The organism is Micromonospora parastrephiae (genome assembly GCF_016802865.1).
GTDB lineage: Bacteria > Actinomycetota > Actinomycetes > Mycobacteriales > Micromonosporaceae > Micromonospora > Micromonospora parastrephiae.
Window position 1 is genome coordinate 1 of sequence record NZ_JAEVHM010000027.1, and the last position, 46354, is coordinate 46354.

A 46354-nucleotide genomic window follows, 5' to 3' on the forward strand; every position below is an offset into this window, starting at 1 on the left:
TACCATTGGCCCGGGCGTGACTCACCAGACGATCACCACCGGTGTAGCTGAACCGCCCCTGCTGCGGCTCGGTGGCATCCCACTTCATCTCGTTCTCGGGGACGACGCTGTTGAACTCGCTGTTGAGGATGCCGACGTACTGGCTGTCGGAGAGTTTGCCGGTCGCAACGGCGGCGCCGAAGTAGCGGCCCTTCTCGGCCGCGGCTGCCTTCAGGGTCGTTCCGGCACTGGCCATGGGGGCCAACGCCACCGTCATACCCGCGGTCAGTGCGACGGCGAGGGTCGCCGTCGCTAGCAGAGCTTTCTTGGGTTTCATGTCGTTCCTTCTCAGTGGTTGCATCGGTGGTGGTGATGATGTGCCACTTCACTCAGGACACGTTGTTCGCAACGGCCGGCGCTCGGTCGGTCGAGGAATCCGGGACGGTCATCCTGGCCACCTCGCACCCGCGCCGGCAGCCCGGCAGGCTGTCGCCGGCAACTGCTGAGCCCTGAGGCGGCGTCCGCATGCCCAGAGGGACGCCGTGATCCGAGGTGCCACCAGCGGGCTCGCCCGGTGAGCCACAGGTGTCGTCCTCTATATCGAGAGTGAGCGATAACATGCTGTTCGTCAAGACGTAACGAACCGGCCACACCGATCCCCGGGTGCACATCGTTCGCCTCGGGGCGAGCCGAGCCCACCAGCCGTCGACATCAGGGCTGACCGGCCCACGAGCCGCACCGCCTCGACGCGGTCGCCGTACGGGCACTGGCCTTGTTATCGCTCACACGGACAGGCGGGGGCGATCGTCGATTCGTGCAGCTCACGAACGCCCCGCGGTCAGACCACGGCTCTCGAAACCTCAGGCGAACCTAAGCTGTCCTGCGCAGGTAGGTCTCGGCCAACTGGCGAAGGCGTGTCCGGTCGAAGCTGTGCCCGTGGCCGGGATGGACGACGGACACGTCGAGGTCGGCGAGGAACTCCATGCTTCGCCGGTAGGCAGCCACGTCGGAGTTCGGCAGGTTGTCGATCAAGGCACCGTCGTAGATGATGTCGCCGGAATACAGCGTCCCGGTGCGCTCCTCCAGCAGGGCGATGCTTCCCGGTGTGTGGCCGGGAAGGTGCAGCACAGTCAGTACCCGCCCGCCCAGGTCGATTCGGTCGCCGTCGTCGAGCAGGCGGTTCAGGGTCATGGGTTCGACGCGGTAGGTAGCCGGGTCGTAGTCGGGACCGGGGAGAACGTCGATCATCAGTTGCGGGACACGCTCTCCCGCTGCGTCGATCCCAAGTTTGTCGTAGAGCTCCGCGCCGTACAGGCTCGCCGGTACACCCGCCGCCAAGAGCTCCGCCTCGGCGGGGTGGGCGGCCCGGTCAGCGAACTCAGGCGCCCCACCGACATGGTCCAGGTGCGCGTGGGTGAGCAGGACCATCGGATCGCGCTCGAACAAGGCCGGAATCGCCTCCCGCAGGGCGACGACACCGAGCCCGGCGTCGACCACGAGGTCACGATCGTTGCCGCGCAACCACCAGAAGTTCGCCGACACCAGTTCGTTGACGTGCGGTTCCGCGATCCGGATGACGTCATTACCCGCTTCGACCTGCGTGTACCAGTCGACCATGTCCGCAAGTGTGCCAGCGCGGCAACGCCGTTTCGATCCCCTCGGACCCCGGCCCCCACCGCGGCGAGGCAGACGGAGCACCGGCGGAACTCGCCGGTCATGACGTCGCTTGAGATCCGCCCGTGTTGGCGCGGCGGGTCGTGCTGAATCGGCGTTGGTAGGCGGCGGGGCTGGTCGACAGCTTCCTGGCGAAGACCCGTCGCATGCTTTCGTAGCTGGGGAACCCGGCGAGGGTCGCCGCCTGCGTTGCGGTGTGCCCCTGGTCGAGCAGCGCCCGGGCCATGTCGAACCGAATGTTCTCCACATAGCGGGCCGGCGTCGTGGACAGTTCGTCGTGGAAGAGCCGGGTGAGGTGCCGGTTGCTCACGTTGAGATGTTTCGCGAGTTCACCGACCGAGTGGTCCGCCCGGGGGTTCGCCGTCACCAGGTCGGTGAATTTGCGGAGAGCCGGCGAGCGGGGTGGCGGTCCTTGCAGCGGCGCCGAGAACTGGGACTGTCCGCCTGCCCGCTGCATGTACACCACCAGGGCGCGGGCGACGTCGCGTGCCAGGTCGGGCCCGTGGTCCTCTTCGACGAGAGCGAGCGCCAGGTCGATACCGGCCGTCACCCCCGCCGAGGTGTACGTGGTGCCGTCGCGAACATAGATCGCGTCCGGCTCGACGCGGGACGTCGGATACTGGGCGGCAAGCTCGTGCGCGACCTGCCAGTGCGTGGTCGCGCGCTTGCCGTCGAGGACGCCAGCCGCGGCGAGGACGAACGCCCCGGTGCAGATCGACGCGACCCGGCCGGCCACAGCCGCCGGTACCCGTGCGGCGTCCGCCAGGTCGGCGGGGACGCGGGCGCGCGGATAGAGACCCGACCCGGCCACCAGGAACGTGTCGACAGCCGGCCCCGACGAAGCCGCGCCGTCGATCGACAGGCGAACCCCGAGGTTCGACGTGACGTCCGCCCCGTTCGGGGAGAGCAGCATGATCCGGTAGTCGGCGCCGAACCGGTTCGCCTCCTTGAACACCTCTGCGGGACCGGCAACGTCCAGCAAGGTCACTCCGTCGTAAACCAGGATCGCGACGCTGTGCGGGCCAGCGTTCACAGGGGGCGTGGACACCGTTTATTGGTAGCACGCCATACCGGAGGTGAAGGGGATCGGGGGTCGGGGCGTTACTCACATGACGACTGTTGCAGGTAAACGAACTTCCCGTGATCATCGGCTGATGCCGACGCCTGAGGGATGGTGACACGCGGCACCCTGTCCGGATCTGAGGGAAACGTGGCCTGACCAAGGCGGCACCGTACGAGGATCAGTAGGCAGCATGGGCGTGGAACACCGATCCGCACACCTTTCCGGAAGGCCATAGATCATGTCAGAGCTCATCGCGGGGTTGGAGATTCCTGAGACAGCGGCGGTCGCCGAAGCGACCAGACACATCCAGGAGACGGTTAACTCCCCCATTTACCACCACTCCCGGCGGGTCTTCCTCTTCGGCCTGATCCACGCCCGCAAGCTTGACGTGCGACCGGACCCGGAGCTGCTCTACCTGGCGGCCATGTTCCACGACAGCGGCCTCCTGACTCCCTTTTCCGACGTCGAGCAGCGCTTCGAAGTCGATGGCGCCGACCATGCGCGCAAGTTCCTCCTGGACCGGGATTTCTCCACGGCCGCCGCCGAGACTGTCTGGACGGCGATCGCGCTGCACACCACGCCGGGCATCCCCAACCGGATGGGCCCGGAAATCGCGACCGCGCACCTCGGCGTCCTGACCGACGTGATCGGCCTCGGCCTGGACGAACTCGACAGCGATCAGCTGGGCGAGATCCTGGCTGCCCATCCACGAGGGGATTTCAAGAACGATTTTCTGCGAGCCAGTGTCGAGGGGTTGAAGAACCGCCCGGAGACCACGAACGGCACCGTGAACTCCGACATCCTCGAACATTTCATCCCCGGCTTCCAGCGCGTGACGACGGTCGAGCGCGTCGTCGGTTCGCCCTGGCCGAGCTGATGCGAGCGATCGTCGTGCGAGACCGCGACGCGGGTGTCAGCGGGCTCACCTTGACCGACATGCCCTACCCGCACGCTGCGGAGAACGACGTCATCGTGCGGGTGCACGCCGCGGGCTTCACTCCCGGAGAGCTCGACTGGCCCGCTACGTGGTCCGACCGCGCCGGTCGAGACCGGACACCCAGCATTCCCGGCCACGAGGTGTCCGGGGTGGTGGCCGAGCTCGGCTACGGGACCACCGGCCTCAGCGTGGGCCAGCGGGTGTTCGGGCTGACCGACTGGGCTCGCAACGGATCGCTGGCCGAGTACACCGCGGTGGAGGCCCGCAACCTCGCCCCCCTCGCGGCCGACATCGACCACACCGTGGCCGCCGCGCTGCCCATTTCCGGACTCACCGCCTGGCAGGGGCTCTTCGACCACGCCCATCTCAGGACCGGCCAGACCGTCCTCATTCACGGCGCGGCGGGCGGCGTCGGCTCGATCGCCGTTCAACTCGCAGGCGAGGTGGGCGCCCGGGTGATCGGTACCGGTCGAGCCGACGACCGTGCTGTCGCGCTCGACCTCGGCGCGCAGACCTTCCTCGATTTGGACGCCGACGATCTGCGGGACGTCGGCGAGGTGGACGTGGTGTTCGACGTCATCGGCGGCGACATCCTGGAGCGGTCGACGGAACTGGTACGCCCGGGCGGTACCCTCGTCACCATCGCCACTCCACCTACCGTGCAGCCCAAGGACGGGCGAGCCATCTTCTTCGTCGTCGAGCCTGACAGCGCCCGGCTGGCCGACCTCGCCCAGCGCGTCCGGAGCGGACGGCTCAACCCCATCGTCGGCGCCGAGCGACCGCTGTCCGAAACGGCGTCCGCGTTCGCCCGCCGCCGCCGCACACCCGGCAAGACGATCATCCGGGTCGTGGACGAATGAGGGACGCCCGCGCGGGCGGGGCTCGCACACGCCCACGTGGCCCGGGAAGTGCCCGTGCGCCGGGCTGTGGTCGTCACACCAGATTTTTCGAAATGAGGACAGTCGAGTGGCCAAGGTAATTGTGGGAGCGACCCCCTTTCAGGGACATGTGAGCCCGGTCCTCACGGTCGCGGCGGACCTGGTCCGGCGTGGGCACGAGGTGGTCGTGTACACCGGGTCGCGGTTCGAGGAACGCGCCTTGGCGATCGGCGCGCGCTTCCGGGCACTGCCGCCGGAAGCAGACCTCGACGACCGGAGGTTGGACGCTCTCTTTCCGGTGCGGGCCACGCTGCCACCAGGACCGGCCCAGTTGTCGTTCGATTTCGAGAACTTCTTCCTCGGCCAGCTGCCCGCGCAGGTGCGGGGCTTACGGGCGCTGCTGGCGACGTTCCCCGCTGACGTGGTGATCGGCGAGCTGGGGTTCTGGTCGATACCGGTGCTCGGCCTCTCCGCGGCGCCGGAGGATCGTCCGACGCTCGTGACGCTGGGTTCTGTCCCTCTGCTGATCCAGAGTGAGGACACTCCCGCGTTCGGCCCCGGCATGTTGCCCGCGCCGGGCGAGGAGGCACGCGCCCGCAACCGAGCGATGAATGCCGGGGTACGCCAGGCCTTTGCCGAGCTGCAGAAATTCGGCGAGGCGACGCTCGAGTCCTTGGGCGTGACGATGTCCGGTTACCTCTTCGACGCGCCTTTCCGCCGTACGGACCACTACCTGCAGCTGACCGTGCCCAGCTTCGAGTACCCCCGCAGCGACCTCCCGGAGCACCTTCAGTTCATCGGTGCGCTGCCTCCAGCAACCAGTAGCGACTTCGTAGAGCCGGCATGGTGGCCCGAGCTGTCGTCCGGTCGGCCGGTGGTGGTCGTCACCCAGGGGACCGTCGCCAACACCGATCTGAACGAACTGGTCATCCCCACGGTGCGCGCCCTCGCCGATCTCGATGTCCTGGTGGTGGCCGCCACCGTACGCGAGGACGGGCCGGACCTGGTACGACAGGCCCTGCCCGACGTGCCGCACAACGTACGGCTGGCCGGCTTCGTGCCGTTCGACCGGCTGCTGCCGCACGCCAGCGCACTGGTCACCAACGGCGGCTACGGAGGGGTGCAGACCGCCCTGTACTACGGGGTGCCGCTCGTGGTCGCCGGTGCCAGCGAGGACAAGCCGGAGGTGGCCGCCCGCGTCGAGTGGAGCGGCACCGGCGTCAACCTGCGCACCAGCAACCCGGAGGTGACCGACTTGCGCGCCGCGGTGCAGACGGTGCTGCACGATCCGAGCTACCGCGCACAGGCCGGGATCATGGCGAAGGAGATCGGCCAGCACGACCCGTTCGAAGCGATCGCGAAGATTGTCGATAGGTCCACCCGCCGCTGATACGGTGACGGCTTCGTCGGCCTGCGTCCTCGGCGACAGGCCGACGAGATCACCACCAGCACGCGGGACCAGAGGAGTCCGTCGTGACGCGCTCGACGACGTTCCTGCTGGACCGCCTGCTCGAAGCCGGGATGCGCGAGGTCGTCACGGTGGAGCCGGCGACGGGCGGTGTCGCGGCGCTCGCCGGCATAGCCACCCGCCGGGACGCGCCGTCGGTGTTCGTCAAGGCCTTCGCCGACGCGCCGGGCGACGACGTCTTCCTCGCGGAGGCCGAAGGGCTGGCCGCTCTGCGCGAGCTCGGCGGCGTGGCGACACCCGAGGTGATCCTGGCGGACCGCGAACTGCTCGTGTTGTCCGTGCTGCGGCCCCGGCCACACAGCGAGGTCTTCTGGGAGCAGTTCGCGCACGCGCTCGCCCGCATGCACACGAGCACGACCCATCCTCGCTTTGGATGGCACCACGACAACTGGTTGGGCCGCCGCCGGCAGATCAACACCTGGGCGGACGACGGGTTCGCATTCTTCGCACAGCACCGGCTGCTTCGGTGGCTGGGGCAGCCCCGCGTCGAGGCGGCACTTGACGCCGCAGACCGGGCCGCGTTGGAGCGGCTGTGTCACCGGCTACCCGACCTGCTGCCGCAGCGGCCGGCATGCCTGACACACGGCGACCTGTGGGCACAGAACATCCTGGCCACCCCGGACGGACAGCCCGCGCTGATCGACCCGGCCGTGTCCTACATGTGGGCCGAGGTCGACCTCGCCCATGTGTGGTCCACCTCGCCCCCGCCCGAGGCGCGACGGTTCTTCGAGGTCTACGCGGAGCTGACCTCGCTTGATGACGGCTGGCGGGCTCGCATGCCGATTGTTCAGCTGCGGCAACACCTCGCCGTGCTGGCCCAGTTCGACGACGACTGGGGTGCGGGCGACCAGATTCGTGCCACCCTTGCCCCGTTCCGGACGCGGATCTGACCACAGGGTCATTCCGGCGTCCCGGTCCGTGCTGCTGCCAGGAGGATGCCGTTGAGGCCCTCCTCGAACAGCAGGTCGTCGTTCCATCGGGTGTCATCGAGATGGCCAGAGGCGTTGAGGGTCGGATAGGCGTTGGCGCTCGCGGCGATATGGTCGCGGGCTGCGGCCCTGGCGTGAGGATCGGCGCTCCGGTGCCACGTGGCTTCGGTGAGCGAGGCGCCGATGACGTAATTGGCCAGCATCCGCGTGGCGACCGCGAGCTGACGTCCATGACATCCACCTCGCACCAGCGCCGATTGCAGGAACTCGGTACGGGCGAGAACGTTGGGCCCGAGCATCGGGCGTCCGACCAGACTCGGTGCCCAGGGATGGCGCAACATGGCGCCGCGCCAGGCTCGGGCAAGAACGCGGGTGTCCTCCAACCAGCTGTCGCTCACGTTCGGGATCGGCACGTCACCGAAGATTCGGTCAACGGCCAGGTCCAGCACGTCATCCTTCGTCTTCACGTGCCAGTACAGAGCGGTCGCTGTCACGTCGAGCTGCTGGGCGAGGCAGCGCATCGTCAGGCCCTCGACGCCGAGCTCGTCCAGCAGAGCCACCGCCGCGTCCACAATGCGCTCAAGGGTCAACGGTGGCTTCCGCCGTGTCCGCGACGGTTCCGCACGTAGCCATACCGGCGGCGGGGTGCGGCTGTCCCGTCTCCCGGCCGACGTTGGCACACCAGGCTCTGCGGTGGTCATGGAGCCACTCTAGTCCACTGGACAGGCGACTTAACGTGGGTAAGCTGATTGAACACCTAGAGTCGTACTTGACGGTCGGCAAGGAGATCCCCCATGCCTCTGCTGCGAGTTCACCTCGACAGCGACCGGATCACCGCTCGTCGCGTTCTGCAACTGCATCAGGAGGGCAGAGCCCATCACGAATCGCGGGAAGCGGCCCGGGAGCAGGTGTGGCGCCAGGGTCACACCCCGGCCGGCGACCCGATCTTCGTCGGCATCACGAACGGCCGTCGGAACGTACAGCTGCTCTACGACGTCGAGGTCTACTCCGACACGATCCGTTGAGCACCCGTCGACCCCGACGACAACGCGGTCGAGGCCTACTCGGCTGCGGGCGCCAGGCCCGAAAACAAGAAAGGCAAGGAGGAGAACTCCTTGCCACTATTAACATTTACCGCACCCCCGGGCTTGCGGCAAGACCCCGGCCGTGGCGCACAATCGTCGGCCGAGCCCAAGAATGGGCAGGCCAATGGGGGATGCATGTTCGATGTGATCATCGTCGGCGGCGGGCCGACCGGCATGATGCTGGCAAGCGAATTGCGTCTGCGGCGCGTCAACGTGCTCGTGCTGGAAAAGGAGGCCGAGCTGCCGCCGTTCGTGCGGTCGCTCGGGCTGCACGTGCGCAGTATCGAGGTGATGGACCAGCGAGGGCTGTTGGAGCGGTTTCTGGAAAACGGCAAGCAGTACCCGATCCGTCCCGGTGACGTCCGAGGATTCTTCGCGGGCATCGAAAAGCCCGCTCCCACCGGGCTCGACACCGCCCACGGATACGTGCTCGGCATTCCGCAGACGCTCACCGACCGGCTGCTTGCCGAGCACGCGGCCGAAGTCGGAGCGGAAATCCGGCGCGGCCGGGCGGTGGTCGGGCTGGAGCAGGATGGCGACGGCGTGACGGTCCACCTCGGAGATGGAGCTGCGACGCCGTTGCGGGCACGGTTCGTCGTCGGTTGCGACGGTGGGCGGAGCACGGTTCGGAAACTGCTCGGGGTCGGATTCCCCGGCGAGCCGTCGAGAATCGACACCCTGCTGGGCGAAATGGAGGTGACGGCCTCCCCGGACGACATCACCGAAGTGATGACCGAGGTGCGCAAGACCGAGAAGCGATTCGGGATCGGGCCGTCGGGCACGCCGGGGGTGTTCCGGGCGGTCGTGCCAGCGGATGGCGTGGTCGAAGACCGTTCGGCGCCGCCGACGCTCGAGGAGTTCAAGAAGCAGCTGCGCGCGTACGCCGGCACCGACTTCGGCGTGCACTCCCCCCGCTGGCTGTCGCGCTTCGGCGACGCGACCCGCCAGGCCGAGCGCTACCGGGTGGGACGGGTGTTTCTGGCCGGAGACGCCGCACACGTCCACCCGCCGATGGGTGGACAGGGGCTCAACCTCGGGATCCAGGACTCGTTCAACCTGGGTTGGAAGCTGGCGGCGGCCATCAACGGCTGGGCGCCGGACGACCTGCTGGACAGCTACGAGTCCGAGCGGCATCCGGTGGCCGCCGACGTGCTGAACAACACCCGTGCGCAGATGCAGCTGACGACCAACGAGCCCGGACCGCAGGCGGTTCGGCGGCTGTTGGCGCAGCTGATGGACATCGACGACGTCAACCGGTTCCTGATCGAGAAAATCACCGCGATCAGCATCCGGTACGACCTCGGGGAGGGCCATGACCTGCTCGGGCGGCGGCTGCGCGACGTCCAGCTGAAGCACGGGCGCCTGTACGAGCTGATGCGGACCGGCAGCGGGCTGCTGCTCGATCAGACGGGGCGGCTCTCGGTGGACGGCTGGGCCGATCGGGTCGACCACGTCGTCGACGCAAGCGAGGAACTGGACGTGCCGGCGGTGCTGCTTCGGCCGGACGGGCACGTCGCGTGGGTCGGCGAGGATCAGCAGACGCTCACCATCGCGTTGACGAGGTGGTTCGGCGCCGAAGGCGCTCCCGCGCCGGTGTGAGGGAACGCTTCTGTCATCCGCGCTCGTCCGGTGGCTGCTCCTTCGTCAGGTGGAGCAGCCACCCCTCGCCGGTGCGGATGAGCGCGTATCGCCGGCGGCGGGTGCGGCCGTGCAACGTGAACAGCATCCGGCGGTCGGTGCGGTCATGCTCCTCCCACGTGCCGATGTCGACGATCGACTTGTCGGCGTCTTCGTAGGTGAGGTGATCGAGGTGGTGGTCGGGCACCGCGATCGCGAGCCGGTTGTCGCCGGGGCTGTCCGGCAGGCCGCGAGGGACCGCCCAGGAGCGCAGCACACCGCCCTCCTCGAGCCGCAGGTCATAGTGCGGTCGTGGTTTGCGGTGGTGGTGCAGGACGAAGGCGGGCGCCACTCTTACCATTGTCGGTGCCCGCCGGCCCTTCCGCCCGTCAACGCGGAGGCCGGCCGCCTTGCTGCTCGACCCGTTCGACGGCGGGTGACCGGCATCAGTCAGGTGACGGCACCTCTCGTGGGGTCGGCGTTCGGAAGGGTCAGGGTGAGCCCCGGCGACTGTCTCGCGCCCGCGGAGATATCGATGGAAGGTGTAGCCCGAGGTCCCCGGGGGCAAGAATCCGCGCATGGGTGGGACGGCATGGTGCGATGAGCAGGTGCTCGGCCAGCGGCGCCAACGTGGTGAATCGGCACGCCTGACGACACGACCGCCAGCTTCCGTCTGATGCGGCTGGACACCTGCCTGCCGGCGGTGGCGCTCGGGGCGGCTGCGTTCGGCGCAGCCCTGGGCGCTGAACCCGCCAGCGCCGACCCGCCGCCGCCAACCAGTCTCCAGCCGGTGCGAGCTGCCACTTCCCCGAAGGTCATCGAGACACTGTTGCCCGACGTGATCGGGACGCCGCAGACGGTCCCCCGGCCTCTGCCCTCGACTGTTCCTCTGCCCTCGACTGTTCCTCTGCCATCGGCCACCGCTCTGCCGCGGCCGTCGGTCAAGCCTCCCGTCGCCGTACCGACTCGGCCGCCCCATGGACGCCGGTCGACCTCAGCACCCGCCACACCCGTCCCGTCCGCCCCGGCTTCCGCGACCGCACGCCGTACCCCGATGCCGTCGCCTCCGTCACCGGCGGACTCCATGACAGCGGCGGTGTCCCACGCCGTCCCGCGCGGCGCTGCCGACGGTCAAGCGTTGGCTCGAACGCGGGCGGCGCGGACCACTGTCACCACGCCCACGCCCACGCCCCACGCCCACGCCCAGCCCTCCCGCCCGTCCCCGCGCCGGGGCTACCGGCGCTCGTGCGGGCACTGACGTCCGCACCTGCGGGCGCCGGCACCAGCGGTGTCGATGCGGCGACGTCAACAATCGAAGGACCACCGCCGATCTCGCCGCTGTGGCGAGGGCGTGCTGTCGCCGCCACCGACATGCGCGCTGCCAGCCGGCCCGTGGAGCGGGGCCCTCCGCCGCCACGGCAACTCCTGATCACCCATCGCGTCCACGACGTTGATCAGGAGAGGTCATGGAGATAGCCGTCATCTGGATTCCCGCCGACATCGAGCCGTCGGAGCCCGCCGTCGCGGCGTGTCTCACGCACCTTCGCCGACACGCCTACCGATTGAACGGGATCATCCGGGCACCGTGGGAGACAGTCGAGCAGACGATGATCGACGGGGAGGTGGACGTTGTCGTGATCGCCGACCTCGCCCATCTTCCGCCGGATCGGTCGCCCCGTATCGAGGTGGCTGCTCCCCCGGAGCCGGCGGCCGACGAGAGCCGAGCGGTTTCCGGTGCGCAGTCGACTGACACGAGATGCGCCCCGTCCTTGCCGGACGGGGCGCGTCGTCGACCTGCACACGCCGACATCAGCCCGGCGTCGGAACTGACCCTGTCGCCGTCACCTTGACATCCATCGATGTTAGCGCCAACACTGAGACCGTTACCAGGGTGCAACGCCATCGTCATATCTCGGTCGCTCGCGCTCCTTGCCCGGCGAGAAGCCGCCGTTCGGCATCAAGCGGATCGGCTACGACGCCGCCGGCTGGCTTCACCTGTGCTGATCAACGGTCGCCCACGAACCTCCCGGAGGACAGATGCCGCTGCCACTCCACCCAGCCGATCCGGCTACCCACCGAGCCGTCAACCCGGTGCGTGCCCCCCGACGCCTACGATCGGTTCTGGCCGCGGTGTTGGCGGTGCTCGCCGTGTCGGCCGGCCTGCCACTGGCCGGGCCGGCGCACGCCGCGCCGGCGGTCACCTACACCAACCCGCTGGTGAACCAGCGGGCCGACCCGCACATCGTCAGGCACACCGACGGCTACTACTACATGACCGCGACGGTGCCGCAGTACGACCGGATCGTACTGCGACGTGCGACCACCCTGCAGGGGCTGGCGACGGCGACGGAAACGACGGTCTGGTACCGGCACACCAGTGGAGAGATGGGCGCCCACATCTGGGCACCGGAGATCCATTTCATCAACAACCGGTGGTACATCTACTTCGCCGCCGGCCGGACCGATGACGTGTGGCGAATCCGGATGTACGTGCTGGAGAACGCCAGCGCGAACCCGCTGACCGGGTCGTGGACCGAACGCGGCCGGATCACGACACCCTGGGACACCTTCAGCCTGGACGCCTCGACCTTCGTCGCCAACGGTGTGCGCTACCTGACCTGGGCACAGCAGGAGCCGGGGATCTCCAACAACTCCAACGTCTACCTCGCCCGGATGGGCGCCAACCCCTGGCAGATCACCGGAACGGTGACCCGGCTCGTCGTGCCGACGTACGACTGGGAGACCCGTGGCTACCGGGTTGCCGAGGGACCGGCGGTGATCCAACGCAACGGCCGCATCTTCCTGACCTACTCGGCCAGCGCCACGGACGCCAACTACTGCCTCGGGATGCTGAGCGCGTCCGCCACCGCGAACCTGCTCGACGCCGCCTCCTGGAGCAAGAGCCCCAACCCGGTGTTCGCGAGCAACGCGGCAACCGGCCAGTACGGCCCCGGCCACAACTCGTTCACCGTCTCAGAGGACGGACAGAGCGACATCCTCGTCTATCACGACCGGAACTACCGCGACATCAGCGGGGATCCACTCAATGATCCAAACCGGCGGACCAGGCTCCAGAAGCTGTACTGGAACGCCGACGGCACCCCGAACTTCGGCATCCCGGTGCCCGACGGGGCCACACCGGTTCGGCTGCGTTCTCATGATCAGGCCAGCAGCTACATCCGGCACTACGACTACCGGGCCCGCATCGAGCCGAACGTGACCAACCTGGCCGACTCGCAGTTCCGCGTCGTCAGCGGCCTCGCCAGCGGCGGAACGGTGTCGCTGGAGTCGACCAACTTCCCGGGCTACTACCTGCGTCACCGTGGCTTTGCCCTGTACGTCGAGAAGAACGACGGCTCGTCCCTCTTCGGCGGCGACGCGAGCTTCCAACGCCGATCCGGCCTGGCGGCCAGCGCCGGGCTCTCCCTGGAGGCACAGAACTTCCCGGGCCGATACGTGCGCCACCGCGACGGGCTGCTCTACGTGGAAGCGGTGAGTTCGAGCGCCGAGCGTGACTCCGCCACCTTCCACCTGGAATAGCCCCCACAGCTCAGGTGACCGCCGTTTCCGACACCGATACGGGTCGCCGGAACCACATCCCCCGATCCAGCCAGGAGGACCGATGCCGCACACCACCACGAGAAGGCCGTCCAGCGGCGAGCCGATCCACCGAGCTGGGCGCGTCGGCCTGGTGCTGGCCATGATCACTGCGTTGCTCGGCGCGGCCGGCGTCACCCTGGTCGGCACACCGTCGGCGATGGCGGCGAGCATCGACACCGGCGCCTACTACGTCCTGGTCAACCGACACAGCGGCAAGGTCCTCGACGTTCGGGACACCTCGACGGCCGACGGCGCGGTGATCCAGCAGTGGTCCCGCAACGACGGTGAGTGGCAACAGTTCCAGTTCGTCTCCTCCGGTGGCGGTTACTACCGCCTCAAGGCTCGGCACAGCGGCAAGGTCGTCGACCTCTGGGAGTGGAACGCCGCCGACGGCGCCGAGTACCGCCAGTGGTCCGATCTCAACGCCACCAACCAGCAGTTCCAGGTTCTCGACTCGGACGGTGGCCACGTCCGCCTGATCAACCGCCACTCCGCCAAGGCACTCGAGGTCTGGGAGCGGTCCACGGCCGACGGCGGCCGGATCAGTCAGTACGCCGACCTCAACGGGGCGAACCAACAGTGGCAGCTGGTCGCGGTAGGTGGTGGCAGCACGCCACCGGCCACCGGCTGTGGCAGCGGGTCGAGCAACGCCGAGGCCGTACTGAGCGGGAGCACCTGGACGGCCCGCAATGGCTCGTCGACGGTCTACTCGGGTTCGGACATGCTGTCGGCGATGCAGGCGGCGGTCAACTCGCTGTCCGCGGGTCGTACGTCGAAGCAGCGCGTGGTGGTGCGTGGCTCCGGGTCGATGAGCGCGGGCTCGCGGTTGTCACTGCCGTCGTACACGACCCTGGCGGTGTGCGGCACGATCAACGTGACCGGCTCGGGCTCGGGCGACCAGGCACCGGTGTACTCGCGGGGAACCACCGACGTCGAGGTGCAGAACCTCACGCTGACCGGTTCGCCGTTGTACGGGATCTTCATGCGGAACGTGAACAACCTGACCCTCGGGCAGATCGACATGCGGCTCTCCGCCGGTCTGGGCATCCGCATCGACAACCACGGTGGAGATCGAACGGTCAAGGTGCGCAACATCCGCATCGACAACGTGTACGTGTCGGGGAGCGGTACACACGGGGTGGAGACGTACGGCGTGGACGGTCTGACGATCGGCACGGTCACGGCGCGGAACACCCGGGACTCCGGTCTACTGCTCAACGACACGATCAACGCCACGGTCGGCACGGTCGACGCGCAGGGCGCCGGGACCGGAACCGGGTACGCGGCGTTCCGGATGGCCAACCGCAACGGCCGGGTGGGCAGCTCGTATCCGACCAACATCCGGGTCGGAAACGTGATCGCGTCCGGGGGTGGCCGGGGGATCTTCTGCGTGTCCGAGTCCGGTGGCGCGGTCATCGACCGGGTGACGATCTCGAACACGGGGAACAACGCGATCCTGGTGGAGAACTGCTACAACGTCGTCATCGCCGGGGTGTCCGGGACGGTGACGGGCGGCGGCGAGGTGAGGATCGCGTCGCGGACCGAGTTCCCGATCTCCTCGGGCATCCGGTTCCAGAATCTGACCGTCAGCGGCACCAACATCACCCAGAATCCCTGCGGTGGGGCGAACAACACGATCAGCAACGTCACGCGGGTCAACTCGACGCTGACGTGGTGTTGAGAGGCAGGCCGGGCGGGCCTTCCGGGCGACCGGTCGTCACCCGCCCGGCGTGCCGGTGCTTTCCCGCCGGATGAGCCGGAACGGCGTCTGCACGGTCAGCGGCCCCGCGACCTCCGCGCCTTCGATACGGGCGATGAGGCGGCGCACCGCGAGGCGGGCGATCTCCCCCTTGTCCGGTGCGATCGTGGTGAGGGTCGGCGTACTGAACCGGCCCTCCTCGATGTCGTCGATCCCGACCACCGCGACGTCCTCCGGCACCCGGTGACCGGCCTCGGCCAACGCCCGCAGCGCGCCGATGGCGACCAGGTCGTTGTAGCCGAACACCGCGTCCGGTGGGTCCCCGAGGGCGAGCAGGTCACGCATGGCCCGCTTCCCGTCGAGCCGGCCGAACGCGTCGGTGCGGGCGACCAGCCGTGAACGGTACGGCAGGCCGGCGGCGGCCAGGGCCTCCCGGTAGCCGCGTACACGCAGGTGCGCCGACTGCCGGTCGCCGCCCGGCGTCGCGCCGATGAACGCTATCCGGTGGCGGCCGATCGCCACGAGATGCTGGATCGCCGCGTGGCTCGCGGCCACGTTGTCGATGGCGATGTGATCGTGCGGCACGTCGTAGACGCCCTCGCCGATCAGCACGAGCGGAGTGTCGGCGGTCCGGGACAGCACCTCCTGCCGACCGATCCGCACCGGACTGAGGATCAGGCCGTCGATGGTGTTCCGCCGGGAGCCGCCGAGGAGCGCCAACTCGGCCCCCCGATCCGCGGCGGTGTTTTCCATGACGAGCGTGTAGCCGAGCCCGGCGGCCTCGGTGATGGCGATCTCGGCGAGTTCGGCGAAGTAGGGATTGTTCAGTTCCGGGATGGCCAGGGCGATCAGGCCGGTGCGCCCCCGACGGAGGTGCCGTGCGCTGAGGTTGGGGCTGTACCCGAGTTCGTCGACCGCCTGCTGCACGCGCTGCCGGGTCCGCTCCCCCACCGGTCGGTACCCGTTGACCACGTTCGAGACCGTGGCCAGCGACACGCCGGCGCGTTCGGCTATGTCCTTCAGGCTGACGCCCATCCGCCGACCCTCCACGAATCCGACTGACAAGCCGGCAGGACATTCACGAACAAGGATTGACGGGACGCCCGGCGCGGCTCTATAACGTTATACAGGCGATGATGGATGTCAATATGCCCGCTGACGGTTGGCACCTGGAGATCCCACCGACATCCGTCGATGACGCCCGTCCCTCGTCAGTGACCACCCCGATGCCCACCACCCACGCGCTTCGGGCTTGGCAGTACCGCCCGCGGCGACTCGCCCTCCGGAGACGGCATGACACGTCAGGACCCCATCCGCCCCGCCCTGCCGCTGCTGCTCATCCTCGCCCTGGTCGTCGGCGTTCTCGCCGCGCCAGCCCCGGCGGCACACGCCGCACCGGCCAAGACGCCGCCACTGACCACCCCCTGGACCAGCCAGGCACTGGTCGGCACACCCCTGCCCGAGTACCCACGACCCCAGATGACCCGGCCGGACTGGCTCAATCTCAACGGCGAGTGGCAGCTCCGCCAGTCGGCCACCGACGACGCCCCACAGTTCGGCACCGACCTGCCCGAGCGCGTCAACGTGCCCTTCCCGGTGGAGAGCGCCCTCTCCGGCATCCAACGGGCCGCCAACGACAACCGCAACTACCTGTTCTACCGGCGTACCGTCACCGTCCCGGCGAACTGGTCGGGTCGACGGACCCTGCTGCACTTCGGCGCCGTCGACTGGCAGAGCACCGTCTGGGTCAACGGTGTACGGGTCGGTGCGCACACCGGTGGCTACGACGCGTTCACCTTCGACGTGACCCCTCAGCTCACCGCCGGGACCAACGAGATCGTCGTCAAGGTCTGGGACCCCACCGACACCCGACAGAACGGCAGCCTGCCCGCCATCGGCAAGCAGACCAAGACACCCGGCGGGATCTTCTACACCCCCAGCTCGGGGATCTGGCAGACGGTGTGGATGGAGCCGGTGCCCACCGCCTCCATCAGCAGCGTCGACGTCTACCCGAACCTGAGCAACAACACCCTGCGGGTCCGGGTCTTCACCCGGGGCGACGTGAGCGGCCACACCGTACTCGCCGAGGCGCTGAACGGAAGTACCGTCGTCGGGTCGGCCACCGGCGGCTTCACCGACTTCAGCGTGCCGGTGCCCAACGCGCGCCGCTGGTCACCCGACGACCCGTTCCTCTACAACCTCCGGGTCACCCTCCGCAACGCCGGGAACGCCACGGTGGACCGAACCCTGCACTACTTCGGCATGCGGGAGATCACCACCGGCCTGGTGAACGGCGTGCTGCGCCCCAAGCTCAACGGCCAGTTCGTTTTCCAGGTCGGCACCCTCGACCAGGGTTTCTGGCCGGACGGGCTCTACACCGCGCCGACCGACGCCGCCCTCGCCTTCGACCTGCAGAAGCACAAGGACCTGGGCTTCAACATGGTGCGCAAGCACATCAAGGTCGAACCACAGCGCTGGTTCTACCACGCGGACCGGCTCGGCCTGCTGGTCTGGCAGGACATCCCGTCGCTGACCGCGCAGGACATCAACCCCACCGACGCCCAGCAGGCGCAGTTCGAGACCGAGGCACGCGAGATCGTCGACGAGCACCGCAGCTCACCCGCCGTGATCGCGTACACGCCCTACAACGAGGGCTGGGGCGAACGGTCCCTCGCCGACACCCGCCGGGTCGCGCAGAACATCAAGAACCAGGACCCGACACGTCTGGTCAACCCGCACAGCGGCCACAACTGCTGCCAGTCCCTCGGCAACCCCGGCAACGGTGACATCGACGACTGGCACGTCTACCTCGGACCGGACTCGCCCACACCGTCGAGCAGCCGGATCGCGGTGCTCGGTGAGTTCGGCGGCCTGGGCCTGCACACGCCGGGCCACGAGTACAGCCCGAACGGCAGCTTCTTCGCCTACGAGTGGCAGGCCAGTTCGAGCGCGCTCACGGACCGGTACGTGGGGCTGGTTCAGGGCACCCAGAACCTGATGCTCGGCAAGGGTCTCAGCGCCTCGATCTACACCGAGATCACCGACCTGGAGGGCGAGCTGAACGGCTTCCTCACCTACGACCGGCAGGTGATCAAAATGGATCAGGCGCGGGTCCGCGCCGCCAACACCGCATTGATCAACGCCTCGAAGTCCATCGGCAGCTCGGCGCCCGTCGCGCTCCCGGTCAACGCCCGGCGGTCGTTGCAGGTGACCACGCCCGGCCACACCAACCGCTACCTGCGGCACCGGGACAGCCTGGCCTACACCGAGGTGATCGACGCCGGCAGTCCGAGCCTGCTCAAGAACGATGCGACGTACACCATCCGGCCTGGCCTGGCCGACGCCAACTGCTACTCGTTCGAGTCGGTCAACTTCCCCGGGCAGTACCTGCGGCACCTGGACTCGCGGGTACGCAACTCGCCGAACGACGGCTCCACGCTGACCCGCGCCGACGCCACCTGGTGTGCACGCGTGGGACTGACCGGCACAGGGGTGTCGCTGGAGTCGTACAACTTCCGGGGTAGGTACCTGCGGCACTACAACTCGGAGGTCTGGCTCAGCAACGGCGCTGGCGGCGACGCGTACAACACGCCAACCCTGTGGGCCGCCGACAGCACCTGGAACATCGCCGCCCCCTGGGCACCCTGATCGGTCCGAGCCCGCGACAGGGTCGTCGCGGGCCATCTGACGACCGCGGGGGTTCCGGCCTGGCCGGACCCCGCGGTCGCCGGCGATGGCATGGGCACGGGCGGCCTCGTCGAGCTGGGCTCGGGCGCCAGCAGAGTACGTCTCACGGTGCTCCTCGCGAGGTCGGGGAATCAGCTTGGTGGCTTCGCGTACCTCCCTCTAGCCGCGGTGTCGAGGGCCGAGCGTGCCATCAAGACGATGACCAACGTCAATGGGGCTCGAAGATTTCCTTCATTGCGCAGCCATGAACAGACAGCTATTGACATCGACCACGGCCGCAGGTTAACTCGCCGGTAATCGACCTCCAACCGCCCGCCCGGGAGAGCCGACCATGGGTATGCGTCGCCGCTCGTTCATCGGTCACGTCGCCGCCGTTGGTGCGGCCAGCGCCCTCGGCGCCGCCCTGACCGCGGCCGGCCCCGCCCAGGCGGCGACGTGGAAGAAGCGGTTGACCGGCGCGGACCTCGACACCAACAGCCGGTGGCGGGTCGCCGGCACCGATTTGGGCATCCCCTACGTGCTGGAGAACGGGTCGACCGGCTACCTCTTCGGTGACACCTTCGACACCCCGTGGCCGGAGGGCCCACCTCTGCCCAACGACTGGCGGTCGCCGGTCATGTTGCGCTCCGCCATCCACCCGCGCGCGGCGGGCGGAGTGGTCTTCGACAGCGCGGCACGGGTCGCGGGCAACGGTCGCGCTCCGGAGTTGATGCACAACGGCCACCACGGCATCGGCATCGACGGCCTTCCCGAGGTGACCGTCATCCCCAACGACGGCATCAGCTTCCCCGAGACCGGCCGACAGCTCATCTCGTACATGAGCATCGAGAACTGGAACTCCGCCGGCCCGGCGGGACCACACTGGAAGTCGCGCTACGCGGGGCTGGCCTACACCGACAACGGCAACGACTTCGTCCGTACGCCCCTGAAGTGGTGGAACAGCCCGGACAACAGCGACCCGTTCCAGATGTGGACCATGCAGCGAGCCGGTGACCACGTCTACGTCTTCTCCGTACGAGCAGGGCGTCAGAACGGCCCGATGATGCTGCGTCGCGTCCGGTGGGACCGCCTCTTCCACCCGGAATCGTATGAGGGGTGGGGCTGGAACGGCACGGACTGGGGCTGGGGGCGGCCCTGCACACCCATCCTGACGGGCCGCTTCGGCGAGCCGTCCGTACGCCGGCTGGGTGACGGCACCTGGGTGATGTCGTACCTGAACTGCCAGACCGGCTGTCTGGTCACCCGGACCGCTCCCGGGCCGGACCAGGTGTGGACAGCGGAGAAAGTCCAGGTCACGAGCTGGCAGGAGCCTGGCCTGTACGGCGGGTTCATTCATCCCTGGTCGAGTCGCGACGCCAACGATCTGCACCTGATGGTCTCGAAATGGACCCGTACGCCCGACGGCCGCAGCACCGCCTACCACGTCAGCCAGTTCGTCGGCTCGGTGTGACCAGGCCGACCACCGGACCGACGAACAACCTCACCTTCCTTTCGCCGGGGCGGAAACGCGACGGCGATTCGGCGCCACGGCACGCCACCCGGAACCAGGCGACGCCGACCCGCGCTCCTGCCATCCGGACCGCGACCCGATCCAGCGTCACCTGCTGTCGCGGGTGTCGTTTCCCGGTCATGAGGGAAATGCGGCGACCTGCTTTCTTCACCGCCCATCGTGGCCGGCCCGATCGGGGCCGACTCCGCTCGCCCGGCCGCAGCGCCGCGGCGCACCATGAGCGGCATGGCGCTCGGCTCCGGCTTTAAGGCGCACAAATCCGACCTGCTCCACTGGGCTGACTCAGGCAAGAACCGGCTCGCAACTTGCATCCGGCCGGGAATGACCCGTCCGTTGCACCACGCAATTCTGACATTCCATAAATAGACTTCGGCCAATCTTGACTTGTGCAGCTGGTCAGCGCACCGTGATGAGTAGCAGGCAGATGCGCGCCATTATCGGCCCGACTGACGCGGTTCGCTGAATGGGGGCGCTGCCGATTTCTCGCCGCGCGCATCAGGAGGCGTTCCATGCGGTTGAATCCGTTCACCGGGGCCTATCTCACCGATCCGGCCAGCGTGTGGCGACGCATTCTGGACGATCCCGCCGGGGTGCACTACGCCGAGGATCTGGGCCTGTGGTTGATCAGCAGGCACGAGTACGTCCGGCGCGGCCTCGCCGACGCCGCGACGTTCACCAACGCCCTCACCCTGGCTCCGGTGTACGAAATCTGCCCGGAGGCGATGGGCGTGGTCATGCAGATCGACGCGCCGCCCACGACGGCCGCCGCGGACCCGCCGGTGCACCCCCGCACCCGTCGGGCACTGCGGGCCACCTTCGCGAACACCCCCGACCGGGTCGAGGCCGAGTACGGCGAGATCGTCCGCCGTCGGGTCGACCAGCTGGTGTCCCGGCTGGTCGCCCGCCAGGGCGATCAGGTCGACCTCGTCGCGAACTTCGCCACCGAGCTTCCCCTGCTGGTCGTCCTGGACATCCTCGGAGTACCCGACGCCGACATCGCGCGGATCCGACGGTGGGCGGACGGTCAGATCGCTCTCATCTGGGGGCAACCGGACCCGGCCGAGCAGGTCCGCCTGGCGCAGGGCCTGCTGGAGTTCTGGCGCTACTGCCAGGAGCTCGTGCGTCAGCGGGTGGACAGTGGTCACCGGGCCGACGACTTCATCAGCCGGGCCCTGACCTACCGCGACGACGACGACGCGGTGCTGACGGTGCCCGAGGTGGCGAGTTTGGCCTTCAACCTCCTGGTCGCCGGCCACGAAACGACCGCCGGGCTGCTGGCTCACGCCCTCGACCAGGCACTGTCCACTCCGCAGCGGTGGTCGGCGATGGCCGCGGATCCGCGGATCGTCCCCGCGTTCGTGGCCGAGACGCTCCGGTTCGCGCCCGCCATCGACGGGTGGCTCCGGGTGACCCGCCGGGACGTCACCCTGGGAGAGGTCACCATTCCGGCGGGGGCGCGTTGCCTGCTGTTGATCGGAGCGGCCAACCGGGACCCGGCGGTCTTCACGCATCCGGACCGGTTCGACCCGCACCGTTCCGATGTCGGGGATCACCTGTCGTTCGGCCACGGTCCACATTTCTGCATCGGGGCGGGATTGGCGCGACTTGAGGCCACGATCGCGCTCACCCGGCTCGCCGCAGCCATTCCCGGCCTACGGCTGACGCCCGAGCAACATCGTTCATACAAACCCAATGTTGCGTTTCGCGCGCACCACACGCTGAGCGCGATAATTGATATCATGGCGCCCGTGTCCGTCCCGTCGGCACGAGAGGCGGCGGCGGCCGAGGCGCGCATCGCCGGGCAGTGAGCGCGCGCCGAGCCAGGTAGCCTGCACACGACCCACAGGTGGGGCGGACGGCGCGGTCTGCACCACGTCCCGTTGCACCGCGACGCCCGCACCCGGTCCGGCGCACACCTTTCACGCTTTGCCAGGCAATCCATGTCGGTCAACGTCTTCACACCCATAGCGTCCTGGGTTAAGAATTGCCCTCTACGAATGCCACGCGCAGCGGACAATCTTGATCTGTGTCCGCTGCCGATTCCCGGTTGTCACGAAGGTGAGCGCATGGAGCACACATCCCCGTCGAGCTCCGCTCACTCCGCGGCCAGTCAGCGGTTCCGCTGGGAACTGCGCAGCTGCCGTCTCCGACGGGGCCTGACCCAGCGGGCACTGGCGGATCTGGTGCGGTTCAGCCGGGAGACGGTCGCGGCGGTGGAGTCGGGTCGCCGGTTCGGCAGTCTCGAGTTCGCGGTGCGCTGCGACGACGTGCTCGACACCAACGGCGTGCTGGCGGCGCTGTGGCCGCAGGTCGCCGCCGAACAGTTGGCGGCCGACGGGCGCCGCGGGCCGCGCTCCTCGGACCCGGCGCAGCCGGATCGGCGGGTGCCACGTCAGCGTGGTCGGCGCGACGCGCGCGACCCGGGTGCGGTGGTGGACGCCATCGACGAGTTGCGCGAGCTGATCGGCCAGGTCCTCAGTGGCCAACCCGACCCGGACGACCGACGGCGGGGCCGGGCGATCGGCCCCCTCGACGACCAGCACTAACCTCACGAACCCGGTGATCCCGCGCCGCGTGACCGGCCGCTGACGTTGGGTACAGATGCTGGTACGGGCAGTTTGTACCACGGCCAGGTCTGGCCTACGAGCGCGGCTTCCGGCCGAATGGGACTTGCATTTGGCAACGTGCGGATAGACCGTCGTCGACGAGTCGTGGGAGTCAATCTTGACGTCGAGCACGAGGTCCCACGCGGCCCGACCCTACCCGACCCGCCGGCGCGGCTGGAAGATAGCCGGCCGGATGCGCCTCATCGTCGCGGCACCGCTCGTCGCCGTGATCGGGTTCGCCGGTCTCGCGCTCACCGAAAGCGGGCGCCAGACGGGCCGCGCCAACGACCTGCGGATCCTGGCACAGGTCGGCGCCGAGGCCGGTGAGCTGGCCTACCGCCTGCAACGCGAGCGCGTCGCCGCTGCCGACCTGCTCACCTTCGCCGCACCGGAGCAACAGGACGCCTTCGGCGCGGAGATGGCCGCCACCGACGACGCCGCCGCCCGCTACCGCCGGCAACGTGACCGGCTGCCCGCCGACGCCAACGCCAACCAGCCCCTCCTGCGCCGCATCGATGCCGCCCTGAACGGCCTCGCCCCGCTGCGCACCCAGGTGCGTACCGCAGCGCACGCCTCGGTGTCGGCGATGACCTTCAGCTACCGCATCGCGATCGCCGACCTGATCAACCTCCGGGAGAACGTCTCGCACGGCGTGGTCAACGCCCAACTCGCCGACGGGATCCGGGCTTCGGCGGCGCTGTCGAAGACGGCCGAGGCGATCGGCCAGCAGCAGGTCGCCGTGCTCCGCGCGGTCGCGGCGGGCGAACTCACCCCCGCCATGCAGCAGGACATCACCGCGGCCCGTACGAGTTACACCGAATCGAGCCTGTCCTTCCTGGCCCTGGCCCCACCCGAGTGGAGCACCTGGTGGGAGCAGGCCGGCACCGGCAAGGAGGCGCTCGCCCTGCAACGGATGCAGGACGACGTGTCCCGCGCGCAGCCCGGGACGACACTGCAGCTGGAGACCGCCGCCTGGGTGTCCACCACGCAGGCGCGTGCGGCCCGCCTGTCCGACCTGCGGGCGCGGGTCGACGCCGCGGTGCTCGACGACGTCCGGGCCGCGCACACCGACCAACGCCGCCGGGCGGTGGCCGAGGTGGCCGGTGTCCTCCTGGCACTGGTGCTGACCGCGCTGGTGACCTGGGCCGTCGCCCGACAGATCACCCGGCGACTGCGGCGCCTGCGGGACGCGGCCAACGCCGTCGCGTTCAAACAGCTCCCCGCCGTGGTGGCCCAACTCCAACAGCCGGGCGGTGCCGCCGTCGACCCGGACGAGCTGGCTCGCCAGCAGTCCGTCGCCGCCCTCGAACCGTCCAGCGACGACGAGATCGGCGAGCTGGGCCAGGCGTTCAGCGCCGTGCACCAGGCCGCCGTCCGGACGGCCGCCGGGCAGGCCGTCATGCGCGCCAACACCGCCGACATCTTCATCCACCTGAGCCGCCGCGAACAGCGACTCGTCGACGCCGTCCTGGCCCAGGTCGACCTGGTGGAGCGGGACGAGACCGACCCCGACCGGCTCCACCAGCTGTACACGCTGGACAACCTGGCGACCCGGATGGGACGGATCAACGCGAGCCTGCTGGTGCTCGGCGGCGTCGGCGTTGGTCGTGTACGCCAGCACGACGTTCCGCTGCAACAGGTGCTCCAGGCGGCGCTGTCCCAGATCGAGCACTACGCCCGGGTCCGGCTCGGCATGATCGACGGGGATGTCGCCGTCGCGGCGAAGACCGTCGACGAGGTCGTGCACCTGCTCGCCGAACTCATGGACAACGCGACGACGTACTCGCCGCCGGACAGCGAGACCTGGGTGAGCGGCCGGAGCCTGGGTGACCGCGTCATCGTCCAGATCAGCGACGAGGGCGTGGGGCTGTCCCCGCAGCGGATGGAGCAGCTCAACGAGTTGCTGGCCCACCCGCCGGCCATCGACGTCGCCGCCGTACGGGCGATGGGGCTGGTCGTCGTGGGCCAGCTCGCGGCCCGGTTGGGCGCCACCGTCCAACTGCGACGCGGTCCCCGACGGGGCACCCTCGCCGAGGCGACCCTGCCCGCCGCGATGATCCGGTCCCTGCCGCCGGAGGAGTACCTGCTCGCCCCCGGACGACTGTCGCGGCGTGCGGCCCGGACGGCCAACCCGCCACCGCCGTACCAGCCGCGACCCGAACCCACCGCCGGACGCCCCCCGACCCTGCCCGCGGCGCCGGTGTTCCGACCGACTCCCCCACCCCCGGACCGGGGGGACGCGCCCACCGAGGAGCTGCTCATCTTCGAACAGGTCAACCACTGGTTCCACACCGATGTCGTCGAGGGGCAGAACGACCGGGAGTGGTCCAGCCCGGCCGACGACGCCTGGCGCACCGCGGCCGAGGCGACGGCCCCGGAGGTCACCACGACCACCACGTCCGGCCTGCCCAAACGGCAGCCGCAACGGCACCTCGTGCCCGGCGGTGTGACGGTGCCCCAGCAGCAACAGCGGTCGGAGTACCGCGACCCCGCCCAGGTGGCCACCGCCATGGCCGCGTACGCCCGGGGTGTGGCGACCCGACGGCGCACCCCGATCGACCTCGGCAACAAATGACGCGACAGGAGAAAGTGTGAGTGACCAACAGGATCTCGGCTGGCTGCTGGACAGCTTCGCGGCGCGCGCGACCGAGGTCAGCCATGCGATCGCGATATCCAGCGACGGCCTGATGGTGGCCGCCACCCGCGACCTGCCACCGGACCGGGCCGACCAGCTCGCCGCGACGGGCAGCGGCCTGGTCAGTCTGCTGCGGGGCGCGGCCGCCTTCTTCGACGCCGGAGCGGTGATCTCCAACGTCACGCAGCTCGAGGGCGGGTTCATGTTCTCGATGGCCTTCAACGACGGCGCCTCGTTGCTGGTGCTCGCCGCGCCCGAGTGCGACGTGGGCAAGGTCTCGTACGAGATGACCGAGTTGGCCAATCGCATCGGGGACGCCCTGACCCCCGCGGCCCGCGCGGCACTCGCCCGCAGCCGCTGACGACCCCCGGCGCCCCCACGCCGGAGCCCCCTCCCTTCCCTGGAGAAAACACATGTCTCTCACCACCCCTTGGCGCAGCCGTGCCCTCACCGCGACACTGCTCACGCTCGTGCTGGGTGTCAGCACGGCCTGCGGCGACGAAGGGCCCGGCACGAGTGCCAGCGGATCGATAAAGATCGGCCTGCTCGCATCGCTGTCCGGGACGTACCAGGCCGTCGGTACGGAGATCCGCGACGGCTTCCAGCTCTACCTGGACACCCACGACGGCAAGCTCGGCGGTCGACAGGTCGACCTCGTTGTGGCGGACGAGGGCAACGGCGCCCAGACCGCCGTGCCGGCGGCGACCAAACTGCTCAAGCAGGACCGGGTGTCCGCGCTCACCGGCATCGTCGGTGGCGGCTCGGTCGCCGGAGTCACCCCTCTGCTCAACGAGACCAAGGTGCCCCTCGTCGGCTCCAACGGCCGGCCGGAACTCAAGGACGTCTCCCGGGTCTGGCACACCTCGTACCTCTCGGACGAGCCCGGGGCGGCGATCGCCCAGCACGTCCGGGACAACGTGCGGGGCTCCGTGTACGCGATCGGCCCGGACTACCAGGGCGGCTGGGACGAGCTGCGCGGCTTCACCGACGCCTTCGGAAAGATCGGCGGGAAGCTCGCCAATGCCGACGGCAAGACCACCTTCACCCCCTTCCCGGCCACCACCAACTTCACCCCGTACTTCGCGCGGATCAAGGCCTCGGGCGCGGCCGCCGTCTACACCTTCTACGCCGGCAGCGCCGCCGTCGACTTCGTCAAGCAGTACGCGCAGTCCGAGATCAAGGACATCCCGCTGTACGCGGCCGGGTTCCTCACCGAGGGCGGTGTGCTCAACGCGCAGGGCGAGGCCGCCCGGGACATCTACTCGGTGCTCAACTACTCGCCGGACCTCGACAACGCGGAGAACCGCGCCTTCGTGGCGGCGTGGAAGGCCAAGCACGACGGTTCCCCGACCACGTACGCGCTGGCCTCGTACGACGCGGCGGCAGTGCTGGACCGGGCCATCGGTGCCGCCGGCAGCGACCCGACTCCGGAGGCCATCAACGCGGCCATCGGCAAGCTCGGCCAGATCGCCAGCCCGCGCGGAACCTGGCAGTTCTCCAGCACCACGCACTCGCCCGTGCAGAAGTGGTACCTGCGCCAGGTCCGCCAGGACGGACGGGCGCTGTCCAACACCGTCGTGGGTGACCTCGCGACCGTCGGCCGGTGATCGCGGTGGCGGTCGGCACGAACCGGATCGACCCGTACCTGATCCCGGCGCTGGACGGAGTCGCCTACGGGCTGCTCGTCTTCGTCGCCGCCTCGGGCCTGGTCGTCTGTTTCGGCGTCGCCAACATTCTCAACCTGGCGCACGGCACCCTCTACGCGATCGGGGGATACACCGCGGCGGCGCTGCTCGACGGCGGCTGGGCGAGTCTGGCGCTGGCGCTGGCGGTCGGTGTGCTGGCCGCCGCCGCGGCGGGTGTGTTGCTGGCCGGCCTGCTCACACCGGTCGCCGCCGGCAACCACCTGACCCAGGCGCTGCTGACCTTCGGGGTGGCGCTGGCCGGCGGCAGCCTGCTCGTCGCCGGCTTCGGGCCCGACGATCCGCAGGTCCGGGTGCCGGCCGCCCTGGACGGGTCGGTGGTGGTCGCCGGTCACCGGTACGCCGCGTACCGGCTCGTCTTCATCGCCGTCGCCGCGGTGATCTCCGCCGCGCTCTACCTCGTGGTGCGCCGCACCAGGGCCGGGATGCTCGTCCGGGCGGCCGTCGACGACCCGGAGATGGTCGCCTGTCTGGGGGTGAGCCCCGCCCGGATCCGTGCTGGTGTGCTCGCCGCCGCCGGTGCGTTGGCGGGCGCGGCCGGGGTCCTGGGCGCGCCGATCATCGGCCCCGGCACGGACACCGCCGACACGGTGCTGTTGTTGTCCCTGGTGGTCGTGGTCCTCGGTGGTCTCGGGTCCATGGCGGGCACGCTGCTGGCCGCGCTCGCGATCGGCGAGATCCAGACGCTGGGGGTGGCGTTGCTGCCGTCCGCCGCACCGTTCCTGCTGTTCGCCGCCATGGCGGCCGTGCTGGCCGTGCGGGCACGTGGCCTGGCCGCCAGGTGGGGGGCGACGTGAGGGACGAGGTGATTCGGAGGGCCCGCGGCGCCGTCGCGGCACTCGTCCTGGCGGGCCTGGTCGTGGCGCCCTGGATGGTGGACGACTACACCACGGCGATCCTCGCCCGGACGCTGGCGCTGGCCCTGGTCGGGGTGAGCGTGGCACTGCTCACCGGCGTCGCGGGTATGCCCACCCTCGGCCAGACCGCTCCGTACGCGGCGGGCGCCTACGCCTGCGCGGTGCTCGGCAGTCGGATCTCCGACGTCGGCGTCGTGCACGTCGTCGTGGCGGCGGGCGCCGGGGCGCTGCTGGCCGCGCTGACCGTGCCGCTCGTCGTCCACGCCCGGGGGGTGATCGTGTTGATGATCACTCTGGCGATCGGTGAACTCGTCGTGACCATCCTCGGTCGGTGGCGGTCGGTGACCGGTGGCACAGACGGGTTGGCCGGCATACCCGCGGTCCGCCCGTTCTGGGGGCTGCCGGTGCTCGCCACCGATCAGGCGCGTTACCTGTACACGCTGGTGGTCGCTGCCGCGCTGGTCGGCGCTGTGTTGTTGCTGCTGCGTACGCGGGCCGGGCTGCTGCTGCGTGCCGGCCGCGACGACGAGACGCGGCTGCGGGCCAGCGGGCACCGGGTGCCCCTGCAGGTGTCCGGCGCACACGTCGCCGCCGGGGCGATAGCGGGTGCGGCCGGCTCGCTGCTCGTCGTCGCTCAGCAGTACATCTCCCCCGCCGACTTCGGCTTCGACACGTCCGCGCTGCTGCTGCTCGGCGTCGTCATCGGGGGCACCGCGTCGGTCGGCGGCGCCCTGGTGGGCGCGGCGCTCGTCATCGCCGTGCGGGACTGGCTGTTCGGGGTGCTGCCCGGCCACGCGCCGTTGGTGCTGGGAGCACTGTTCGTGGCGACGGTCTACCTGCTGCCCTCCGGCGTCAACCGGGCACGGGGCAGGCTGCGCCCACCGAGCGCCCCGGACGCGACGGCCGTCCGTGAGCACGCCACGGTACCGGAGCTACGCGCATGAATCCGCTGCTCAGCGCCCAGGATGTCCACGTGCGCTACGGCTCGCTCGCCGCGCTCGCCGGCGTCGACCTGACCATTCACGACGGCCAGCGGCACGCGCTGATCGGCCCCAACGGAGCCGGCAAGACGACGCTTCTCAACGTGATCGCCGGTGCCAGGAAGCCGCAGCGCGGCACGGTACGGCTCGATGGACGGGACGTCAGCCGGCTCGGACCGGCGGCACGGGCCCGACGGGGCATCAACCGGATACACCAACGGCCAGCGGTCTTCTCGACGCTCACCGCGACGGAGAACGTCGTGGTGGCCGCGTTGCCGCGGGTCATCCCACGTCGCAGGTGGTGGCCGGGCGGACGCCGGCGCACCGCCCAACGTCGGGCGGTCCCGCTGCTGGAGCAGATGGGCCTCGCCGACGTCGCGGCGGTGCCCGCCGGGCACCTCGCACACGGGCAACGACGCCAGTTGGAGATCGCCATGGCCCTTGCCGGTCGTCCCCGCCTGCTGCTGCTCGACGAGCCCGCGGCCGGGCTGTCCGCCACCGAGGTCGGCCGCCTGGTCGAGCTGCTGCGGGCGCTGCCCAGGGCGGTCGCCGTGTTGCTGGTCGAACATCGACTGGACCTGGTGTACGCCCTAGCCGACACGGTCACCGTGCTCCGCGACGGCCAGACCTTGGCGGCCGGGACGCCGGACGAGATCCGTACCTCGCCGCTGGTGCGGCAGGCCTACGCCGACGGGGTGGCCTGATGCTGACCGTGGATCGCCTGTGTGCCGGCTACGCCGGGGGGATCGTGCTGCACGAGGTCAGCCTCCGGGTACGCCCGGGCAGCATCCAGGCGTGGTGGGTCGCAACGGGGCGGGCAAGAGCACGCTCGTGCACACGATCGCCGGGCTGGTGCGTGCCTCCAGTGGTCGCATCGAGATCGGCGGCGTGCCCGTGGCGGGCCGGCAACCGCACCGCATCGCCCAGTCCGGGGTCGGTCTCGTGCCGCAGGGCCGGCGGGTCTTCTCCCGGCTGACCGTGGCCGAGCACCTGGTCCTGGCGGCCGCGCCGTGGCGGGCCGCCACTCCCGGCGGCGAGGGCTGGACGGTCGCCCGGATCCTCGAACTGCTGCCGAGGCTGGCGGTGCGGCTGAGACACCGCGGCTGCGAGCTCTCCGGCGGCGAGCAGCAGATGCTGGCGATAGCGCGCGCGCTCCTCGGCCAACCGCGGGTGCTGCTGCTCGACGAGCCGTGTGAGGGTCTCTCCCCCGACCTGGCGGCGCGCGTCCGCGAACTCATCAGTGCCCTCGCCGCCGACGGCTTGACCGTGCTGCTCGTGGAGCAGCAACTCCAGCACGCGATCGACGTCGCGGACCGGGTGGCGGTCCTGGAGTACGGCCGGGTGGTCTACGACCGACCGACCGTCGAGGCCCGCGTCGATCCGGCACCACTGGTGGCGATGTTGAGCGTCGCCGCCGCCGTCCCACCGCCCCCGACCAACCGGCCCGCGCCTCGGCTCTGGGCCGACACCCCGTAGTCACCCGACCCTTCTCGGAGAGGTAGACACCGATGACAGCCGCTACCGGCGATGGCACGTACACGTTCGACAACGGTGCACCGGACGCCGTTCCCCAGATGCACGCGCTGGAGTCCTTCCTGGACCCGATCACGATGCGCCGTCTGGCCCGCCCGGTGCTGCGACCGGGAGCGACCTGCTGGGAGGTCGGTGCGGGTGGCGGCTCGATGGCTCGGCGGATCGCCCGCGCGGTCGGCGACGACGGTCAGGTGCTGGCCACGGACATCGACCCTACACACCTCGTGGCCGAGGGCAACCTGCGCGTACGGCGGCACGACGTCCGCACCGAACCGCCACCCGGGGACGCGTTCGATGTGATCCACGCCCGGCTGGTGCTGCTGCACCTCCCCGACCGACGACGGGTCCTGCGTACGCTCACCGGCGCGCTGGCTCCCGGCGGGTGGCTCGTGGTCGAGGAGTTCGACTGCACCACGCCGCTGCGGGTGCTGACCGCACCGACGGACGACGCGGCGAAGCTCTTCGCGCAGGTCATGGAAACTATGATGGGTGTCCTGGAGGACCACGACGCCGACCTGGGGTGGGCGCAGGACGTGCACACCGAGATGGCCCTCGCCGGCCTGACCGACCTGGACACCATCACCCACTCGCAGAGCTGGGCCGGCGGTTCGACCGGAACCTCGCTCTACGAGACGAACTCACGCCAGTTGGAGCCGGACCTGCTCGCCGCGGGGCTGTCGCCCAACCAACTGAGCGCCTTCCGGCGGCTGGTCCGTGACCCCAGTTTCGCCGTCATGTCGTACCACTTCGTCTCCACGCGGGGCCGTCTACCGAGCTGAGAACTGACGGGTCACCGCGCGGAGAGCGGTCGCGCCGTCCGTACCTCACCCTCCGCAGCGCCCCCTCGCCTCGCTGAGCCGGACAGCTCTGCGGAGGCGGCGACCGCACCGGCCGGGCTCCCCGCCAGGAGCCCGGCCGGTCTGCGCCGATGCGCCTGGCCGGGTTGCGGGTCGTGCGCTCTGTCGGGCGGCGGGTGAGTGGCGAGGTCTGCGTCCACCTCCCCAAATCGGCCCGAACGGGGCAGACGACCGTGACAGAACCCCGCGTATAGCACGATTGGGTCGTGCCTCCCGAACACGACTTTCCGCGGCTCACGCGTCAACCGGGCCGACTGGCGGCTTTCAGCGACGCTGTCTTCGCCATCGCCGTGACGCTCCTCGTGCTGGAGATTCAACCGCCGCAGGACTTCGGGCATCTCCTGCGGGGCCTCGGGGCGTTGTGGCCTTCGTACCTGGCGTACGCGCTGAGCTTCCTGCTCATCGGGCAGGTGTGGGTCAACCATCACGTCATGTTCGATCGCGTCCGGCACGTCGACCGTGAGGTTCTGTTCCTCAACACGGTGCTCTTGATGGTCATCGCGTTCCTGCCGTTCTCCACGTCGCTACTCGCCGACGCGCTCCGCGCGGAGCAGGGGCTACGGACGGCGGTCGTCGTCTACGGCAGCACACTGTGGACGGCCGCAGCCCTTTTCAACATCATCTGGGCCCATCTCCGCCGCGCCAAACTGCTGGACCCCAGTCTCGGCCCCTTCGGCGTCCGGGCCATCGGCCGCCGATTCGCGCTCGCGCTGGTCTGGATCGGCTGCGGCATCCTCGTCGGCGCGTTCGTGCCGATCGCGGGCGTCGCCATCATCGCCGGCTTCCTGCCCGCCTATTACCTACCGATCCGAGGCGAGTACGGCGAGGACAGCAGGACCACCGAACGGTCCGACTGAACGGACCGGGAACGCGTACCCCTCGGAAGCCGACGGACCGGGCGAATACCACGGCCGGGACCAGCCGGGGCCGCTGCCGAGGCCGGGGCAGGCCGGGAACGTCAGCGGTTGAGGTAGGCCGCCAGGCCGCCGAGTTCCTCGCTCGCGATGAACACTGACCGCACATTGAGGATGGCTTCCTCGACGTGCGTGGAGCAGCCCCACGCTGAGTCACCCCACGAATCGGCGATCTTGATCTCGGCCGCTTCGGTGCAGCCGGAGGGGCCACCGAGTTGGCAGCGCTCGGGGTGCGGCACGGCGGCCTGCGCGGCGGCGGCGGCACGCACCCGGGCAGCGAGTTCCGCGGCGGCGGCGGCACGTTGCTCGGCTTCGGCGCGCAGTTCCCGCTCCGCGCGTACCGCCTTGGCCAGCTCGTCATGGGCTGACTTGGCGCGGGCTTCGGCAGACGCCTTCGCCTGTTCGATGTGGTGCCGTTCGATGGCCAGGGCCGCGGTGCCGGCGAAGACCCGGGTGAGGGCGAGGTCAGCGTCCTGTGGGACCCGCGGGGTGCGGTGGTACATGGCGAAGGTGCCCAGCAGGCCGCCGTCGCGGGCCAGGATCGGGGTGGACCAGCAGGCGGCCAGTCCGGCCTGGTCGGCCAGGTGCCGGAAGTCGTCCCAGAACGGGTCGGTGGTGATGTCGGTGACGATGACCGGTTCCCGCCGGTGAGCGGCGGTGCCGCAGGAGCCGACACCTTCACCGGTGGCGATCCCGTCGATGGCCTGGTTGTAGAAGTCGGGCAGGCTCGGCGCGGCACCGTGGCGCAGGTGCCGGCCGTCAGGATCGGCGAGGAGAACGGAGACGAGCACCTCCTGCGGTGCGAGATTCTCGATACAGCGGGCCATCCCGTCGAGCACCTCGGTCAGGGGTGCCTGGCGGGCGATCTGCTCCAGCAGGGCACGGTGTTCGACCATCAGCCGTTGGGCATGCTTGACCTGGGTGGTCTCCACGCCGAGAACTCGAATCCCGGTCACGTCGCCGTCGGCGTCTCGACGCGGCTCACAGGTGAAGTCGAAGAACGTCTCGCGCGCGTGCGGACCACCGCCCAGCACGACCCGGACGTCACGGCCGGTCTGGGGCTCACTTGTGCGGTAGACCTGATCCAGCAGAGCGATGAAGTCTTGACCGGCCAGTTCGGGCATCAGGTCCACGAGCGCGACGCCGGTGCGAAAACGTTCCTCGCCGATGCTGGCAAAGAACGTCGGGTTGGCCGTCTCCACCAGGTGGGCCGGCCCCGCAAGCGACGCGAAAAGGGCGGTGGACTGCCCGAACAATGCCCGCAGATCCTCCTCCGCTGCCTGCCCGGCAACGGCCGGATCCGGAGCAGCCGGCCGTCGGCCTGATACCGCTGTCATGTCGTGGCCTGCCTCTCGACCGCGGACGCGTGGAATGGAGGATGAGATACCACCGATGACGTTGCCAGCCGCATCTGTGGATCACGCGCTTGAGCGTTACCAACCTACGGGACACTGCCTTCCGTCGCCTGCACGGGGATGGGCGTTCCGTCACGCTTCAAGGGCTTCCCGGCATGGACCGACCGATCGCTGCCGTGCTCGTCGTCGCAGTGTCGTCCGTCGCCGGCCGCAGCGCCAGACGACGCCCGAAGACCTCAGTCCGTGGTGGATCCGGTCACTTCGACGACCGAGACGGGAGTACCCAGTTCGACGGTGCGGGAGACGGTGCAAAGTCGATCGTGCGACTGCTGCAGCGACCGGGGCAGCGCCTCGCGCGCCCTGTCGCCGTCCGCACCCGGGGGGAACGTCACGGTGAATTCGACCCGGAGGTTCTGCATCCGATTTCCTCCGGCCTCGTCCCGGATCTTGTCACCAGTGACGTCGACGGAGAACCGGGTCGGCTCGGCTCGGCGGCTGGTGATGTGGTCCACGTCGATCGCAGTGCAGCCGCCGATGGCGGCCAGCAGCAGTTCCACCGGTGTAAAGCTGGCGTCCTCGCCCGCGCCCATCGACATCGATCCGCCGCGGACATTCCGCACGACGTAGTTCCCCACGCTGGTGCGCTCGATCTCCACCGAGCGGAAGGTGTCGTCACTCATGACAGGAAAACTACTACCCCGACTCCGAGCCAGGAGCCCGGCCGGCCGATCGGCGCAGCCGGATGGTTCGCTTCGTCGGCCAGGCCCGCTCAGTGGGCGGGATTCGGCGTGTGGGGCCGCCGACCCAGCTGGTGCCAGTCGGTCTCCACGACGTCGACGCCGTAGTGTTCCGCGGCGGCGAGGATGTTCTGGAACGCCAGATCACGGTCGTCGTCGTCGACGCCCTGCACCTGGTCGAACCGGGCAACGGCGTTACGGACGTGAGCCGCGTCCGTCAGCGGTTCCTTGCGCTTGCCGGGAAACGCGAAAACGCTCTCCGGCAGCTCACGCTCGTCTTTCTCGGACAGGGTGCCGTGCTCCTCGTGGGGCTTCCAGGTGGGTGTCATCGCCCACCAATACCCACTCGTCACCCGCTGGCACCCCCACACCGGATATTTCGACGCGGCCTGCTCGACAGCGCGCCAGTGCCTCCGAGCGGCTCGCGGCAGTTCGCCCGGCGGCAGAATAGGGTAGGCGGGAATCATCGGCTTGGAGGCGTGTTGTGGATCTGCTGTTGTCAGTCCGGCCGGGCCGGGATTGCACCGTGCTCGAGGTGCGCGGGGAACTGGACATGGCGACGTCCCCGCAGTTGCGCGAAGGTCTGCAACAGTTGATTGACGCCGGTGACCGCCAGGTAGTGGTGGATCTGGCCGGGGTGGGGTTCATGGACTCCAGCGCGCTGGGCGCGCTGGTGGTCATGTTCAAGGCGTTGCGTGACGTCGACGGCAGGTTGAGCCTCGCCGCGGCGCAGCCTGCCGTGCGCAGCGTCCTGACGGTCACGTCCGTGGACAAGGTTATCGACGTGTATGACAGCGCGCAGGCCGCTGAAGCCGATGTACCGTCCACGGACGGCGCGACCGGCCGGTAGTCAGTCAGGCGGCAGAGGTGCTGGCACGCGCCTGGTCGGCGCCGGCGCTGCTACGCCGGCCCTCGCCGTGTCCGCCGTGCCAGTCGAGGATGAACAGGGTGGCGTCATCGGCCAGAGTTGGTCCGCTGACCTCGAGTACGGCGTCGGCCAACGCCCGGACAGCCTCGCGCGGGTGCAGACCGCCGAACGATCGCAGCATGGTCGGTAGATCCAGGCTGGCGGCGCCGCGGTCCCGCATGCCATCGGTGGTCACCACCAGACGGTCGCCTGGTCGCAGCGTGATCTCACCGGCGCGGTAACCAGCTTCGGCGAACATGCCCAGGGGAAAGTTGGCCGGTAACGACAGCGTCCGGGTGTCCCCGTCGCGTACCAGCAGCGGCGGCACGTGCCCGGCGTTGAGCAGCGCGCATATCCCGGTGCGTAGGTCGAGGCGGCCGAGGATCGCGGTGAGGTAACTGCCGGGCACGGCGGCGTTTTCGGCCACCTCGGCATTCGCGGACTCGGCCTGCCCGATCAGACCAACCCCGCGGCGGCGGCTGTTGCGCAGACTACCCACTCCCAGGGTGGCAGTTAGCGCGCTGGCCACCCCGTGGCCCATCGCGTCGGTGACGCTGAAATGCAACACGTCCCGGGCAAGGCTGTAGTCGAAGGTGTCCCCGCCGACGCTTGCTGCGGGCTCCAGCCAGCCGGACAGGGTGAACGCATTACCCTCGCAGGTGAACGAGCCGGGCAGCAGGCGGCGCTGGATCTCTCCGGACAGGGTGAACGGGGTCGTGCGTTGTCCCCACTCGAACAGGTCCGTGTACCGCCGGTTGGCAATCACCACGAACGCCAGCACGTGCGCCGTGCGGGCGATCTCCTGCAACGTCGGCGGGGAGGGCTCGTCCGGCAGGGTCATTTCGAGCAGGCCGATAGCCTCACCACGGTCGGTCACCGGCGCCAACACCGTCCACCCGTCAGGCTGCGCGACAACCTGCGCCGTCTGGCTGCGTAGCGCCTGCTCGGCGAGGCCGCCGTCGAACGGCATCACCGTGGCAACCTCATCACCGTGTCGGCGTCCGTCACCGGCACCGTCGAACGGCACATGGGCCAACCGGACCAGCGCCCGACCGCTGAGGTCCGCGATCAGGAACGCGACGCTACGCGCCCCCAGCGCCGCACCAAGTTCCCGGGTGACCGCCTCGACCGCCTCGACCGGCGAGGCGTTCTCCGCCGCACCCAACATATCGGCCATGATCCGCCCTCGACTGCTCTGCACTGTCAGAGCCTACGAGACTCGGGCCGGTCGCCGCCGAGCACGGGGACGGTCACCGCTGCGTCGCCATTCCAGCCGGCCACAGTTCAGGGCCCACCGGTGGAGGGCCCCGACCCCCTCGACCACCGCACGGGTCCCGTCCTCCGCACAGCCGTTCTCTCACAACGTGCGGAAACGACAGATCAGGGCGGCCGACACCCGAGGGTGTTGACCTCCATGCACGTCTGCCGATTAGACACATGGACTCGGCGATCGAGTCCGACAATCAGCACCATAAGGTCACGTCTAGTTCAGGGGGTAGTCATGGCGAGAAAGAGAAAATCCACCGTACGGCAGGCACTCATCCTTGCCTTCGCGGCTGGGGCGGTGACCGGAGCGGCGGGCACGTTCACACTGCGACGCCGCCGGCAGGATGACGGCTTCCCGACGGGCGACGGCCACCTGGACGAGGGCATCGCCGCGTCGCTCGACGGTCGTATCGACGCCCCGTCTCAGGGGCCTGCGAGCAGGACCGCGGCGCAGCACCGTTGACCCCGGCAGCGCCCCGGACCACGTCACTGTGTGAGAGAGATGAGAGTTTCGATGCCAGAACGTCCTAGCGGTGCCCCCGGCCCCGCGTCTGCTGAGACGCCGGTCGCCGAGTTGGTGCAGCGCGCCACCGACCAGATCACCCGGCTGGTTCGCGACGAGCTGACGATGGCGCGGGCGGAGATGACCGCCAAGGGCAAGCGTGCGGGCGTCGGCGCCGGACTGCTCGGTGGAGGTGCCATGCTTGGCCTCTTCGCCGGGGGAACCGCCGTCGCCACGATCGTGCTGGCCCTGGCCGCGATCATGCCTGACGCGGTGGCCGCCCTGATCGTCACGGTGATCCTGGCTATCGCCGCCGCCATCGCCGCCCGGCGCGGCAAGAAGCAGGTCAGCGAGGCTATGCCTGCCACACCCACAGCGACCAGAGACAGCGTGCGAGCCGACGCCGAGACGATACGCGGCGCAGCGAGTCGGAGGCAGCCATGAGTACACCAGCCGGAAGCGGCGACCCGGATCAGACCCGACGTGACATCCAGCAGACACGCGCGGAACTCGGGGAAACCGTAGCCGCCCTGAGCGCCAAGACCGACGTCAAGGCCCGTGCCCGCACCAAGGCCACCACCACCGCCGGAGGACTCCGCCAGCGCGTCACCCAAGCCGGCCAGTCGGCGAAGACCAAGGCCACGCAGCTGGCCCAGACGATGAGCCAGAAGGCCTCTCAGCGCGCCAAGCCGGTTGCGCAGAAAGCACAACAGGCCACTTCGTCGGTACGCGACTCAGCGAAAGCCGGTGCGCAGGCCACCGGCAAGGCCGAGTCGACCTTGATTGCCTCCGCTCGCGCCGCGACCACCAGGATCGGGAGCTCGGTGCGCGCAAGACCTGTACCGGTCCTCGCCGCCGCTGGCACTGCGGCCACCCTCGCGATCATCGCCTACCGACGCCGCTGGCCCCGGTAGGCAGCCCGGCGGAGTGTCTCGACGCCACTGGTCCTGGCTGAACGTCGGGGTCGATGGCGTCGCGTCGCAGGCTCCGGCCAGGCTTGGTGGCGCTCACCCTCGCCGGCGTCGGTGTGGTCGACGCCGTCGGTGACAGGGTTGACCCGGGCCGGGTCGGTCAGCGTGTGGCTGTTCATGGCAGCCGCCGGGCGGCCCACCGGCACCGAGTTCGCACCGCGCCCCCGCCCGGGAACCAGGCGGTGGTCCGCTCCGCGCGCCGTCGAACGGTCGCCACCGGGGACGCGGAGCGGACGAACCGCTACGGGACGAGCGCCTGGTTCACCGTCAGCGGCCGTATGTTTCCAGCAGCCGCAGCCAAACCTCGCTGACCGTCGGGTACGCCGGAACTGCGTGCCACAGCCGGTCCAGCGGGACCTCGCCGACGACGGCGATCGTCGCGGCGTGGATCAGTTCCGCGACGTCCGGACCGGCGAGGGTGAAGCCGACGATCACCTTCCGATCCTCGTCCACGACCATCCGGGCGTGACCCTTGTAGCCATCGGCGTGCAGGGAGGATCCGGCAACGGCACTCAGGTCGTAGTCCACGACCCGGATCCGCAGCCCGGCCGCCGCGGCCGCCGCCGCGGTCAGCCCCACCGACGCGATCTCCGGGTCGGTGAAGATCACCTGCGGCACCGCACGCTCATCGGCCGTCGCCGCGTGCCGGCCCCACCGGCCGTCCTCGACCTTCTCCCCCTTTGCCCGGGCCACGATCACGTCGCCCACCGCGCGCGCCTGATACTTGCCCTGATGGGTCAGCAGCACCCGCCGGTTCACATCACCGGCGGCGTACAGCCACTCCCCGCCGCCGACGACGCGCAGAGTGTCGTCGACCGCCAGCCAGGCACCCGGCGCCAGCCCGATGCGGTCGAGGCCGATGTCCTGGGTGTTCGGCGTGCGGCCGATCGCCACCAGCACCTCGTCGGCCTCGACCCGCGCGCCGTCGGCGGTCTCGATGTGGACGGTTCCGCTGTCGTCGCGGTTGACGGAAGCGGCCTCCGTGCCGAGACGTACCGAGACACCGGCCTCTCGCAACGACTCCGTGACCAGCTCACCGGCGAACGGCTCCACCGACGGCAGCACACCGTCACGAGCCAGTACCGTCACCGAAGACCCCAGGGCGGCGAACGCCGTCGCCATCTCGGTGGCCACCACCCCACCACCGATCACCGCGAGTCGGCGAGGAACCGCCCTGGCCGAGGCGGCCTCGCGGCTGGACCACGGCGCCGCCTCCCGCAGACCCGGGATGTCCGGCAGCAGAGCGCTGCTTCCGGTCGCGACGACCACCGCGTGCCGCGCGGTCAACCTCGTCGTGACACCGTCGGCACCGGTCACCTCGACGGTCCGGGCCGAACGTATCCGCCCGTGGCCGCGATGTAGCGCGATCCCGGCCGAGTCGAGCCAGGCCACCTGGCCGTCGTCCTTCCACTGCGACGCGAAGGAGTCCCGGCGACCCAGCACCGCCGCCACGTCCAGGTCACCCGTCACCGCCTCCCGCGCCCCCGGCACCTGCCGCGCCGCCCGCAACGCGGACGCGCTGCGCAGCAACGCCTTGGTCGGCATGCAGGCCCAGTACGAGCACTCCCCGCCGACCAGTTCCCGCTCGACAATGGCGGCGGTCAGGCCGCCCCGCACGACCCGGTCGGCGACGTTCTTGCCGACCGGGCCCGCCCCGATGACGATGACGTCGTACTCGATGGTGGGGGTCATGTCAGTTGCCCCTCGCGCTGCGGCCGAGACGGAATGCGGCGATGAGGAAGAAGATGGCGCCGGGGATGGCGTAGCCAGCCGCGTTGGTCAGCGACGGGTTGTCCGCGGAAGCACCGGCGATGAAGGACGCGCCGGCCAGCACCGAGATGCCACCGCTGATGATCATCGGCCACTGCCCGCCCATCGTGCGACGGGTGACACCGACGATCAGCTGAACCAGACCGGCCACAACCGCCCAGGCACCCCAGACCCGCAGCACCGCCGGAATGCCGGACGCGGAGGCGAGACCAATGCCGAGGGCCGCGGCCAGGCTGACCGCGATGTTCACGTACAGCAGAGCCGGCGAGCCGGTGGCCCGGGACGAGCGCACATCGTAGATGGCGGCACCCACGTCGAACAGTGGGTAGAGCACGAAGAGCGCCACCGTGAGCGGCCCGATCTCCTTGGCGGTCGCGATCGTCACGAGTGCCCACACGATGGCGAACGCGAAGCGGATGAAGTACAGCCGCCGTAGGGCGGAAGCGGTCGAGGAGATACCGGGCGAAGCAACAACGGAACTCACGATGATCCTTTCAGGGATGGATGCTGCGGAGGTCGACGGCCTGCGAGGGGTTGGGCTCCTGGGGTGTGGGCCTGGCTTGCGTCGCCAGGTGTCGCTCCTGCTCGGGCGCGAGGCCGGCTAGGGAGAACGAACGTTCTGTCCTGCAACCCTGCCAGCCTCGCCACCCGATGTCAAGACCGAACGTTCTACCTCTGGAGTGAGGAGGGCCTCGGACACGCGGGAAGTTCAGCCAGACCGAACGTTCTATCCGCTAGGATGGTGGTATGACGCACGGCCAAGCCGATACCCGGCCCTCTGAGGCGCGACATCGGCTCCTCAGCACGGCAACCAGGGTCTTCTACGCCGAGGGCATCCATTCCGTCGGCGTCGACCGGATCATCGCCGAGGCGAAAGTGACCCGGGCCACCTTCTACCGGCACTTCCCGAGCAAGGAAGACCTCATCCTCGCCTACCTGCGTGAGGTCCATCAGATGGAGCGCCGCACGGTCGACGCGGCCATCGCCACCAACCCGTCGCCGGTCGACACCCTTCTGGCCATTGCTGGCTCGGTCGCTCAGGGCGTCCAGTCCCCCGGGTTCCGCGGATGCGCATTCCTCAACGCCGCGGCGGAATATCCCGACACCGACCATCCTGTGCGCCAGGAAATCATCGCCCACCGGCAATGGTTCCTGGACACGCTCACCACGCTGTTGGCACAGGTCCACGAGGAGACGGCAGACCCGGCCGCGCGCCACTTCGCCATGCTCCGCGACGGCGCCATGGCAGCCGGATGCCTTTTCGACCCCGCGTTGGTGGCCGAGACCTTTCTCCGCGGGATCGAAGGACTTCTTCGGATCAATGCCGAGCGGCAGTCGACCGAATCCACCCCTTAGTACAACTCCGACTGAGTCGCGGTCACGCCTCGGAGTCGCGATCGCCGGAAGTCTCCCGCCCGATCGGCGAGGCGGTAACCTCCAGCGGCCGTCCCCGGCTCCGCAGCGCGTCGAGTAGCGCGACCAGGGCCAGCACCGCGGCCACCACGCTCAGCCCGACCATCGGCACCCAGCGGGCCAACGCCGACGTGAACAGCAGCAGGGTCACCAAGCCGATTATCTGGGAGCGGGGAACCCGGCCGAAGATCTCGTACTCCAGCCGCATACGGGCGACGAGGAACAGCACCGGACCGCCTACCACGAACAGAAGCCAACCGGGCCGCGACGGTCCGTACGGATGATCGATCACCAGCTCGTAGCCGACCGAGGTGACGAGCACGCTGAGCACGATCAGCAAGTGCGTCCGTTCCGTCGCCGTGCCCAGCCGCGCGGGCATCCGCGCCCGACCCAACGCGTCGGTCAGCAGTAGACCGGCGCGGTGGAAGTAGATTCGCCAGAGCAGCGCGCTGGTGAGGAACGCGATCCCGAAGGCGGCTGCCCGCTCCGCGGAGTAGTCCGTGCCGCTGAAAACCATGCCGATGACCAGAATCGACTCACCGAGTGCGATGAGAAACATCTGCTGGTGACGGTCGGCCAGATGCGTCCCGGCGATCCGCCAGCCGCCCACCGCTGCGGGTCCGAGCCATGGCAGTGGCCAGCCCATGGCCCAGGCGAGGTAGTCGACGGCGAGGGCGGCGGCCCACAGCGGCAGGCGAAGTTGGTCCGGGCCCAACGCGCCGGCCAGCCAGAGCGGCGCGCTCGCCGCAGCCCATGCGGCAAGCCGGAACGGCACCAGCCGCCGCGGATGGCCACGCAGCGCAGCGGCGACCACCAGCGGCCGCACCACCATCACCGTCAGATAGGCGGCCGCGAACGGCAGGGCTCGCTCCTCCATGCCGCGCGGCAGCGTTACCGCCATGACCAGGCCGGCGAACATGGTGCCGACCACTACGGCCTGGATGACCCACCGCTCTGGTTCGTAGCGACTGGTGATCCAGGTGGTGTGCGACCAGATCAGCCAGAGCGCCAGGAAGAGCAGCAGGGTACGACCGAACCCCGTGACGAGCGCCCAGCCGGTGTCATTCCTGACGTCGGCGAATCGTTGCGAAACCCGGGTGAGGGCCACAACGAACGCCAGATCGAAGAAGAGCTCCAGGAACGTGGCGCGGCCCGCACTCGTGGGAGGGCGCAGCAGTTCGGCACCGCGTCCCGCCGCCATCGTCCGCCTCCGTCCGCCCCTTGTCGCACCAACGAGTCGGCCGCCAGCGGGTTGCGTCACCTGCACGGCGTCCCCTCGCCCGCCTCGACGACACACGGCCGCTCCTCCGGGTGCTCCTCCACGGCCCGAGCGGTGATCCTCGCCCAACACAACGGGGATCAGGCAACAGCGTCTGCGGTCTCTGTTTCTGGCGTGGTCAACCACCGGCCCGTGCGGCGTTACGGCCCGGCTTTCAGCACGTCGACCTCGCAGCCCGGCGAGAACGGGTCGAAGCCGTGCTCGACCAGCCAGCGGACCGCCAGCAGGCTCCGCAACGACCACCACGCGCGGATCACGTCGAGGTCGACGTCCGCGCCGTAGCCAGCGACGACGTCGCTAAGGTGCTCCTCGTGTCCGAGCGTCAGGCTGGCGAGGTCGTACAGGGCATCGCCCTGGCTCGCCTCGGACCAGTCGACCACCCCGGTGATCTCGTCACCGTCGACGAACACGTGGGCGATCTGGAGATCGCCGTGCGTGAACACCGGTGTCCACGGCCGGAGCGCGGCCTCGGCGACCTGACGGTTGCGCGTGACCAGGTCGGCGGGAAGGACACCGTCCGCGACGAGCCACTCGCATTCGCCGTCGAGCCGCGATGCGATCTCGTCGAGGCTCCGACCGGGCCACGGCGGCAGCGGGGCGTCGTGCAACAGGCGTGCGGCGGCACCCGCCGCGGCCCACGCCGCCGGCGATGCGGTCGACGGCTCGCCGAGGCGGCCGAGTGCCGTGCCGCGGAGGGCGGCGAGCGCGAGCGCGGGCGGTTTCCGCCACAGGACCTCCGGAGTCGGGATCGGCGCCATGGTCATCGCCTTCACCTCGACGTCCGTCCGCGTCTGATCGGCGTCGATCTTCAGGAACACGTCGCCGACGCGTAGGGTCGCGCGCTCCTGGTGGGCGACGACGACCTCGACCTTCGTCACGTCGGCCATTATCTCGGAGCGACCGTCGACGTCACCGGCTTTATCGCGGCGGGCGGCGAGGCTTCAGCGGTGCGCCTCAGGAGCGTTCGATTCGGACGGCGACGCCGTCGAGGATCAGATTCAGCCCGAGCGTGAAGTCCGCGTCGGCGATCGCCGAATCGGGAGTGTCCGACGGCGGTGCCTCGAACAGCGTCGAGGAGAACAGCCTGGCGGTCTCCGGGAAGCGCTCGGGCTCGACGAGCCGTACCAACGCGGGGCCGTAGTCACGCTCGGCGTCGGCCTGCCCCTGGCCTTCGGCCCTGCCCTCGGCGAGGTCGTTGTACTGCCGCACGAACTGCACGACGTAGCCGCTGATCAGTGACAGGACGCCGACCTTGTGCGCCCAGTCGAGGCGGGTGCCGGACAGGACCGCAAGGCCGACCTCCATCCAGGCGATCTGGTTCGGCCCCGACGGCGGCCCGGAGGTGGGCACGCGCGTCAGCCACGGCCGACGGTCGAACACCGCGCGGTGCTCGAAGGCCCAGCTGCGCAGCCCGCGGCGCCAGTCGTCGACGGGGACGTTCGGCGGCGGACCCAGGGCGGCGTCGGCCATCAGTTCGAGGAGTTCGTCCTTGGATCCGACGTACCGGTAGAGCGACATCCCGGTGAAGCCGAGGCTCTTGGCGACCTTGGGAAGGGTCACCCCGCCGAGCCCGTCGCGGTCGGCGATCTCCACGGACGCGCCGACGATCCGGTTGACGTCGAGGGCCGCCGGCCGCCCGAGGCGCGAGGACTCGGACCTGCCCCAGAGTCTGCGCAGCCGGACCGGGATCAAATCCTCGCTGGTCATGGCCCCCTCGTTCGTCTACGGAGATGAGGCCCCATCATGCCAGACGGCATTAATATGCCTGTGATACTTTCTCAAGCAAACTAAAGTTGGGCTTCGGGGAGAGGGACGACCATGAGCGTTGACACGGCACCACGACGGACATCGAGAGGGCCGGTCCTCCGCGCCGAACGCGCCCTCGCGCCGGACCTTGCCCGGGGAGCGATGCTGCTGATCATCGCCCTGGCCAACGTCGCCGGGGTCGTCTTCGCCGGCGAGCCCGGCCTGGACGCCACGCCGGCAGGCATCGATCGCGGCCTCAATTTCCTTCTCTTCGAGCTCGTCCACGCACGCGGCTACCCGGTCTTCGCCGTGATGTTCGGCTACGGACTGGTCCAGCTCGCCCGGCGCCAGGACGCCTCCGGCGCCACGCCCCGCCAGGTCCGCTCGGTGCTGTTGCGCCGCAACCTCTGGCTCATCGCCTTCGGGTTCGCGCACGCCGCGCTGCTGTACTACGGCGACTTCCTCGGCGCCTACGGCATCGTCGGGATCGTGATGACCCTCCTGCTGCTGCGCCGCGGTGAGAAGCTCCACCGGATCGTCCTGGCGCTCTGGGCGTTGGCGGCGGTCGAGGTCCTGATCCTCGGCGCCATCGTGGTGAGCGGAATCGCGGGTTCAGGCGGCTCCGCACCACTGCCGGCGGGCCACGTCGACTCCCTCGCCGCGTCCGGCTACCTCGCCTCCATCGTGGACCGGCTCCGCGAATGGCCGATGCACACGCTGACCGTCGTGCCCTTCATCGTCATCGCCTGGCTGGGCATGTGGGCCGCCCGCCGCCGTGTCCTGGAGGAGTTGGCCCGCCACCGGACCCTGCTCACCTGGACGGCCTTCCTGGGGCTTGGCGTCGCCGTCGCCGGAGGACTGCCGGCCGCTCTGGTCAGTGCTGGATGGTTGCACGTCGACAAGCCGACCGCCAGCCTGATCCTCACGCTCCACGGCGCCAGCGGCATGTTCGCCGGTCCGGGCTACGTGGCGGTCTTCGGCCTGATCGCTCTGCGAGTGGCCCGGCCCGGCCCCGTCGTCAGTGCGCTCTCCGCCCTGGGCCAACGCTCCCTGTCCGGATACCTGTTCCAGTCGGTGGCGTGGCTACTCCTCCTGGCGCCCTTCACGCTCGCCCTGGGCCGGCGCTCGGCAGCCCCACGGTGTCCGGTGTGCTCATCGCGGTCACCATCTGGCTGGCGACCGTGCTCATCGCCCGCCTGCTCGACAGGCGCGGGCAGGCCGGGCCGGCCGAGATCGTCCTACGCCGGCTGACCTACGGGCCTCGGGCCTAGGACCGCGCTCGAGCGCGCACAGGTTGCAGGTCGGCGCTCATGCTCCCTTCGGAGGCAGCCCGAAGATGGTCAAGGGTGTGACACCTCGTTCGGGACACACCCTTGACACATCTACCGGTCACACCGTTCACCGCTGACGGGTCCCGTCCACGATCGCGGAGGGTCAGCAGCCGATCCGGCTGGACCCGAGCGCGACGTCGTCGTACCAGAGGGTGTCGGCACCGCCGCCGTAGCTCTCCCAGCCCAGCTTCAGGTCGGTGAGCTGCGGCCGCCAGGTGCGGTTGTACCACTGGCTGTCGATGTCGTGCGTCGGTACACCGTCCGCGGTCAGCCCGACGATGGCGGTGCCGTCCAGCCAGGTACGAAGCTGACCGGCCGAACCGTCCACCATGAACTCCACACAGGCCCACCGATTGGTGGGTAGCGGCACACTCTGCGCCACTCCGGCCGGGCTCTGCTCGGGCAGGGTCGCGTCGTCGGAGGCGCGGTTCCACTGCAGGGCGCCGTTCTGGCCGCCCAATCGCAGGTCCTTGTTACCGTCCGCGGCGTCGGCCATCGCCATCATCGTGGTGTGATCGGTGGGCTGGGCGGTGGTGTGCCGTACCCAGATCCGGCCGTACCGGACACTACCCAGGCTGCCGAGGTTCTTCGTGGACCTGATGAAGACGTGGTTGCAGTACCCGGCGGCGCCGTTGATCCGGACCGCCCGGCTGCCGCTGTGCGTGGTGGTCGTATCGATGGTGGCCGTGCCGGCGCCGGAACAGTCCGGGTTCACCACGGTCCAATCGCCGGACGGCGTCGAGCCGGTCTGGTTCTCGAAGCCGTCGCAGAGCACCGCCCCGGCACACCCGGTCGGCGGCGGAGTGGTCGGCGGGGGCGTCGGTCGGCGGCGGGGTGGTCGGCGGGGCGTCGCTGGCGGGCGGGTG

General features: G+C 69.6%; 41 protein-coding genes and 2 pseudogenes. 27 read left to right on the forward strand and 16 right to left on the reverse strand.

All coding sequences use genetic code 11. The annotated features are described in order from the left end of the window. The 3 genes from JNW91_RS08635 to JNW91_RS08645 form a co-directional block, all read right to left on the reverse strand. A partial coding sequence (locus JNW91_RS08635; protein ID WP_203174363.1) for an endo-1,4-beta-xylanase occupies positions 1-316 on the reverse strand: 316 nt, incomplete at its 3' end. Between the two features lie 533 nt (positions 317-849). Beyond that, entirely contained in the window at positions 850-1596 is a 747-nt protein-coding gene (locus JNW91_RS08640; protein ID WP_203174364.1) for an MBL fold metallo-hydrolase, read from the reverse strand. Between the two features lie 97 nt (positions 1597-1693). Further along, entirely contained in the window at positions 1694-2701 is a 1008-nt protein-coding gene (locus JNW91_RS08645) for a GlxA family transcriptional regulator (protein WP_309244284.1), read from the reverse strand. A gap of 253 nt (positions 2702-2954) precedes the next feature. Here JNW91_RS08645 and JNW91_RS08650 point away from each other — a divergent pair, with 253 nt between their 5' ends. The 4 genes from JNW91_RS08650 to JNW91_RS08665 all read left to right on the forward strand — a co-directional run bounded on the left by JNW91_RS08650 (position 2955) and on the right by JNW91_RS08665 (position 6889). Further along, entirely contained in the window at positions 2955-3593 is a 639-nt protein-coding gene (locus tag JNW91_RS08650) for an HD domain-containing protein (RefSeq protein ID WP_203174365.1), read from the forward strand. A 59-nt stretch (positions 3594-3652) separates the two neighbouring features. Further along, a complete protein-coding gene (locus JNW91_RS08655; RefSeq protein ID WP_238424619.1) occupies positions 3653-4513 on the forward strand; it encodes an NADP-dependent oxidoreductase in 861 nt (286 codons plus the stop codon). 106 nt (positions 4514-4619) lie between these two features. Continuing rightward, complete coding sequence (locus tag JNW91_RS08660; RefSeq protein WP_309244285.1) at positions 4620-5921, forward strand: glycosyltransferase; 1302 nt, start codon at positions 4620-4622, stop codon at positions 5919-5921. 83 nt (positions 5922-6004) lie between these two features. Then, positions 6005-6889: a fructosamine kinase family protein gene (locus tag JNW91_RS08665; RefSeq protein ID WP_309244286.1), complete on the forward strand. Its 885-nt coding sequence runs from the start codon at positions 6005-6007 to the stop codon at positions 6887-6889. Positions 6890-6897: 8 nt separating this feature from the next. On the opposite strand, the gene JNW91_RS08670 is transcribed toward JNW91_RS08665, so the two are convergent. After that, positions 6898-7629 (reverse strand): TetR/AcrR family transcriptional regulator C-terminal domain-containing protein, encoded by a 732-nt coding sequence (locus tag JNW91_RS08670; RefSeq protein WP_203174368.1) that lies wholly within the window; start codon positions 7627-7629, stop codon positions 6898-6900. 93 nt (positions 7630-7722) lie between these two features. Between JNW91_RS08670 and JNW91_RS08675 the strand changes: the two genes are divergently transcribed. Together JNW91_RS08675 and rox are read left to right on the forward strand one after the other, a co-directional pair. Continuing rightward, positions 7723-7953, forward strand: a complete 231-nt coding sequence (locus JNW91_RS08675; RefSeq protein WP_203174369.1) for a hypothetical protein — start codon at positions 7723-7725, stop codon at positions 7951-7953. 195 nt (positions 7954-8148) lie between these two features. Then, a complete protein-coding gene (gene rox / locus JNW91_RS08680) occupies positions 8149-9612 on the forward strand; it encodes a rifampin monooxygenase (protein ID WP_203174398.1) in 1464 nt (487 codons plus the stop codon). A 13-nt stretch (positions 9613-9625) separates the two neighbouring features. Here the strand turns inward: rox and JNW91_RS08685 are convergent, their stop codons facing one another. Next, the gene (locus JNW91_RS08685; RefSeq protein WP_203174370.1) at positions 9626-9991 is read right to left on the reverse strand and encodes a DNA polymerase ligase N-terminal domain-containing protein; all 366 of its coding nucleotides are present in this window, start codon (positions 9989-9991) and stop codon (positions 9626-9628) included. A 1778-nt stretch (positions 9992-11769) separates the two neighbouring features. Between JNW91_RS08685 and JNW91_RS08690 the strand changes: the two genes are divergently transcribed. Together JNW91_RS08690 and JNW91_RS08695 are read left to right on the forward strand one after the other, a co-directional pair. Then, positions 11770-13170, forward strand: a complete 1401-nt coding sequence (locus JNW91_RS08690; RefSeq protein ID WP_309244287.1) for a family 43 glycosylhydrolase — start codon at positions 11770-11772, stop codon at positions 13168-13170. Positions 13171-13252: 82 nt separating this feature from the next. After that, entirely contained in the window at positions 13253-14911 is a 1659-nt protein-coding gene (locus tag JNW91_RS08695; protein ID WP_203174371.1) for an RICIN domain-containing protein, read from the forward strand. 36 nt (positions 14912-14947) lie between these two features. Here JNW91_RS08695 and JNW91_RS08700 read toward each other — a convergent pair whose 3' ends face one another. Then, entirely contained in the window at positions 14948-15964 is a 1017-nt protein-coding gene (locus JNW91_RS08700) for a LacI family DNA-binding transcriptional regulator (protein ID WP_203174372.1), read from the reverse strand. Between the two features lie 258 nt (positions 15965-16222). On the opposite strand from JNW91_RS08700, the gene JNW91_RS08705 reads away from it, so the two are divergent. The 13 genes from JNW91_RS08705 (at position 16223) to JNW91_RS08765 (ending at position 32154) form a co-directional block, all read left to right on the forward strand. Further along, complete coding sequence (locus JNW91_RS08705; protein ID WP_203174373.1) at positions 16223-18577, forward strand: AbfB domain-containing protein; 2355 nt, start codon at positions 16223-16225, stop codon at positions 18575-18577. A gap of 376 nt (positions 18578-18953) precedes the next feature. Then, the gene (locus JNW91_RS08710; RefSeq protein ID WP_407664282.1) at positions 18954-20066 is read left to right on the forward strand and encodes a DUF4185 domain-containing protein; all 1113 of its coding nucleotides are present in this window, start codon (positions 18954-18956) and stop codon (positions 20064-20066) included. A gap of 569 nt (positions 20067-20635) precedes the next feature. Further along, positions 20636-21934, forward strand: a complete 1299-nt coding sequence (locus JNW91_RS08715; protein ID WP_203174375.1) for a cytochrome P450 — start codon at positions 20636-20638, stop codon at positions 21932-21934. A gap of 258 nt (positions 21935-22192) precedes the next feature. Further along, positions 22193-22672, forward strand: coding sequence for a helix-turn-helix transcriptional regulator (locus JNW91_RS08720; RefSeq protein ID WP_203174376.1), 480 nt, complete (start codon positions 22193-22195; stop codon positions 22670-22672). Positions 22673-22925: 253 nt separating this feature from the next. Further along, the gene (locus tag JNW91_RS08725; RefSeq protein WP_203174377.1) at positions 22926-25307 is read left to right on the forward strand and encodes a sensor histidine kinase; all 2382 of its coding nucleotides are present in this window, start codon (positions 22926-22928) and stop codon (positions 25305-25307) included. 16 nt (positions 25308-25323) lie between these two features. Then, on the forward strand, positions 25324-25728 hold the full coding sequence (locus JNW91_RS08730; protein WP_203174378.1) for a roadblock/LC7 domain-containing protein: 405 nt from the start codon (positions 25324-25326) through the stop codon (positions 25726-25728). Between the two features lie 52 nt (positions 25729-25780). Then, positions 25781-26974 (forward strand): ABC transporter substrate-binding protein, encoded by a 1194-nt coding sequence (locus JNW91_RS08735; protein WP_203174379.1) that lies wholly within the window; start codon positions 25781-25783, stop codon positions 26972-26974. After that, positions 26971-27867, forward strand: a complete 897-nt coding sequence (locus tag JNW91_RS08740; RefSeq protein ID WP_203174380.1) for a branched-chain amino acid ABC transporter permease — start codon at positions 26971-26973, stop codon at positions 27865-27867. Before JNW91_RS08735 ends, JNW91_RS08740 begins: the two co-directional genes overlap by 4 nt. After that, a complete protein-coding gene (locus JNW91_RS08745) occupies positions 27864-28871 on the forward strand; it encodes a branched-chain amino acid ABC transporter permease (protein ID WP_203174381.1) in 1008 nt (335 codons plus the stop codon). Before JNW91_RS08740 ends, JNW91_RS08745 begins: the two co-directional genes overlap by 4 nt. Next, positions 28868-29611, forward strand: a complete 744-nt coding sequence (locus JNW91_RS08750) for an ABC transporter ATP-binding protein (protein ID WP_203174400.1) — start codon at positions 28868-28870, stop codon at positions 29609-29611. Before JNW91_RS08745 ends, JNW91_RS08750 begins: the two co-directional genes overlap by 4 nt. 91 nt (positions 29612-29702) lie before the next feature. Further along, positions 29703-30383: an ABC transporter ATP-binding protein gene (locus tag JNW91_RS33535; RefSeq protein ID WP_203174382.1), complete on the forward strand. Its 681-nt coding sequence runs from the start codon at positions 29703-29705 to the stop codon at positions 30381-30383. A 32-nt stretch (positions 30384-30415) separates the two neighbouring features. Then, on the forward strand, positions 30416-31219 hold the full coding sequence (locus JNW91_RS08760; RefSeq protein ID WP_203174383.1) for a class I SAM-dependent methyltransferase: 804 nt from the start codon (positions 30416-30418) through the stop codon (positions 31217-31219). Between the two features lie 284 nt (positions 31220-31503). Further along, entirely contained in the window at positions 31504-32154 is a 651-nt protein-coding gene (locus JNW91_RS08765; RefSeq protein WP_203174384.1) for a TMEM175 family protein, read from the forward strand. Positions 32155-32255: 101 nt separating this feature from the next. Here the strand turns inward: JNW91_RS08765 and JNW91_RS08770 are convergent, their stop codons facing one another. From JNW91_RS08770 to JNW91_RS08780, 3 genes are all read right to left on the reverse strand, one after another. Beyond that, on the reverse strand, positions 32256-33548 hold the full coding sequence (locus tag JNW91_RS08770) for a GAF domain-containing protein (protein ID WP_203174385.1): 1293 nt from the start codon (positions 33546-33548) through the stop codon (positions 32256-32258). Positions 33549-33802: 254 nt separating this feature from the next. After that, positions 33803-34246 carry an OsmC family protein gene (locus tag JNW91_RS08775; protein WP_203174386.1) on the reverse strand — a complete coding sequence of 148 codons (444 nt, stop codon included), beginning with the start codon at positions 34244-34246 and terminating at the stop codon, positions 33803-33805. Positions 34247-34335: 89 nt separating this feature from the next. Next, entirely contained in the window at positions 34336-34656 is a 321-nt protein-coding gene (locus tag JNW91_RS08780; protein ID WP_309244288.1) for a DUF6582 domain-containing protein, read from the reverse strand. Positions 34657-34787: 131 nt separating this feature from the next. Between JNW91_RS08780 and JNW91_RS08785 the strand changes: the two genes are divergently transcribed. Continuing rightward, positions 34788-35153, forward strand: a complete 366-nt coding sequence (locus JNW91_RS08785) for an STAS domain-containing protein (RefSeq protein WP_203174387.1) — start codon at positions 34788-34790, stop codon at positions 35151-35153. Positions 35154-35157: 4 nt separating this feature from the next. Here JNW91_RS08785 and JNW91_RS08790 read toward each other — a convergent pair whose 3' ends face one another. Then, complete coding sequence (locus JNW91_RS08790) at positions 35158-36411, reverse strand: PP2C family protein-serine/threonine phosphatase (protein ID WP_309244289.1); 1254 nt, start codon at positions 36409-36411, stop codon at positions 35158-35160. 579 nt (positions 36412-36990) lie between these two features. Between JNW91_RS08790 and JNW91_RS08795 the strand changes: the two genes are divergently transcribed. Continuing rightward, a complete protein-coding gene (locus tag JNW91_RS08795) occupies positions 36991-37422 on the forward strand; it encodes a phage holin family protein (protein ID WP_238424620.1) in 432 nt (143 codons plus the stop codon). Next, positions 37419-37892, forward strand: a complete 474-nt coding sequence (locus tag JNW91_RS08800; RefSeq protein ID WP_203174389.1) for a DUF3618 domain-containing protein — start codon at positions 37419-37421, stop codon at positions 37890-37892. The genes JNW91_RS08795 and JNW91_RS08800 overlap by 4 nt, the downstream gene beginning before the upstream one ends. 324 nt (positions 37893-38216) lie before the next feature. On the opposite strand, the gene JNW91_RS08805 is transcribed toward JNW91_RS08800, so the two are convergent. Both JNW91_RS08805 and JNW91_RS08810 read right to left on the reverse strand, forming a co-directional pair. After that, positions 38217-39641, reverse strand: a complete 1425-nt coding sequence (locus JNW91_RS08805; protein WP_203174390.1) for a dihydrolipoyl dehydrogenase family protein — start codon at positions 39639-39641, stop codon at positions 38217-38219. Between the two features lies 1 nt (position 39642). Continuing rightward, the gene (locus JNW91_RS08810) at positions 39643-40203 is read right to left on the reverse strand and encodes a hypothetical protein (protein WP_203174391.1); all 561 of its coding nucleotides are present in this window, start codon (positions 40201-40203) and stop codon (positions 39643-39645) included. 263 nt (positions 40204-40466) lie between these two features. Here JNW91_RS08810 and JNW91_RS08815 point away from each other — a divergent pair, with 263 nt between their 5' ends. Further along, a complete protein-coding gene (locus JNW91_RS08815) occupies positions 40467-41075 on the forward strand; it encodes a TetR/AcrR family transcriptional regulator (protein WP_203174392.1) in 609 nt (202 codons plus the stop codon). Positions 41076-41097: 22 nt separating this feature from the next. Here the strand turns inward: JNW91_RS08815 and JNW91_RS08820 are convergent, their stop codons facing one another. The 3 genes from JNW91_RS08820 to JNW91_RS08830 all read right to left on the reverse strand — a co-directional run bounded on the left by JNW91_RS08820 (position 41098) and on the right by JNW91_RS08830 (position 44118). After that, on the reverse strand, positions 41098-42333 hold the full coding sequence (locus JNW91_RS08820; protein WP_203174393.1) for a low temperature requirement protein A: 1236 nt from the start codon (positions 42331-42333) through the stop codon (positions 41098-41100). A gap of 218 nt (positions 42334-42551) precedes the next feature. After that, positions 42552-43298: a phosphotransferase family protein gene (locus JNW91_RS08825; protein ID WP_203174394.1), complete on the reverse strand. Its 747-nt coding sequence runs from the start codon at positions 43296-43298 to the stop codon at positions 42552-42554. A gap of 67 nt (positions 43299-43365) precedes the next feature. Continuing rightward, positions 43366-44118, reverse strand: coding sequence for a TetR/AcrR family transcriptional regulator (locus tag JNW91_RS08830; protein ID WP_238424621.1), 753 nt, complete (start codon positions 44116-44118; stop codon positions 43366-43368). Positions 44119-44913: 795 nt separating this feature from the next. On the opposite strand from JNW91_RS08830, the pseudogene JNW91_RS33890 reads away from it, so the two are divergent. Together JNW91_RS33890 and JNW91_RS33895 are read left to right on the forward strand one after the other, a co-directional pair. After that, positions 44914-45222: pseudogene (locus JNW91_RS33890) on the forward strand (DUF418 domain-containing protein); the annotation flags it as partial. 116 nt (positions 45223-45338) lie between these two features. Beyond that, a complete protein-coding gene (locus tag JNW91_RS33895; RefSeq protein WP_407664280.1) occupies positions 45339-45428 on the forward strand; it encodes a hypothetical protein in 90 nt (29 codons plus the stop codon). Between the two features lie 163 nt (positions 45429-45591). Here the strand turns inward: JNW91_RS33895 and JNW91_RS08840 are convergent. After that, positions 45592-46354, reverse strand: a pseudogene (locus JNW91_RS08840) (cellulose-binding protein); the annotation flags it as partial.

Bases quoted from the DNA above. Each gene is read 5' to 3' on its own strand.
- JNW91_RS08640 (WP_203174364.1), bottom strand. From the start codon at position 1,596: ATGGTCGACTGGTACACGCAGGTCGAAGCGGGTAATGACGTCATCCGG.
- JNW91_RS08650 (WP_203174365.1), top strand. From the start codon at position 2,955: ATGTCAGAGCTCATCGCGGGGTTGGAGATTCCTGAGACAGCGGCGGTC.
- JNW91_RS08655 (WP_238424619.1), top strand. From the start codon at position 3,653: ATGCCCTACCCGCACGCTGCGGAGAACGACGTCATCGTGCGGGTGCAC.
- JNW91_RS08670 (WP_203174368.1), bottom strand. From the start codon at position 7,629: ATGACCACCGCAGAGCCTGGTGTGCCAACGTCGGCCGGGAGACGGGAC.
- JNW91_RS08675 (WP_203174369.1), top strand. From the start codon at position 7,723: ATGCCTCTGCTGCGAGTTCACCTCGACAGCGACCGGATCACCGCTCGT.
- rox (WP_203174398.1), top strand. From the start codon at position 8,149: ATGTTCGATGTGATCATCGTCGGCGGCGGGCCGACCGGCATGATGCTG.
- JNW91_RS08685 (WP_203174370.1), bottom strand. From the start codon at position 9,991: ATGGTAAGAGTGGCGCCCGCCTTCGTCCTGCACCACCACCGCAAACCA.
- JNW91_RS08695 (WP_203174371.1), top strand. From the start codon at position 13,253: ATGCCGCACACCACCACGAGAAGGCCGTCCAGCGGCGAGCCGATCCAC.
- JNW91_RS08700 (WP_203174372.1), bottom strand. From the start codon at position 15,964: ATGGGCGTCAGCCTGAAGGACATAGCCGAACGCGCCGGCGTGTCGCTG.
- JNW91_RS08705 (WP_203174373.1), top strand. From the start codon at position 16,223: ATGACACGTCAGGACCCCATCCGCCCCGCCCTGCCGCTGCTGCTCATC.
- JNW91_RS08710 (WP_407664282.1), top strand. From the start codon at position 18,954: ATGCGTCGCCGCTCGTTCATCGGTCACGTCGCCGCCGTTGGTGCGGCC.
- JNW91_RS08715 (WP_203174375.1), top strand. From the start codon at position 20,636: ATGCGGTTGAATCCGTTCACCGGGGCCTATCTCACCGATCCGGCCAGC.
- JNW91_RS08720 (WP_203174376.1), top strand. From the start codon at position 22,193: ATGGAGCACACATCCCCGTCGAGCTCCGCTCACTCCGCGGCCAGTCAG.
- JNW91_RS08725 (WP_203174377.1), top strand. From the start codon at position 22,926: ATGCGCCTCATCGTCGCGGCACCGCTCGTCGCCGTGATCGGGTTCGCC.
- JNW91_RS08735 (WP_203174379.1), top strand. From the start codon at position 25,781: ATGTCTCTCACCACCCCTTGGCGCAGCCGTGCCCTCACCGCGACACTG.
- JNW91_RS08750 (WP_203174400.1), top strand. From the start codon at position 28,868: ATGAATCCGCTGCTCAGCGCCCAGGATGTCCACGTGCGCTACGGCTCG.
- JNW91_RS08760 (WP_203174383.1), top strand. From the start codon at position 30,416: ATGACAGCCGCTACCGGCGATGGCACGTACACGTTCGACAACGGTGCA.
- JNW91_RS08770 (WP_203174385.1), bottom strand. From the start codon at position 33,548: ATGACAGCGGTATCAGGCCGACGGCCGGCTGCTCCGGATCCGGCCGTT.
- JNW91_RS08775 (WP_203174386.1), bottom strand. From the start codon at position 34,246: ATGAGTGACGACACCTTCCGCTCGGTGGAGATCGAGCGCACCAGCGTG.
- JNW91_RS08795 (WP_238424620.1), top strand. From the start codon at position 36,991: ATGCCAGAACGTCCTAGCGGTGCCCCCGGCCCCGCGTCTGCTGAGACG.
- JNW91_RS08800 (WP_203174389.1), top strand. From the start codon at position 37,419: ATGAGTACACCAGCCGGAAGCGGCGACCCGGATCAGACCCGACGTGAC.
- JNW91_RS08805 (WP_203174390.1), bottom strand. From the start codon at position 39,641: ATGACCCCCACCATCGAGTACGACGTCATCGTCATCGGGGCGGGCCCG.
- JNW91_RS08815 (WP_203174392.1), top strand. From the start codon at position 40,467: ATGACGCACGGCCAAGCCGATACCCGGCCCTCTGAGGCGCGACATCGG.
- JNW91_RS08820 (WP_203174393.1), bottom strand. From the start codon at position 42,333: ATGGCGGCGGGACGCGGTGCCGAACTGCTGCGCCCTCCCACGAGTGCG.
- JNW91_RS08825 (WP_203174394.1), bottom strand. From the start codon at position 43,298: ATGGCCGACGTGACGAAGGTCGAGGTCGTCGTCGCCCACCAGGAGCGC.
- JNW91_RS08830 (WP_238424621.1), bottom strand. From the start codon at position 44,118: ATGACCAGCGAGGATTTGATCCCGGTCCGGCTGCGCAGACTCTGGGGC.